Below are 57,671 nucleotides of genomic sequence, written 5' to 3'. Positions count from 1 at the left end.
GCACGGCTGCATGGCCTGCTGGCGCTGCACTGTGCCGCCTACGGGCACCAGGCCGTGGTCGTGGTCCTCAACGGCAGGGCCCTGGTACTGCTGGGCGCCCTGGAGCCGGACAGACAGCGGGCCGATGGCCAGGTGGCACGGCTGGGGGACTCGCTGGTACGGCAGTTGTCGCCCACGCTCGGCGCGGGGGTGAAGATCGGCCTGGGCGATGTGGCAGAGGGCCTGGCGGGTTTGGCCGAGTCCCGCCGATCGGCCGAGTTGGCCCTCGGAGCCCTGCTGAAGGTGGGGGAGACCCGTGCCGTCGCCGGTACGGGGGAGGTGGCCGAGACGGTCGGCATGATGCAGGTCATGGACGCACTGACGGGGCTGGTGCTGCCGCCGCAGACTCCCGTGGCCCGGCTGGCGGCGTTCGACGCCGACCACAGCGGGAGTTCCATGGTGGAAACCTTGCGGGCGTACCTCGACCACTTCGGTGACGTGCCCGCCGCCTCCCGGGCACTGGGCGTGCATCCCAACAGCCTGCGATACCGCATCCGCCGGCTCACCCAGGTGTCGGGTATGGACCTGAACAGCCCTGACGCCCGCCTGCTCGCACAGGTCCAGTTGCGCCTGCTCGAGCGCGGCGGCAGGTGAGCACTTGGCCAACGGCAAGAAGAGAACGCGCTTTTCCTGTCGCCGCGCACAACGGCAAGGCGTGTACCGCGAGATGTTGCCCCGCCGTGCGGTTTCGGCGGCAGCATCTCGGAAGACTCCACGAAGACACCTTCCCGCGCACACGGGCAGCCTGGTAACCCGCCCGGCAGACCTGCCGGGCGCTCAGGACATCGACACCGGATGGTGTGCCGTGACCAACCTCCTCAACCCCGCCGAGCGGCGGGAACACATCCTGCGGGCGGCCGTGCGCCAAGGACTGCTGGACCCGGAGCAGGCAGTACTGGCCGGCTTCGTGGACCTCGACGGCGTCGCCGCGACGGCCCGATCCCTGCATCGGGCGTTCCCTGACTCGCTCCGCCTCCTGCACGCCTTCGCGGCGAAGGCGAACTGCCTGGTGCCGGTACTGGCGGAGCTGCGGAGCAACGGTTTGGGCTGCGAAGTCGCCACCGCCGGTGAACTCACCGCAGCACTGGCAGCGGGCTTCGCACCGGACCAGATCGTGTTCGACTCCCCGGCCAAGTCCCGCGCGGAACTGCAATGGGCCCTGGGTCTGGGCGTCGCGGTCAACGCGGACAACTTCCAGGAACTGTCCAGGATCGACGGGATCCTCGCGGCGCGCCCCCCACGGTCTCGGATCGGTGTGCGCGTCAACTCCCAGGTCGGCGGGGGAGCGATCGCCGCGATGAGCACGGCCACGGAGACGTCGAAGTTCGGTGTCCCCCTGGCGGACGAAGGCAACCGGCAGCGGTTGCTGCGGGCGTACCGGGACCATCCCTGGCTCACGTGGGTGCACACGCATGTCGGGTCGCAGGGCTGCCCGCTGGACCTGATCGCCCGGGGGATCGGGCAGGCGGTGAAGTTCGCAGAAGAGGTCAACGAGGCCCTCGGGCGGCGCCAGGTGGTCGGCATCGACATCGGTGGGGGTCTGCCGGTCAATTTCGCCGGCGACGAGATCACCCCCGGCTTCGACACCTACGTGGACCACCTGCGTGAGCACGCGCCGGCGCTGTTCACGGGCAGGTACGAGATCGTCACCGAGTTCGGACGCTCGATCATGGCCAAGAACGGCTTCACCGCCGCATACGTCGAGTACACCAAGAAAGCGGGTGGCCGCCCGATCGCGATCACCCACGCCGGCGTCCAGGTCGCCACGCGGACCGTGTTCAACCCCGACGCCTGGCCGCTGCGGATCGACGCCCACGACCCCCACGGTGGCGCCAAGCACGGGGGGCCCGTGCGGCAGGACATCGCAGGCCCGGCCTGCTTCGCCGGCGACCTGCTGGCACGTGACCGGGCGCTGCCCCTGCTGGACCCGGGTGACATCGTCGTTCTCCCGGACACCGGTGCGTACTACTTCTCCACACCCTTCCACTACAACAGCCTGCCCGAACCCGCCGTTCACGGCGTCCGCGTCAGCCCCTGCGGTCAGGTCGCCTTCGAGCTCGTCCGTCCCGCGCAGACCGGCGTCCGCCCGGAACTGCAGCCCGCACACCGATAGGTGCTTCCTCGATGCACGCCTGTGGGTGCATGTCCTGAGCGCACCGTCTGTCGCGGCGACTTCGGAACCCATCCCGTGGCGGTCGGGTCCGCGTCCGTCCCCGCGGGTCGCCCGGTGGGTACGCCGGCGCTGGATCCATCAGGTGAGGGGAGGTGATGGCGTGACAGTCGGCCGAGGTCCCGAAGGGGATCAGAAGCCGGCGAGGACCTTCTGGCAACGGGCTGCTGATGCAGCGCGACTGGTGGGGGGAAGTTCCCAGGCCGTGTACTACATGTACCGCACGATATGCGAGTACTTGGGGCTCTGAGCTCTCCGCACACGCACTGACGGGCCCGACCCCTTGGAAGCCGAGCCCGTCAACGGTCCTATGCCGCCGACCCCGTGTCGTGGCCCGGCAGGCTGCCACGGGGTCCACACATGTGGACTGGTTCCTCAGGATACATCGGGCGTGCGGACGAGGCGGTTGCGCAGGCGCGCGCGCACCGGATGAACGGCTCCCCAAGAGGTCGGGCGGGCCCGGATGCAGGAATCCGCAGCTGCGGGGATAGTGGAGATGTCAGGGACTGCGAGCGGGCTCCCTCGAGTTGCGGCCGCCGGAGTCCTTACCGGAAGGCGTGTTCTTCTCTGGAGACGCCGAGATGTCCGTACTGTTCTTCGACATCGGTGCCACACTCGCGGACGTGAGCGTCGCAGCCGACGGCTCAATGACCTTCGACCCGCGCCCGCGCGTCGTCGAGGTTCTCGATTCCTTTGCGCAGGTGCGAAAGGGCATCATTTCGAACCCGGGCCCAGGAGCCACCGCGCGCGAGAACGCGGCGGCCGCGCTCGAGGCCGCGTTCGGCGGCCGCTTCGCGGACGAGGCACTGGTCCACTGGGGCGCCAAGGACAGTCGGGCGATATTCGACGGCGCCGTCACGAGCGCGGGGACGGAATCCGACGACTGCGTGTTCGTGGGCGAGGATCCCGACGAGCGCGCGTTCGCGCGCGAGGCGGGGATGCGTACCGCGGCCCACCCGGTCTTCACGCTCGCCGCGGTCGAGGGCCGTCCCGTCCACTGGGCGAGGATCGAGGTGCCGGAGGACCGGAACCTGGCCGAGCTGGAGGCGGTCGCGAACCTCGACGAGGTCGTGCCGGTGCACGTGGCGTCCGACCGGCTCGTCCTCGCCATGGCGACCGCGCGGGGCGTACGCGCCGTCGAGCAGAGCGGGTTCACCGCCGACCTGCGCGGCCAGGTGGAGGAGACGTCCGCCTTCCTCGTGCGTGACGACCGCCCGGTGTCCGTACCGGAGGCCTTCGCACAAGCCCCGGCGGTTTCCAGGGCCACGGCCGAGGCGACCATGCGCGCGGCGGCGGCGTTCGCCTTCGTCTCGGCCGAACTCGCGGAATCGCGCCCGACGGCCTCCTCGCTCGGTCCGGCGCCCGGCGGCGTCTACATAGCCGCCGCTGCCGGCCTGCCGGTTGAGAACGTGCACATCCCCGGCACCCGGCCCGGGCACATCGAGCGTCTGCTTCCCGACCCCGCTCTTCTCTCCCGCCCGGGTCAGGCGCGTGCCGAAGGTTTCGTCGCCGCCTTCGCCCCCGGGGCTCCGTCCCAGGAGACGGTCGACGCGGTGCGCGCGGCGGTGACGCCGTCGGCCATACGGGCCCACGTGGCCCGTATCTCCGGTGCCGATCCGCTCGTCGAGGGCGACCCGCTCACGGTGCGCAGCCGTGACGCGTCGAGCGCGGACAATGAGCGGGTCGTCGACGCGCTCGCCGGTCGGTTCCAAGAGCTGGGCCTGGCGGTCAGGCGCCACGCGTTCACCTGGCGCGGGCACAGGCTCTCCAATGTGGAGGCCGAGCTCGCGGTCGGTGCCTCGGACGGCGTTGTCCTCGTCACCGCTCATCTCGACTCGACGGGGGCCGAGGGCGAGTTCTTCGACTCGGCGGGCCGTCCACGCCCGTACGACCCGGTGGTCGATCCTGCACCGGGTGCTGACGACGACGGCAGCGGAACAGCGGCCGTCATGGCGACGGCGGAGTGCCTGAGTTCGATGGTGGCCTCGGGCAGGTCGCCGGCACGGAGTGTGCGCTTCGTGCTGTTCAACGCCGAGGAGCAGGGGCTCGTCGGCAGCAAGGCCTACGCGCGGGCGGCCGCGGCGACCGGCGACGACATCGCCGGCGTCCTGCAGATGGACATGATCGCGGGTTTCCGGGGCGGCACGCGGACGATGGAGATCCACGCCGGCTCCGTCGTTCCCGGTCCGGTTGCGGGCGGCTCCGACGCACTCGCCGACCTCGTCGCACAGGCCGGCGCCGCTGTCGCCCCCGACTTCACGGTTCAGCAGCTCACGGGCGCCGCCGATCCGGCCGTGGGCCGCAGCGACCATGCGAGCTTCCACGAACGCGGCTGGGCGGCCGTCGCCGTCTCCGAGAACTTCTTCGACGACACCCGACCCGCCACCGGCACCCGGCAGTACCACAGGCCGGGCGACACGCTCCTCGACATCGACCACGACACGGACTACGCGGCCTCGGTCGCCCGCACGGTCGCAGTGGCCGCGCTGACCCTCGCGGGTCTCTGACGCTCTTTCGCACGCTCCGGACAGGGGACCGCGCCATGAGCGCACTCATCGACAAACGAGACATGACCTACGACCGCCTGGGCGAGGTGGAGGGAGCCGACGCCTTCCTGGAGTCGACCGGTCCGGACGACACCCGCACAGCCCAGCGCGGCAAGCTGAACCGCTTCACCGGGCACCTGGGCGAGCTGCGAACGGCCGACGCTCCCGGATTCGCCGCAGAGGACGAGACCCGCGCGGTCTCGGACGCCGACTACATCGCCCGTGCCAAGGCCTACGTCACCTCGGTGTCGGGGGTGATCGGATTCGCTCCCGAGGACGCGGTGGAATTCGAGGCCGATCCGACGGTGACGACCACGAGCGAGGGCATGCGGGTGGTGAGCCTGCGGCAGACGCTCAACGGCATCGAGGTGTGGGCGATGTCCCCGAAGGTGTGGCTTCACGAGGGCGGCCGGGTCGACCGGATCGTCGGGCAGACGGCGAGCGTGCCGGCGAATCTCCCCGCGAAGCCGGCGGTTCCGGCCGAGGTGGCCCTGCGGGTGGCGGCCGTGAAGGCCGCCGAGCCGCGCACGCTTCAGGGCCCCTTCGGCACGGACGAACTGCCCCGTCTGGACCTCGCGGAGGGATTCGAGCGCCTGTCGCACCAGCCGCGCAACGACCAGCCCATGACGTTCAGCAAGGGCCCGTTCGAGGAGCCCGTCCCGGCCAGGCTTGTCTACCTCAACATGGGCGAACACGTCCGGCTGACGTGGCTGTTCCTCTTCTCCAGGGAGAACCTGGCCGCCCAGTACCAGGCACTCGTCGAGGCCGACGAGCAGACCGCGGACATCAGCGCCCCGGAGATCCTCTACTTCTACGACACCACCAACCACGCGGTCGCCGGACACGTCTTCCGGCAGAACCCGGGCGAGAGCACCTTCGCCGAGGTGCCCTTCCCGCTGCCCGCGAGCGACTATCCCACCCTCCTGCCAGCGGGCCTCCCTCCCGAGTTCACGGCCTGGAACCAGCCGCAGAACGGGAATCTCACGACCGAGGGCAACAATGTGCGCGCCCTCAACGGGACCACCCGGCAACCCGTGCGGATCCCACTCGACGGCGCGGGCAACGGCGTGTTCAAGGCCCGGGAGGACACGCCCGAGCAGTTCGTCACCAACATCTTCTTCTTCTGCAACTACATGCACGACTTCTTCATGACGCTCGGCTTCACGGAGGAGCACGGCAACTTCCAGACCACGAACCCGACCGGGCTGGGGAAGGGCGCGGATCCCGTCCTCGCCTTCGCACACCCGGGGCCGGTGTTCGGGACGGCCAACATGTCGACACGGGCCGACGGGCTGGCCGCGGTGATGAACATGGGCCTGGTCAGCAGCGGCGGCGGAGAACGCCACACGGCCAACGACGCGGACGTCGTGGTCCACGAGTTCGTCCACGGTGTGACGAACCGCCTCGTGGGCGGCTTGTTCGACGCGAACGGACTGGAGGAGGAGCAGTCGGAGGCGATGGGCGAGGGCTGGGGAGACTATTTCGCGCTCACCACCCGGAACTTCTCCCGTTCCGACGAGCGGGTGGTCACGGGCAGTTGGGTGGTCCAGCGGCCGGAAGGCATCCGGCAGCGGCCGTACGACTCGCGGTACCCCGGCACGTTCGGGGACATCGGCAAGGGCCCGGGAGAGATCTCGGGCGCAGGCAACGAGGACCTGACGTACAGGGAAGTCCACGATGTCGGCGAGATCTGGTGCGCGGCGCTCATGGAGGTGACCCGCAAGGTCTCCGCCGCGCTCGGTGACAAGAAGCGGGGCTACCGCGTGACCTGGCAGGCCGTCGTCGACGGTCTCAAGCTCACACCGAAGGACCCGTCGTTCCTCATGGCCCGCGACGCCGTCCTGAGCGCCTTCAAGGCGATGGGGAAGGAGGGCGGCCCGCTGACCGCAGAGGAGTACGAGCAGGTCCGCAGCGCGGCCTGGAGCGCCTTCGCTCGGTTCGGGATGGGCTTCGACGCCTTCTGCCCGAACGCCTCCTTCTTCGGCTGCCGGGGCGGTACGCAGATGCCGCCGCCCGGGCGGGACGACTGAGGCATCACGGGGAGCGGGCGAGGAGGCTTGAGCCATGACGACATCGGGACGCGTATCCGAGACGGAAGCGGACTACCTGTCACAACTCGAGGCGGCAGCGCGGCGCTATGCGGACCGCACCGCGGAGCGCGAGCGCATACGGTCCGTGCTCGACGATCGCGGCGTCCTGTACGCCGACGAGCCGGAACGGGTAGGCAAACGACTCGCCCGGCTGGGTGCCGACTGGTCCCTGGCCCGGGCGATCGAGCAGTCCCCCACGGAACCGGCCACCACTGCGGGCAGCACCCTGCCCCTCCCCCCGGACAGCTTCAGCGCGGCTGTCCTGGGGCTGGAGCGGCTCATCGGGCGCAACAACCTCACCCCGGTCGCGTTCCTGGAGGACGGCACCCGGGCCGCCCGCCCGGTGGGACGTATCACCACCGCAGGACCGGGGGGCGGCCACGGCACGGGATTCATGGTGTCCCCAGCCCTGCTGCTCACCAACAACCATGTGCTGCGCAGCAAGGAGACGGCGGGCAGAAGCGTCGTCGCGTTCAACTTCCAGGCGGGACCCGACGGCGAAGCACTCACACCGGTCATGTTTCCGCTGGAGCCTGAGCGGTTCTTCGTGACCGATCGTGCCCTGGACTTCAGCCTCGTCGCGGTGGCACCACGCAACGCGCGGGGCGATCCGCTCTCCGCGTTCGGATGGCTGCCCCTCAGCGGAGCACAGGGGAAGGTCATTCTCGGCGAGTTCGTCAACGTCATCCAGCATCCCCGGGGTGAGCCCAAACAACTCGCGCTCCGCGAGAACCAGGTCGTCGACCTGCTGGACCGGTTCCTGCACTACGCGTCCGACACCGATCAGGGGTCGTCGGGCTCTCCGGTGTTGAACGACCAGTGGGAGGTCGTCGCGCTGCACCACTCGGCAGTCCCCGTGACGGACGCGGCGAACCAGCCCCTGAGCGTCGACGGAAGCGTCTGGACACCGGCGACGGGCGAGCACCGGATCGCCTGGAAAGCCAATGAGGGCGTGCGGATCAGCCGCGTACTACAGGCGCTGCGCGAGATCACACTGACCGGAGCGGAAGCACAGTTGCGGGACGAGGTGTTCACCGCCCCTGCGGCACCGATACCGATGGCCGCCTCGCGCCGTTCGGCGGCCCCGTCCTCGCTCGACGGCGCGGCGGCGGGCGAGTCCGTCGCGTCCGCCGCCGATGGGTTGGCCGTGCCTGGTGGAGGCGTCGTCGGGGACGGAACGTCTCTCTTCGAGGACGCTGTTCGTTTCACGATCCCCCTGCGGTTCAGTGTCTCTCTGGGCCCGGCGGACGGCGTGGGACGGAGGCGCGAGCCGGCCCCCCGGGCGGTCGCGGCGCCCGCAGGCGCCCCGCCCGTGACAGGCGCGGACGGAACTTCCGGTGCCGGCCTGGCGGTCGAGAGGGACGTGGACGCGGCCCTGGTCAACTTCCGGCTCGGACGGGAGCGTGTGTACCTCGACCGTGCCGCCGACAAGGCAGCACGCGACGCCTACTACGCGGGGGTCCGGACCGGTGACGGCAAGGCGCTGCGCACGGCGCTGACCCGGCTGCTGGAGGACACGCACGCGCCGAGGCCGAAGTACAAGCCGATCCGTCTCGTGTACCCGTGGGTCGACCTGCACAAGGACGGCCGGCTGCGCAGCATCTACTCCGGCAGGACCTTCACCGCCGAGGAGTTCATCCGCGCCGACGCCGCAGTCGAGATCGCCCGCATCGCACGTCTGGAGGAACTCCTGCTGCGTGAGAGCACCGCGGGGCCGGCCGAACTGGCGGCGGAGTTCGACGCGCTGGAGGCATCGATGCCCTTCAACTGTGAGCACGTCGTCCCGCAGTCGTGGTTCACCAAGGAGGAACCCATGCGGGGGGACCTCCACCATCTCTTCGCCTGTGAGGTGGGATGCAACAGCTTCCGCGGCAACTTCCCCTACGTCGACTTCCCCGGCTTCGAGGAGGCGGTCCGGCACGAGTGCGGAATGCGCGAGGCGGTGGGATTCGAGCCCGAGGAAGGCAAGGGCGCTGTCGCGAGAGCCACCCTCTACTTCCTGCTGCGGTACCCCGGCCTCATCGGTGACGCCGCGCGGGAGTTCCCCGAGCAGCGGCTGCCGCTGCTGCTCGCCTGGCACGACAACGAGCCGGTGAGCGAGTACGAGTTGCATCGCAATGCCGCGATCGCCGAGATCCAGGGCAATCGCAACCCGCTGATAGACCACCCGGAATGGGCCCACGAGCTCGACTTCTCCGGCGTGTGGCCCTGAACCCACGCTGTTCAGCGGCCACTTACGGGACAGGCTTGAGAAGGGGGCGTCACCGTTCGCGCGGGCGTGAGCGTCCTGTGGCGGATCTTCGTACTGACCGCAGATGTCCGGCACAACGACACCATCGGGCAGCCGGTCGAGCGGACACTGATCGCCTACGAGCACTTGCCGTGACGACAGCCCTTGGGCCCGTTCATCTGGCTAGAGTGCTCCCCGGCACGACACGATTCACACAAAGTGGAGAGATGACACAGATACCCGAACCGCCTCACGTGCCTGCGTACGCACATCCTGCGCCGAAGGCACCCAAGTCTGTCACCATCACGTTCCCCGTTGTCCGGGGGAAGCTCGCGGCCTTCCTGTACCTGCTGACTCTGGTCCTGCTGGGCCTGATCGCGTGGGCCCAGGTGGACCAGGCCCTCACTGCACGGGATGGGCATGAGCTGTACCGGTCCCAGTGGTGTTCCGGCACCACGTACGGTGCCGAGGACTACACGACGGCCGAGCGTGAAGCCTTCGAGGAGGTGTGCGGTCACCCGCCCCGTTCGAGCGAGGATTAGTGCAGCGACGCGTTGATCCTGCGAGGGTCCCTGGACTGCCCCGGCCGGCAAGGTCGGGGCAGTCGCCGGCAGGGTCAACGGGATGCGGCCGGGGCCTTTCTCGTGACGGGAGAAGCTCTCCAGCCGGCTCCCTGCAAAGCCGCTCCGCGTAGGTCGGCGCCCTGCGAGAGCTCTCGCCACACGCGTCTCCCCGGCGGCCTCTTGGGCGGCTCGGGCAACGCGCTCAGGGCCTGGTGGCGTCAACGGGCCGGCGTGACCGCCGGATTGCCCAGATCGTTGATGAGGCGTCGGTACGTTTCGAAGGCCGGCTTGGGGGTGTAGTCGTCGCGCAGAAGACCGAAGCGGTGGAAGAGCCCCTCGGCGGTGCTGTCGGCGTCTCGCAGGGCGAAGAACGAGTATCCGTCGATGTTCAGGTCGGCGGCGAGGGCGGCCACGGTCCGGACGACCGTTTCGAGGGTCGCGGCCTGTTGCTGCTCGCTGCGGCCGGGGCCGGTGGGCCAGCCGTTCTCACAGATGCGGATCGCGACGCTGTCGGGGATGTCGGCCTTACGCAGGTCGGTGCGCCGGAACCCGGAGAGGACCGCAGTGACCGCCTCTGCCAACTGCTCGGCGGGGATGGGGCGGAACACGTCCGGGAAGAAGTCCAGGCCGACGTAGTCCAGGCTCTGCCGGAAGCGGGCGTCGGTCAGGGCACCGAGCTCGGACCAGAAGGTGTCGGCCGGATTGAAGGTCGGCACGGCGTTGAAGCCGACCGCCAGGCTGTGTCCCAGGGCCCGGGCCTCCTGCTTGGCCGCGATGACCCCTTGGACGAGCGCATTCAGGACGTTGGGAGTGCTGCCGTCGAGCACGGGCAGGTCGGCGTTGGGTTCCTCGCAGATCTGGACGGACGCCAGGTGCGGTCCACTGGTGCGGACAGCCTCGCGGACGAACTCCAGCCACCCGTCCAGCTCGCCGGACGGCTCGCGGAACGGCAGCACGAGGTCCAGCTTGCGGCCCCGTTGGAGATACGTCGCGGGATCGGCGGGCGTGGGCGGTTCCAGCGGCGCCACGGTTGCGGCGAACGGGTGGTAGGCACGCACCAACAGCGTGGGTGTGTCGCCCTGGAGTGCGTCAAGCGCCTCGGTGATGCGGTCGGGCAGGTCCGGGCGGACCGGGCGGACGATGCCCTGGTCGTCGCCCAGGATCCCACCGGGATAGATGCCGAAGTGTAAGGTCACGCTTCCCCCAAAACCTTGGTGTCACTACAAATTTGCACTGACACTATCATCTGGGCATGGGCCTTCGAGAGATCAAGAAGCAGCAGACCCGCACGGCGATCGCCGACGCGGCTCTCCCCCTCTTTCTGGAGCACGGCTTCGACCAGGTCACGGTCGCCGAGGTGGCACGACACGCAGGTGTCTCCACCAACACCGTGTTCAACTACTTCCCCACCAAGGAAGACCTCTTCTTCGATCGCCAAGCAGAGGTAGAGGGTCATCTCGCCGCCCAGGTATGCAGCCGTGCACCGGGCGCCTGCCCAGTGGAGACCATCCGCGACGATCTGCTGACCGCGCTGCGGCACGACGACCCCGCGCTCGGGCTGCACCCCGACGCGCTCAGGTTCTGGCAGGTCATCCACAACAGCGCCGCATTGCGCGCACGCGAACGCGAGATCAGCGAACGTGCCGAAGCTGCTCTGACGACCGCCCTGGCCGAACATCCGCCGAATACCGCCAACGGGCCGAACCAGGCCGACCACCCGATGCCCGCACTCCTCGCCGGTGCCATCGCCGGTACGCACCGGGCAGCCCTGCGCGAGCTGCAACGACGCATCGTGTCCGGCGAATCGGCCGCGGACGCCCGCGACAGGGTCGCCACAGCGGCATTCCAGGCATTCAACCTGCTCTGCTCCGGACTTCACGCAGAGACGGGCCAGGCATCGCAGGAGCTACGGTTCCCTCAGTAGGATTCGCCAAGCTTCGTGCTGGATCAGCCATCCCGCGGGCGGCGGCGGGCAGGACCGCGCCGGCCGGTTCGACATCGACATCGTGGGCGGTTCGTACGTCTCCACCCGAGGACCGGGCCTGACCAAGGCGAAGAAGCTGATGAAGGCGTGCGGGTCGTACGGCGCGAAGCTCGTACTGGGGCCGGGCGACAGCGGGCACAGCACCCACGTCCACTGCCAGTGGTGACGCGGGCACGTCCACTGCCAGTGGTGACGCGGGCACGTCCCCTGCCAGTGGTGACGCGGGCACGCGCCCGCGCCTGACGCACACCCCGACCGCCGCCGGTGTCACCGGCGGCGGTTCCCGGCAGCCCGCCACTGGTCGCAGAAGCGGCCGCGGCCGTTCCCCACTCGGGATCGCTCCGATCACCCGCCCCATCCGCATCAACGCCCGGGGACGGGGACGTGCGAATCGAGGACTTCGTCCAGTGGCCCTCCGGCCTCGCGGTGTGCCTGGACCGTACCCGTGAAGTCGTCCCCGACGATCCGCGCGGAGCGATCGTGGCGGGCCGCACGGCGACGGCCGCCCACCCCTCCTGCCGATCGGACACCATCCGCACGGCACGCGACGCCGCCGGTCGTCTGCCTGCGATCCGCGATCGGATCGTCACCCTCGGTTGCCACCGAGCTGACCGGGGCTGAACTGCGCACACTGGAAGCATGCACGGGATGACCGTCGGCAGGACAGCGGAGCGTGAGGATCTCCTCGTCGCGGCCGTCGTCGAAGCCGTCGAAAAGACCAGCGCCTACGCGGGGAGTGTCTTTCTGCGATCTCGCGACCGCCGGTCGATCGTTCTCGCCGCGACATGCGGCGTGACTCCCTCCCTGCTCGGTGGGTGGCGCCTCATTCCGGTGAACAGTCCCATCCCGGTCGCCGCGGCGTACAGCACCGGGCGCACGGTCCACCTGGCCAACGCAGAGGAGACGATGCGCCGGTATCCCCAGCTCGCAGTGGCCCTGCCGTACGCCTTCGGCTCCTGCTCCCTGCCCGTGGGCGCAGGCGGAGAGACGTTCGGATCGCTGGCGATCGTCTGGGCGGCATCCCCAGGCAGCGAAGGGCTGTCCAAGGCCCAGCGCCGCCACCTGCGCAGCGTCGCCAATCGGCTCGGCGACTCCCTGGCCGCACTCCGCGCCCGTAGCGGCGATCCGGTGGAAGGCGACCCGGAATCGGCCCCCGTCGAGGTCCCGGCTGCCTCGGCCGCTGCCGTGCGGGTCGGCTTGTTCCAGTGGGACGTCATCACCGGCACCGTCATCGTGGACGACGAGCTCTGCGCGATGTTCGGTCTCGACCCCCGTGCCTTCGACGGACGGGCCGAAACGCTTGCCTCGTTCCTTCACCCCGGCGATCGTGCTGCCTTCCGGGCCTGCGCCCGAGAAGCAGCCGTGGACGGCCGGACCACCAGTAGGCGCCTGCGGTTGCGAGATCACGGGCACGGCGGCGAGGGGTACCACACGGTCGAGTTGTGGGGCCGCGTGCCGAACGCCGACGACACCCGGGCAGGCACCCACCTGTTCGGCGCTGTCGTCGATGCCCGGGCCGGCCACATGGCCGTCGCAGCGGTCGAGCGGCTGCGGGACGGGATCTTCTCCCTCGCCCCCGACGGGCGGGTCACCTACGCCAACCACAGTGCCCTGCGGCTGCTGGGCGCGTCCGGCGACGAGTTGCTGGGCCATTTGCTCTGGGATGCGCTGCCGTGGCTGTCCGATCCCGACGTCGAGTACCGGCACCGGTTCGCGATGATCTCGCAGGCGCCGGCCTCCTTCCTCGCCTGCCCCTCGCCCGGCCGGTGGCTCTCCTTCTCACTCCATCCGGAGGCGGACGGAGTGACCGGCTGGGTCGTGCCCGCCGGCCGGCCACCACCGGACTCCACGCCTTCCGCCTCCTCGGCAGCTGCGGCACCGGCCACCGCGCCGGCGCGCATGGGCGTCATGTACCACGTCCTGCAGCTGGGGAGCGCGTTGACCGAGGCGGTCACCGCCCGGGAAGTCTGTGAAGTCGTCTCCGACCAGCTCCTGCCGGCCTTCGGAGGCCAGGAACTGGCGATCTACGTGGTCCGCGACGGAACGATGCACCTGCTCTTTCACACCGGCCACCACGAAGACTTCCTGGACTGGCTGGAAGGTGTACCACTGCACGCCCACCTGCCCGGCACGGAGACCCTGACGTCCGGCGCTCCGCTCTTCATCGAGTCGCAGAAGGATCTTTCCCGGGGCTACCCGGGCATCCCCACGGGCGAGGTGAGTTCGTGGGCGTATCTGCCGCTGATCGCCTCCAGCCGGCCTGTCGGCACCTGCGTTCTCGGCTTCGACGAGATCCACCAGTTCACGGAGAGGGACCGCGGCGTCCTGACCGCACTCGCCGGGCTGATCGCCCAGGCTCTGGAACGAGCGCGGCTCTACGACTCGGAGTTCGCCCTCGCGCGCGGCCTGCAGCAGGCGCTCCTGCCGCACCGGCTGCCCGTGGTCCCGGGCATCCGCAGCGTCGTACGCTATCTGCCCGGCACCAGCGGCATGGACATCGGCGGCGACTGGTACGACATCATCCCCACCGACAGCGGGGTCTGTCTCGTGATCGGAGACGTGGAGGGGCACAGCATCGCCGCCGCTGCCACCATGGCCCAGTTGCGCAGTGCGGTGCGGGCCTTCGCGGCCGTAGGGCTCATGCCCGGCGATGTGATGATGGGCGTCAACCGAACCCTCATCGACCTCGACCCCGGTCTGCTGGCCAGCTGCTGCTGCGTGCTCCTCGACCCCCACGGCCACGACCACCACGCCTACGCCGTCACCGCCGGCCACCCCCCACCCCTGCTCCGCCGCCCCGATGGGACGACCGACGTCCTTGACCTGGACGTCGGCCCGATCCTTGGCGTGGAGCGCGCGAGCGCCTACCCCGAAACCCGGATCGCCCTCCCGTCGGAATCCGTCCTCGCCCTCTACACCGACGGACTGGTCGAGGAACCCGGAGCCGATATCGACGTGGGGATCGACCGTCTGCGGGCATCCCTGGCCCACGCCCGTGCGGACTCGCTGGACGAACTCGCCGACCGGCTTCTGCACAACGCCCGTGGCTCCTCATACCGAGCCGACGACATCGCACTGCTGCTCACCGAGTTCCGGTGACCGCGCCTTGGAGGACAGCGGGCAGACCTCGGTGCGGACCACCACGACGACTGCGCCGCGGTCCGGCCGGCGAGACGGTGAAGCGGTACGACGTACCGGTCTGACGCCGTCGGGTTGACGCTCCGGCGTGTTCGGCGATTGAGCCCTCCTCAGGTCCCACCCGGCGGGTGCGCCCTCCTCCGCGCGGCGGAGACCGTCCGCCGTAGCGGACGAAGCGCGGCTGCCATCTCCAGGGCCAGCATGTACGTCATGAAGACAGCGACCGCTCCTCTCACCTCCTCCGCACCCGCGCCCCTCTGGGCTCGCCACGCCGCCCACGCCATCGCTCTGTGCGCCGTCCCGTCCGGGCTGTGGCGCATCGGCATGGCGTCCGGTGTCTATGTGGGCTACAGCGACCAGGTGCTGCGCGACATCTTCGACATCCCGGGTTGGGGCATCGCATACGTCGTTGGTCTCTCCGTCCTTGCCGAGCTGGCCGCGCTGTTTCCGATGCTGCTCGTCAGCGACCGGTGGCGGCCGCTGCGCCCCCGGGCCCTCGCCGCGCTGGCCTGGACCGCCTCGGGCGTGCTGGTCCTGATGGCACTGTGGCAACTCGTGGTCGCTGTCACCGTCGAGAGCCAGACGTACATGTCGAGCGGTACCGCGAAGACCGTCTGGGGCTTCGCCTTCGCCCCGCTGTTCGCCATCCCGGTCCTGATGACCGCAGTGACCTGGTCGTACACGAGGCGGCACCGGGCACGGGGACTGGCATGATCCCTACCACGTGCTCGACGTGGGCTATTCCAGCTCCCTCCGCTTCCCGACCCGACAAGCGTGGCCGCTGGCCGAGTTGCCCAGTGATCGTTCCCGGGACGTCCCATCCCCGCCGCTTGCCATCCCGCGGCCTACAGGTGACTGCCGCACGGCCGTTGGTACTGGCGGGTACGCAACTCCCGGCGGGCGCAGAGCTGCACCCCATGCTGATGGGCAGCGGTTGCGCCCCGGCCGTGCTCGCGGATCCCGAGCGGATGTGCCCGCAACGCGAGAATGTCCGTCACCACCTGGCGTTCGACGCCGGATGCCACGGCTCTCCGGGAGCGACCCCGGCCCGCGCGAAGGCGGCGATCGCCCTGCGGGTGGTGGCACGCCGTCTGCCGGAGATCCGGCTGGCGCAGTGTAGGGGCACGAGAGCGGATGCTCGGCCCGTTGTCCTTCCGGCACCCCTGAAGGTCGTGGTGGAGCGGCAGCTCAGTCGTTGATGTCGCCGGCGGAGCGGTGGCGGGCCCGCGCACCCGCACTCAGCGGGCCTTGCCCGGCTTCCTCCTGGGGCCGCGCGCGGCGGGCTGCCGCTCCTTCTCCTGCGCGCCCTCGGCCCAGAGCGATCGCACATGTCCGAGGTGGCGGGCCATGCACTTCTCGGCGCCTTTCGCGTCACCCGCCACCATCAGGTCCAGCAGTTCGACATGCTCCTCGGCGGACGGGATCAGCTGGTCGCGCTCGTCCAGGGCGGTCAGTCCGTACAGCCGCGAGCGCTTGCGCAGATCGCCGACGGTCTCGACGAGCCGGTCGTTGCCGGCGAGCGCGAGCAGGGAGAGATGGAACTGCCGGTCGGCCTCGAGATAGCCGATGAGGTCGTGCCTGCGCGCGGCGCGCACGATGTCCTCGGCCACCGGCCGCAGCGCCTCCAGGTCCTGAACTGAGGCGCTGCGGGTGATCCGGCCGGTCATGGGGACCTCGATCAGGATGCGGATCTCGGAGTACTGGTCGAGATCGCGTTCGTTGACCTCGGTGACGCGGAAGCCCTTGTTACGCACCGGCTCCACGAGGCCCTCTCGTGCCAGGTCGAGCATCGCCTCGCGCACCGGTGTCGCGGAGATCCCGAAGTCCTCGGCGAGGCCGGGCGCCGAATAGACCTCCCCGGGACGCAGTTCGCCGGAGATGAGCGCGGCGCGCAGGGCGTGGGCGACCTGGTCCCGCAGCCGCTCCCTGGCGGTGATGAGGTTGAGCTGCTTCAGGTGCCCCATGGTGGTGGTGTTCCCTTCGCCCTGTGCCCTCGTGGCAGAGAGGATCACCAGCGTACAATGTCACGTTGTTTTCGCAGGTGACCACGGGTGGGCCGTACCCTCGGCGGTCCTCGCGAGCACGGGCTCGGATCAGTGCCCCTCGATCAGCGCCCCCATCCACGCCTCGATCGCGTCGGGCGTGCGCGGCAGTGCTCCCGACATCAGCCGCGCCCCCTCGCCCGTGATGACCAGGTCGTCCTCGACGCGTACACCGATACCGCGAAGTTCGACCGGGAGAGTGTCGTCGTCGGGCTGGAGGTAGAGGCCGGGCTCGACCGTCAGCACCTGACCCTCCTCCAGCACCCCGTCGAGATAGGCTTCCGCCCGCGCCTGCGCGCAGTCGTGGACGTCGAGCCCGAGCATGTGGCCGCTGCTGCACAGCGTGTAGCGCCGATGGAAGTCACCCTCGGGGCTCTTGAGGACCCCCCACTCCGTAAGCCCTTCCGCGATCACCCGCATCGCGGCGCCGTGGAAGTCGCGGAACCGTGCCCCCGGCCTGAGCGCGGCGATGCCGGCGTCCTGGGCGGCGAGCACGAGTTCATAGACCTGCCGCTGCACGGGCGAGAACCGCCCGGAGAGCGCGAGGGTGCGCGTGATGTCCGCCGTGTACAGGCTGTCCGTCTCCACGCCGGCGTCCAGGAGCAGCAACTGCCGTGCGTCCAGGGGGCCGTCGTTGCGTATCCAGTGCAGGACGCAGGCGTGGGCCCCGGCCGCCGCGATGGTCTCGTAGCCGGTGCCATTGCCCTCGGCGCGCGCACGCAGTCCGAAGACGCCCTCGATCCAGCGCTCGCCGCGCGGATGGGCGAGGGCTCGCGGCAGGGAACGCACGACGTCCTCGAAGCCCGCGGCGGTGTGGCCCACGGCGAGCTGGAGCTGTGCCACCTCCCAGGCGTCCTTCACGAGCCTCAACTCGCTCAACGTCAAGGCGAGTTCGGCGTCGGTAGAGGCGTCGCGCCCCGGCGGCAGCGTGCCCTGCGCGTCCAGACTGTCGCAGCGGATCCCCGTCATCAGCTCGGCCTCGGCCAGGTCGGGGCGTCGTCCGACCCAGAACTCGCCGTAGCGGCGGTCCCGGTAGAAGCCGGCGTCGGTGCGCGGCGAGCGCGGCCGGACGTACAGCACCGCCTCGTGGCCATGTGGCCCGTCCGGCTCCATGACCAGCACATGCCCGGCCTGCTCCTCCCCGGTCAGACCGGTGAGCCAGGCGTAAGCGCTGTGCGGCCGAAAGCGGTGGTCACAGTCGTTGGAGCGGACCCTCAACTCGCCGGCAGGGATGATCAGCCGCTCGCCGGGGAAGCGGGCCGACAATCGGCCGCGACGGGCGGGGGTGAGGTCGGCGACGGGCAGTCGGATGTCGCCGGGCAGCCGGGAGGCCGCCCAGCCGCCCGCCATGAACTCCTCGAACTCCGCGGAAGGCGCCAGGTCATGACTGACCGTTCGGTGGGTGTCGGCCACGGGTTCCTTCATTGATCCTCCTCGATTCGTGCACGCCTCTTGTGCAGTGCAATTTCACATTACTATGTTACCGGTCACATCCTATGCTTCCGCTTCACCGCCGTTTGCGCCAAGGCAGTTGGAGTCCGAGGCGCCATTCCGTCGCACAGCGCACCTCTTGCCACCTCCCACACAGGAGCCGATGTGTTCCCGTCCAGACAGCCACTTCGACCTTCGCGTCCCGTCGCGCGCGGATCCCTGCGCGCAGTCCTGCTCACCGTCGCGACAGCTCTCACGCTCGGCGTGACGGCCGTCCAGCCCGCACCTGCGGCAGAGCCCGCTCCCACGGCTCCCGGCGCCCCTTCGGCGGTACGGCCGGCCTCCCCGCCGAACCCCACCGACAGGGTCGACCGCCTGGCCGAGGCCCCTGACCTCGCCGCCCGTCCGCTCCCGGCCCCCAGCGGCGTCAGCGGCGGCCGCGTCCCCGGACCACCCACCCCCGAGCAGAAGGGCAAGGCCGAGGCCGCCGTGCCGCGGGACACCCTCGGCGCCGCGGACGTGCCCTGCACGCTCGACGGCGTCACGGGCCTTGCCCCAGGGCAGTTCGCGGACCTCCTCGCCGACCCCGCCGTCACCGCCGACGGCTGTCTGCGGTCGATCCTGTGGACCTGGGATCAGCGCCTCGTTCCCGTCATGTCGGACGCGCACGTCCAGACCGTTTCCCGCCGCATCGCCGGCCTCGCCGCCTCTCATGACGGCAGGAACGGCAGCCACTTGCTGGAGATGTTCACGTATCTCCACGCCGTCGCGTATCACGACTTCTCGCGCGACGAGATCGACATCACCGACACGCCGACCCTCACCACCATGCGCCGTGCCGTCGCCCGCTTCGGTTCGGCGGCCCGCACCTTCGAAGCCACCCGCACCAACGCCGAGACCCTGCGCGAGGCGCTCTACGCCGCCTCGGCCCCCGGCCTGCGCCAGTACCAACTCCCTCTCGTCAAGCGCGTGCTGGCCACCATGAACGCCCGGCACCCCGACACCGCCCAGGACACCTCATGGGCCGGGGCCGTCCTCGCCGCGCTGAGCCTGAACTACCTCGGCGTCTATCCCGGCAACCAGGACGCCGCCTTCCACGCCGCGGCGAAGGCTTCCCCGTCCTACCGGGCCGCCTTCAGAGCCTTCGCCCGCCACACGCACCTCAAGGACAGGCCCAACGTCTGGGTCGTGCGTGACGCGCTGAGCGAGTACGGCCGCTTCGGCCAGATCGACGGACTCCGCCCCGAGACCGTCTCCGGCCTGGGCACCCTCCTGGGCGTCACGGCACGCACCTTCGGTGACAGCAGCGCGCCCTGGGCCAAGGTCGCCACCTGGCTGGGTGTGTACGAGGCCTGCGCCTCCTACCGCGTGTGCAAGTCCGACATCGAGAAGCGCCTCTTCCCGTACGCCTACGTCTACGGCGTCGACGGCCTCGACCGCATCAGCGTCCGCACCGGCCTCGACCGGGCCACCGTCGACCAGCTGTACTACGCGAGCAAGCAGGTCAAGGCGCAGTTCCATCGTGTGGTCGGCAGCGAGGAGCCCCTGGCGGGCGACCCCAACTCCACCCTGACATAGTCCTGTACTCGTCCCGCAAGGAGTACGAGATCTTCCACCCCCTCCTGACCGGTATGGGCACCGACAACGGCGGCATCTACATCGAGAAGGGCGCGACCTTCTACACGTACCAGCGCCGAGTGCCGCAGGACTCCTCGCTCACCCTGGAGGAGCTGTTCCGCCACGAGTACGGGCACTACCTCAACGGCCGCTGGGCGGTGCCAGGCTTCTTCGGCGAGGGCCACTGGTACCAGGGCGACCGCACCACGGCCATGGACGAGGGCACCGCGGAGTTCCTCGCCGGCGCCAGCCGCAGCGACGGCGTCAAGGTCCGCAAGTCGCTGGTCCAGGGCGTCATCGACGACACGGCGAACGACGGACCGCGGATGACCGTGGACCAGTTGCTGCACGCCACGTACGACGGCGACGGATTCCGCTTCTACGACTACGCGGGCACGTTCTTCGAGTTCCTGTGGACGCAACACCCCTCACTGCTGCGGGAGATGTACCGCAGCCTGCGCGCCGACGACCCGGCCGCCTTCGACTCCTGGCGCGACCGGCTCGGCAAGGACGCGGGCCTGCAGAGCGCGTACGACGCCTTCCTCGACGCGCAGATCGCACATGTCGGCGACCTGTTCGTGCCGAACACCGGCTACGTCCCCCTGTACCAGCTGCGCAACGACTCCGCCGACGGGGTCCGCGCCTCCTTCGTCGCGACGACCGGCAGCATCCCCGCATGCCACGGCAGCGGCACGGCCGAGCGTCCCCGGTTCGTCTGCACCGGCCGCATCACCGCGAACCTGACCGACGCAGGCGACGCCGACCTCGTCTTCAAGGAGATGTCGGAGACGGTCGACCACTTCCTCCTCGACCGCGCCGCGGGCGGCGACAACAACCTGACGGACATGAACTGCTCGTTCGACGACGTGGACATCTGGTCCGACCGACGCGCGGGCACCTCGGACTACCTCTGCGAGGGCCCCCTCCGCAGCTGACGCACCACGCGGCACCCCACGCGAGACCGCCTGAGACACCGACGCGCGCCACCTCCCCACGCGGTGGCGCGCGCCGGCTCTTCATGCCGAGCCGCCGCCCGGCTGATGCCGGCCCGTACGAAACAAGGGATGGCGGAACACGGCTGGTTCTGGAACGAGTCATCCGCCTCGACGTCACCAGGGGGCCGAGCGGCACATGGCGACGGCGCGGCACTCCGAACCGAGATTCGGGGCGTGCCTCTCAGTGGCCGCGTGGTTTGGCGGCGAGCACTGTCGGTGGACCGTCGCCGGTTCAATGGCCGGACTCGGCATGCGCGCCGTGGTCACCGAGCTGAGCCTCGAACCAGTCGTGCAGGGCGTCGACCAGGGCGGAATCCTCCGAGGTGTAGGTCAGGGTGGCCCCGTTCGCCAGGTCCTCGTAGTGCACCTCGATACGGTCATACCCCTCACGCAGTTCGGCGAGGCCGGGCATGTCGGCGCCGTGGATCCGGGCGGGGTCGGCGAAGTCCCCGCGGCTGAACGCCTCGGCCTCCTTGCGCAGGTGGGTGCGTATCAGGGCGATCTGCTCGCTGTCGCCGCGCTGGTCGGCCACGACGTGCTGGGTGCCACCCCTGGTCGTGGGGGTGAAGCGGTGGGTGGTCTGCTCAAGGTCGAAGGGCATCACGGTTCTGCCTCGCTCGGCCACCAGCTCCTGTCGTCCGGTCCGGCCTTCGCCCGGATCCTGCTGTGAGCCGCCGGCCAGCAGGGCGACAGCCGTCACCGCGCCGGCGACGAGCACGCCCGCGCCCGCCAACAGGGCCCTGCGCTTGCTAGTCATCCAGTGCCTCCACCATCACATCGAGGGCGTGGAGTACGCCCGCTCTTTCGTGGGCCGGGATCGAGTCGAGTAGCAGGGAGAACCGCTCCCGTCGTGCTTCGGCCAGGTTCTGCGCCGCTCGCCGTCCCGACGGCGTGAGCCGCAGTACGACGCCGCGCCCGTCGTCGAGGGCCGGGGCGCGTTCCACCCAGTCACGGGCGGACATCTGTCTGACCAGCCGGCTCACGGTGCTCTTTTGCAGCCGCAGCCGACGGGTGAGTTCGACCTGCCGCAGTTCACCTTCCTGTGCCAGCTCGCTCAGGGCATGTGCCTCGGAGACCGGGATCGGCTGGCCGCAGGGAGTTGTTTCCGGCTGGTGCAGCCCGAAGGCACGGATGAAGCTCCCCAGGGCGTCCTGGAGAACGACAGGGTCATCAGCCCTGCGATCACTCGACATGGTTCGACCGTACAACCAGAAGGTTCGACACTGCAACCAGTTTCGGGGGTGGTGGGCTGCAACTCGTCCGGATATGGAGCGGCCGCCACGGCACGGCCGGATTCGCCCGGCAAGTGGGCCGTGCATCAGCACCCCCTGGCATCCGGGCATGGGCTCCCCTCAGCGGTGCGGTACGGCTGCCCCGCGTGCTGCGCAATCGGCCGCGACTCGTTCGGGTGAGGCGATGCCGCGTGTCCTGAGACAGCGGCTGCATCTGGTGATCCTCACCTACGTCGGTCGGTGACATCGAGAGGACTGGGGTCTGCTCATGAGTCCGCATATCCATGGTGGCAAAGGGGCGGAGGAAGCCGGCTCGCGGCGCCTGCTGACGATTGCCGGCGGGCTCATGCTCGGGGGCTTCGTTCTCAACGTCATCCTGACCGCCGCGCTTCATCCCTCAGGAGAGGAAGACGACCATACGGCGATCTTCACCGAGTACGCAGAAAGCAGCGCCTGGGTCGCCGTTCATCTTGGTCAGTTCATCGGCGTCCTGGTGACGCTCAGCGGCCTCCTCGTGCTGCACCGCGTCCTGCGCGGTGCCGACGGGCCTTCCCTGGTCGCGCGGCTCGCGGCGGCGGCAACTGTTGCGACTGCCACGATCTGGGCTGTTCTGCAAGGGCTGGACGGCGTGGGACTGAAGCAGGCCGTCGACTCATGGTTCAGCGCGTCGGGGACGGAGAAGGCGATCCGCTTCGCCAACGCCGAGGCCGTGCGCTGGCTCGAATGGGGATTCCAGAGCTACTTCCGCATCATGCTCGGACTGACCCTCGTGCTCTTCGGGGCTGCGATTCTCGCCAGTCGCCGGGTCGCCGGCTGGCTGGGCTGGACCGCTCTTGTCGCAGGCGTGTGCTCTGTGATCTTCGGAGTCGACGTGGGCTACAGCGGTCTGGCCAGTGGGCTGCAGGACGTCCTCGGCATCGTCACGTTCATCCTCGTCCTGGTCTTCGCCACCGGAGTGCTCGTCGCCGGAGTGCGCGAACGCGGCCGTCACCACGGCTGAAAAGGTGGTCCATCACGTCCCCTCCGTCTGTGCGCGGGCTCGGCGGCGCAGCTTCCCCCCGGCTCGCGGGCGACCGGCCGAGACCGGTGGACCAGAAGGCAGCGCCTGCAGGCGGCGGCGCAGCGCCGTGGTGCAACGGCTGACCGGCCGGCGCTGCGCACGTACGGTGCCAGGGCTGCTGGGCCTGCACCAGGTCGTAGGGGGAAGCTCGTTCTAGGCTCGGGGCATGAAGATCACGGTGCGCTCAGCAGCTGAGGCGGACCTGCCAGAGCTGCTGACCCTCTACAGGGAGCTGAACCCGGACGACGCGCCCTTGCCCGAGGCATCGGCGGATGCCAACTGGGCAGCCATGTCGAGGCAGCAGGGACGGACCGTCCTCGTCGCCCACGCTGACGGCACGATGGCCGGAACGGCGGATTGCATCGTCATGCCGAACCTCACCCGCGGCGGTCGAGCCATCTTGTTCGTGGAGAACGTCGTGGTGTCCAACTCCTTCCAGCGGCGTGGCATCGGACGCCGGCTGATGGAGGCCGCTGTGCAGCTGGGCGAGTCGGCCGGCTGCTACAAGGTGCAGTTGTTGTCGGCGGACGACGAGTACGTCCACACCTTCTACGAAGCGTGTGGTTTCAAAGCCCTGGCCCAGGGCTTCCGCCGCTACATCCCATAGGCCGCCCGCCGGCGTGATGGCGGGCAGGACGTGTGCTCCGCGACCCCCTCGCACAGTTCGATGGGGACGGCGAAGCGGCCGGCTTCGGTCGTGACCAGGTCGCACCGCCGCACGCTTGACCGCATGAACCGGCGCCTTCGGAGAGCGACCGTGCTGGTCACGCCTTCTGCGCGTCGGCGAACTTGTCCAGTTCGCGCATGGCCTCGGCGTGGGCGCTCATCCGGCGGGTCACGCTGCCGCTCGTGAAGAGCGCCACACCGGCGGCCGTTACGGGCAGGGACAGCCCGAGCACGGCCAAGGCCTCGGGCCAGTCGCGTTCGTTCTCGCACCAATCATGTCTGTACAGACCCTCGTTGGCCGTGCCGCGCTCCGTGAACAACCGTGATTCGCATTGTTCGGGATGGCGGTCGTCAGGCTCCCTGTCGACCTCGTACGGTGTGAGGAGCAACAGAAAACACCATGTCCACAGGAGCGCCGCCAAGGACAACAGACCGATGCCCCAGGCCCGTATTCGACTGGCCCGGTCGCGGAAGTCGAGGTCGTACTCACGTGATCGCATGGCGACCGAATCTAGCAGTGTGCCTGGACAGCCCAAGGCGGCTCTGCCCATCGGAAGGAACTCCCGCTCGGCTCGTGGCTGCACCGCTGCGATACGGGGGCCGGACTCAAGCCCCGGCCCGCGCGTTCGGCAGGCCTTTCGGCGGTGTCGGCGGGCACCGGACGCCGACTGTCGCCCGCGCCCAGCCCTGTCGGCCGTCTGAGGTCTTTGCCAACGGCGCAACCGCGCGAGGATTCTGCACGCACGCTGTGTGCCCTGTGTCGTGCCTTCCTCCTCCGTCCGGGCCGTCGAACGCGTTCCGGCGCATGTTCGCCGTCTGCTGCGGATCGACGTGTACGAGGTGACGGACGACGACACGGTCCGACACCTGCCGACATGAACGATGTCCTGCCGGCATGACCGATGTGACGGCGGAGCGGGGCGTCCAGCGCGCGCCCTCACGCCGCCCGGGGCGGGTCGGCACCGGGTGGCCGGGGGTCGTGCCAGCGCTCACCGGGCCGCAGCACCGTCTCGGCCTCCTTCGGGCCCCACGTGGCCTGTTCGTACGGATGCGGGGCGCCCTCCGTTCCGTCGAGCACCGGGTCGACGACGCTCCACGCGGCCTCGACGGTGTCCTGCCGCGCGAACAACCAGCGTTGCCCTTCCAACGCCGCGCCGATGAGCCGGTCATAGGGGCGCATGTCCTGGGCGGCGCTTTCGTGGAAGGTGAGCGCGTCGATCTGCGGCTCGGTGCCCGGGCCCGGCTCTTTGCCCACCATGGCCCATGTCATGGCCGTATCGGGCCGCAACCGGACGCGCAGCTGGTTGGAACCGAGGGCGGGGCCCAGCCCGAACGTGTCGCACGGCGGGCGCCGGAACGTCACCAGGATCTCCGTGGCCGTCACCGGCAGCTTCTTCCCCGCCCGGATGCACACGGGGACGCCGGACCAGCGCCACGAGTCCACCGCGAACCGCGCCGCCACGAACGTCTCGGTGCGGGACCCCGCGGCCACGCCCTCGACGCCGTCGTACCCGTCGTACTGGCCGAACACCGTGTCGTGCGGGTCGAGCGGCCGGAGGGCCTTGATGACACGTGCCCGGGAGTCCTGCCAGTCGGCGAGGCCCTTCCCCTCCGGCGGGTCCGCGGCCACGGTGGCGAGCACCTGCAGCAGATGGTTCTGCAGTACGTCCCGCACGGCTCCCGTACGGTCGTAGAAGCGGCCCCGGTCGTCCACGCCGAACGCCTCGGCCATCGTGATCTGGATGCTCTCGACGTATGTGCGGTTCAGCAGTGGCTCGAGAACGGAGTTCGCGAAACGGACGAACATGAGGTTCTCGATCTGCTCCAGCCCGAGCCAGTGGTCCACGCGGAAGACCGCGTCCTCGGGGAACACCTCGTGGACGGTCGCGTTGAGCTCGCGGGCGCTGCGCAGGTCCGTCCCGAAGGGCTTCTCGATCATCACTCGGGCCCCTTCGGCATGCCCGGTGGTCGCGATGCCCTGGGCGATGCGCCCGAACAGCGCCGGAGGGACCTCCAGGTAGAAGAGCGCGCGTCGGGAGTCCCGGAGTTCGCGGGCCAGGGTGTCGTACGTCGCCGGGTCGGTGAGGTCGCCGTCGATGTAGCGCAGCGCGTCGAGCACCCGGCCGGCCGGGGCACCGGCCGGGTCGATGCCGTTGTCGCGGAAGGAGGCGGTCGCGTAGTCCCGGAACCGGTCCGGTCCCCAGCCGCTCTTCGCCACACCGATCACGGGCACGTCGAGCAGCCCCCGCCCCGCGAGTCCGGCGAGGGCCGGGAAGGTCTCCAGTTTGGCGAGGTCTCCAGTGGCGCCGAAGATGACGAGGGCGTCGACGCGGTCCGTTGTTGCCATGGTCTCTCCCGTGCGGTGGGGGCTTGGGGGTCCCGGGGTCATCCGAGCCGCTGGACGAGGTGGTCGCCGACACGCAGGGCGTTGGCCATCACCGTCAGGGACGGGTTCACCGCGCCGATGCTCGGGAGGAATCCGGCGTCGACGACGTACAGGTTGTCCAGGTCGTGGGCACGGCAGTTGACGTCCAGGGCTGAGGAGTCCGGATCGGTTCCGAAGCGAACGGTGCCCGCCTGATGGGCCGTTGCGCCGATCGGCATGTCCTTGTGCAGGTAGACCATGTGGGGCAGCAGGCGGTGGGGGTGCATGCCCAGTGCCTCCAGCATGCCCGCCAGCTTGTGGCGAAGGCGCCGCAGGCCCTCCGTGTTGGTGTCCCTGAGCGCGAGGCGCACGTGGCCGTCCGGGCCCACGGTGACCCGGTTGTCGGGGTCGGGCAGGTCCTCTCCGCAGAGCCAGAAGTCCACCGAGTGGTGAGCCAGGACCTCCAGGGGCATGTCCGGGGGTGAGACGCCCGCCCAGTGCGGGGCGTCGGCGCGGATCTGCTCCGCGTCGGACTTGCCGAGCATCTGGATCCCGCCCAGCGGATAGTCCCAGTCGTCCGCGCCGAGGTACCAGTCGTTCATTGCCAGGGTCTTCTGGAAGCGCGTGGGATTGGGTTCCCGAGACACCGCCATGAGCGCCTCGTTGTTGTGCCGGAGGTAGTGTCTGCCCACCACGTCCGAGCTGTTGGCGAGGCCGCGGGGGTGGCGCGCGGAGGCCGAATTCAGGAGCAGGACGGCGGAGTTCACCGCGCCGCAGGCAACGGCGAAGACGTCCGCCCGGAAACGGGCGGTCGTGCCGTCCTCCAGGGTGGTCACCGCCTCGGTGACGGTCCGGCCGGTGGGGTCCGTCTCCAGTCGGTCCACCCGGGCGTGGGTGAGCAGCGAGACGTTCTCGTGCCGCAGGGCCGGGGTGACGCAGACGGTCTCGGCGTCCGACTTGGCGAGCAGGAGACAGGGGAAGCCGTCGACCTGGTCACACCGCACGCACGCGCTGTCACGGGTGGGGACTCCGTCGGGGCCCTCGGTGAGGTCGACGCCGATCGGCAGGGGGAAGGGGTGCAGTCCCAACCCGCCGAGCCGGTCGGCGAGTTGCTGGATCCGGGGCTCGTGCGTCACCGGCGGGTGCGGGTACGGAAGGCTCGCCGGACCCTCGGTGGGGTCCGTGCCGTGCTCTCCGTGCACCCGGTAGAGCTGTTCCGCCTGGGAGTAGTAGGGCTCCAGGTCCGTGTAGTCCAGCGGCCAGCCGGGCGACAGCCCGCCGTGGTGCCGTATCTCGTGGAAGTCCTCGGGCCGCAGCCGGAACAGGGCCGCGCCGAAGAACTTGGTGTTGCCGCCGACGTAGTAGTTGACCTCGGGCGGGAAGGGCCGGCCCTCGTGGTCGTACCAGATGTCGTCGGCGCGGTAGCGCGACTCGACGAACACGGCACGGGACTGCCAGTTCTCACGCTCCCTCGGCAGGTAGCCGCCCCGTTCGATGATGAGGACCCGCTTGCCCGAAGGGGCGAGGCGGTGGGCGAGCGTGCCGCCACCGGCACCGCTGCCGACGATGACGACGTCGTAGTGCTGATCGTCCACTGGACCCTCCGTGGCGTGAGCCCCGGACACAGGACGGACTCTTTCAGGCTAGTTCCGTGCCGCTCGCACCGCATCCGCGTCACAACAGGTGGGGCGGCATGCTGCGACGGGGTTTCGGCGCCTGGCCCAGCACCAGCCGGTCGATGGCGTCGTCGAGCGTCGTGGCGGCCATGATGAGCGCCAGGTGGGTGAAGGCCTGCGGGAAGTTGCCCAACTGCTCGCCGGACGGACCGATTTCCTCGGCGAAGAGCCCGACGTGGTTGGCGTAGGTGAGCATCTTCTCGAAGGCGAACCGGGCCTGTTCCAGGCGCCCGGCGCGCGCGACGGCGTCGACCCAGAGGAAGCTGCAGAGGCTGAAGGTGCCCTCGCTGCCGCGCAGCCCGTCCGGCGAGGCGCGGGGGTCGTAGCGGTAGACCAGACTGTCCGAGACCAGGGAGCCCTCCACGGCGTCCAGCGTGCTCAGCCAGTCGGGGTCCGTGGGGGAGGCGAAACCGACACGCGGGGCCAGCAGCAGCGAGGAGTCGAGGACGTCGTCCTCGTAGTGCTGGACGAAGGCCCGGCGGCCGCTGTGCCACCCCTTCTCCATGACCTGGGCGAAGACGGTGTCGCGCGCCGCCCTCCACCGCGCCACGTCGGCCGGCCAGGCCAGTCGGTCCGCGAGCCGCAGACCCCGGTCGAAGGCGACCCAGGACATCACCCGGCTGAACGTGAAGTCCTTCCGGCCGCCCCGGGTCTCCCAGATGCCGTCGTCCGGCTGGTCCCACAGCGCGGTGAGCTCGTCCAGGACGTGTGCGACGGCCTTCCATTCGCGGGCGGAGAGACCGGGGCCGTGGTCCGGGCCGTGCGCGCCCCGCCCCTGTGCGAGGGCGTAGAGGGCCTCGCCGTATATGTCCAGCTGCAACTGGTCCTTGGCCGCGTTGCCCACCCGAACCGGAGCCGAGCGCCGGTAGCCCTCCAGGTGCCCGAGCATCTCCTCCGGCAGCTCGGGGTCGCCGTCGACGCGGTACATGATCTGCAAGGGCGGTCCGCCGGGCCCCTGCGGCAGGTCCGCCCGCTCCGAGAGCCGCCGCATCAGCCAGTCGGTGAAGGCCGTCGCCTCCTCCACGAAGCCCAGGTCGAGCAGGGCCCGGACGGACAGGGAACCATCCCGTATCCAGGTGTAGCGGTAGTCCCAGTTGCGCTCCCCGCCGACCTGTTCCGGCAGACCCATGGTGGCGGCGGCGATCGGCGCCCCCGTGGGCAGGTACGTCAGCAGTTTGAGCGTGATCGCCGCGCGGTGCACCATGTCCGGCCAGCGGCCGGTGTAGCGAGTGGTCCGCAACCAGCCCTGCCAGAATCGGATCGTCTGCCACAGCCGTTCGGTGAGCCCGCCGACGGCGATGGGCTCGGGTGCTTCGCCGTCCGCGTCGCAGACGGTGAGGGCGACGCCCGCCGTCTCACCGGCGTTCAGTACGACCGTGCCGTCCACATCGTCGCCCTGCCGGCGCAGCGGGAACGTGGCCTGCAGATGGGCGTCGAGACGCGCACCGCGGAACACGGCCCGCCACTCGCCCGTCGAGCCCGGTCGTTCGTTCGTCGAGCCCGGTTCCTCGTTCGGCGAGAGTATGTGGCGGTCGCGCCCGAAGTCGAAACGGGGGGCGCACTCCAGACGGAACCGTATGGTGCCGCGCATGCACCGCAGGACACGGATCAGGGTGTGCCGGTCCGAGGGCGTGGGGGAGAGCAGGGGAGGCATCCAGTCCATGAGTTCCCCGACCCCGTCCGGCGACATGAACCGCGTCACCAGGACCGCCGTGCCGGGGTAGTACAACTGCTTGCTCGTCCCGTCCGGAGCGTCGGGACCCAGACTGAAATGCCCGCCGACGTCATGGTCGAGGAGGGCGGAGAAGATGCCGGGCGAGTCGAACCGCGGGGCGGCGTACCAGTCGACGACGCCCTCCGACGAAATCACGGCCGCCGTCTGCAGATCGCCCACCAGTCCGTGGTCCGCGATGAGGGGGTATCGCTGCACGAGACACTCCAGGTGGTCCGTCAGTGTCATTATCCGACTCCCACCCGGATCCGTCGCCTCGGCGGCCCCTCCCCATCGCGCCCACACTGTTGCCCCGGCCAGGGGCGTCCATAGGGGCCTACGCTGGAAGACGGGCCCCCGGCCGACGGCGCGGCCCGCCGATTCGCCGGCTCGTCAGAGGTGGTGTTGGCCTTGTACCGCACACGCGCAGCTTCCGGTACGCGAACGCCCCCGCACCGTGCCTGACGACCGGTCACTGAACGCACCGCGACGCCGTGACGCCCTGCGTTCGGCGGTCAGGGTGACGGTCGCCGTCTGCGCCGGCTTCTACACCTGCCGGTACGGCATGCAACGCCCGGTCATGTCGGTCTACGCCCTCTTCGGCGTCATCGCCTTCGGTGTGCTGTCCAGGATGACGGGGTCGGCTCGCGCCCGGTCGGCCGGTGTGGTGAGGGCACTGCCGGCGGCGCTCACGCTCACCGCCGTCGGCACCCTCCTCGCCGTACACACCTTGACGGCGGTGCTGGGCATGGTCGTCGTCGGTTTCGCCCTCACGTTCAGCGCCGTCGCGGGACCGCGCGTCGCCGGGCCGTCCAGCGGCCTCCAACTGTGCTACATCCTGGCCTGCTTCCCGCCGTACGCCCCGCAGCAGATCGGCGACCGACTCGCCGGACTGGCCCTCGGCGTGGGCCTGTTCGCCGCGGCGGAACGCTGGCTCCTGCCAGAGAAGCCCACCCGCGGATACCGGACCCGGCTGGCCCTCGCCTCCGCCACGGCCGCGCGGCTCGCCGCCCGCCTCGCCGCCGACCGCGGGACCGGGGAGGGCACCGACGACCGCACGGTGGACGCAATCGCCGACGACCTCAGTCCCGCGAGGCTGCCGCAGGGTGAGCGGCCGGCGGCGCCGTCCCGGACCAGCCGTGCCTATGCCCAGGCGGGGGCGTCCGCCCGGAGCTTGCTGCACCAGCTGAGGGGCCTCACCCACACCCGGCCCGACTGCCCCGACGCGCTCGCCGCGGCCCTGCTGGAGGCGGTGGCCGACACATGCCGGCACACTGCCGAAGCCCTGCGCGACGCGGCACCGCCACGACCGGGCGCCGTACACGAGGCCATCGTCCGGTTCCAGACGGCACGACGCCGGGCCGTCCGCGAGCGCCCCGAGCCCGACCCGCGCTTCCGGGCGGCCGTCCTCGCCGCGGCCGAGTCGGCCCGCAATGTCGAGCTCGCCGCACGGGTGGCCCTGCGAGGCCGAGGCATCGGCCTCGTGGAACCGCGGTCCCTGTTCTGGTACGCCGACGCACCCACCTGGTGGCTGTGGGCCCGGCGTGTACGCGCACACCTGACCCCCCGGTCGGTCCTCTTCCAGAACGCCGTCCGGGTCGCCCTCGGGCTCGGCGCCGCACGTCTGGTGGCGGGGCTGCTGGACCTTTCCCACGGCTTCTGGGTCCTCCTGGCCGTCCTCACCCTCGTACGCACGACCGTGGTGCAGACCCGCCAAGCGGTGGCGCGCGCCCTCGCGGGCACGCTCGCCGGCGCACTGTGCGCCGCGGCACTCCTCACGGCGCTCGGCCCCGACAGCATGGTGTACGCGGTCCTCCTCGCGCCCGTCATGCTCGCGACGTTCACACTGGGACCGCTGTTGGGCATCGCCTGGGCCCAGGCGATGTTCACCGTCCTCGTGTCCATCGTCTTCGCCCAACTGGCGCCCGCGACCTGGCAACTGGACGAGGTCAGACTCCTGGACGTCCTCATAGGCAGCACGGTGGGCCTGCTGTGCGGACTGCTCGCGTGGCCCAGGGGCGCGCGGAGCGAACTGCTCAACGCGATGGCCCGGCTGCTGCGGGAGTGCGCCGCCCTGGTCACGTCCGTGACGGCGGAGATCCTCACCGGCCCTGGCCGGGGCACCCCCGTCAACGGCGAGCCGGCCTCCCACGCCCTGGTCCTCGCACAGACCGCCTACGCCCAGTACCTGAGCGAGCCGGGCTCCCCGCAACTGGACGGCGACGCGACGGACTGGCACGTGGCCCTCATGGTCGGCCAGCACGCCCTGGCCGGCAGTTACTGGATCCCCCTCTACGACCGGCCGGACCGCGCCGCCCTCACCGAAAGGGAAGCGCACGAGGCACGGCGACAGGCCGGCACGCTGTCACGCGCGCTGACCGCCACGGCGGCCGCCGCCGACGGGGGCGGCCCGTCGTACGACCCCACCGAGCCGCTGCCTCCCGCCGGCCCACCGGCCGCCGACGTGCCCGAACTGGCCGACCTCGAGCAGTGGCTGGCGGTCCTGCGCAACGACGTGCACCTGCTGCGCGAACCCGCGCGCCGACCGCACGGCGCAGGCCCGTCCTGACCCGCCACACCGGTCGGCGCCGCGGCGACCCGCTCCGGCGTCCTCACCCCGCCTACGTCGTTGAGGAAGGCCTCGGCGAGGCCGGCCATGCCGTCGGCGCCGGTCTCGTCGGCCAGCGTCACGGCGCGCCGTACGCCGCCGTCGAGGTTGTCGCCGAAGTCGCCGTCACCGACGAGCTGGTCGAGCGTGGTGAGGTTGTCGCGGACCTGAGTGACGATCAGCGCGTACCGGTCGAGAACGGCACGGGTGCCTTGGGCGGGGCGTGTGGGCGCGGGGGAGTCCGTCTGGCGGGGTGGGGCGATGTGGTGAGGTCCGGTGGGAGGGTGAGGCGCGGAAGGCCGAGCTCCACCAGTCAGTTGCCTGCGCGTTGTACAGCATCCTGACGCCTGACGCCTGACGCCTGACGCCTGACGCCTGACGCCTCACGCCGTCACGCCGTCACGCCGTCACGCCGTCACGCCGTCACGCGGCAGGGGAGCGGCAGTTGGCGCCGTGGGGGGTGCCGCGGGTGAGGCGGCGGCTCATGAACATGGTCATCGACGACAGGATCAGGGACTCGCTGTTGGCGCGGAACGTCTCGTGGCCCCGCACCAGGCGACGCCCATGGTCGCGGACCCGGATCCCGACAGGTCGGCCGGAGCGGCGGAGTGGGCGTCCCAGCAGGCCGTTTCCCGTTGTGCGCGGCAAGCAGGTGATGTTCGGCGTGTCCCGGCCTTTCAGTACGTCGACCGGCTGCACGCCCTCTCCATGATGGCCCGGGATTTCCGACATCAGCCTTGCGGCTGTGCATCAGGGAAAGAGGGTCATCTTGACGACCAGACGAAGCGTTCGGCGAGTCCTGCCACTTGTGCTGGCGGCACTCACGCTGGGCTTCGGCATGCCCGAGACGTCCCCGAGCGCCATGGCGCGGGACCACGGGGACGCCGTGGTGGCGACCGACCACATCCGGCTGCCTCCGGCGAAGGCCGTGACGCCCAGGGGAAACACCGAGTCCGAGGACCGGCGTCAGCCCCCTGCGCCGCTCCCCACCGACGCGAAAGAGCGGCGTGCCGCGGCCCCGGAGCTTCCTCCGCAGAAGCGCCCGAGCGTCGGTGGCACACGGTCCTCCGCTCCCCTGGCGCCGCCCGCGGGTCAGTTCGGCTTCGAGGGCCTGAACCAGGGCAGCACCGGCGTACGCCCACCGGACACGCACGGCGCCGTCGGGCTGAACCACTTCGTGGAAGTCACCAACGGCAGGGGCATCGGCGTCTTCAGCAAGGCCAACGGCGCCAACGTGCTGAACGTGTCGTTCGCCAGCTTCTTCAGCTACACGACGACCATGATCTTCGATCCACGGGTCGTGTACGACAAGAAGTGGAACCGATGGGTCATCGTCGCCGAGGCGCTCCCCGAGCCGGCCAACCCCTCGGTGCAGAACCTCTTCATCGCCGTGTCCACGACGTCCGACCCGACCGGCTCGTACTTCCGCTACAGGTTCGACCTCCCGGAGGGCACCGACTTCTTCGACTTCCCGCAGCTGGGCATGGATCAGGACGCCGTGATCATCACGGGCAACGTCTTCAACGCGTCGCTCACCGCCTACCTCCGCACGCGTGTGCTCGGCCTCGCCAAGGCGGACATCTACAACGGGCGCGCCACCACGTTCCAGTACTTCAACCTCGGGGCGGTGGGTTCGGTGGCGCCTCCCATCGTGGAGGACAACAACGCCAACGCCTTCCTCCTGACGGGCAGCCCCTCTGGGGCCCTGAGGCTGTTCCGGGCCACGGGCCTCGGCCGGAGCAACGCGAGCATCGCCGCACCGGTGAACGTGCCGGTGCCGGCGTTCTCCGCACCTCCGGACGCGCGCCAGCCCGGATTCGCCGACCGGCTGGACTCGTCGGACGCCCGTTTCCAGAACGCCAGCACCCAGATCGGCAATCAGCTCCTCAACATCCACACCATTGCGGCCGGTTCGCGCCCGACGCCGAAGTGGTACCAGATCAACACCGGCACCAACGCCCTGACCGCCTCCGGGTTCGTCTTCGAATCCGGTGACTCGGACGACTTCAACCCCGCGGTGGTCGGCTCTCCGATCGGCGGCACCGCGGCCAACCCCATTGGACGCATGTTCTTCACCTGGTCCTCGACCGACGCGGTCGGCTCCGGCCTCCACCATGCCGCGGTCAAGGGCAGCGGACGGTTCGCGACCGATTCAACGACCGTCACGGGAGGCGTGACCTTCGCGGTGGCGACCGGCCCCTACAATCCATCGTCGGCCACCGTCGAGCGCTGGGGCGACTACTCGGCGGTCACCATCGACCCCGTGGCCGTCGGCGCCTGTCCGGTCGGCCAGCGTGCCTGGCTCGTGAACGAGCGGCATGTGAGCACGACCATGTGGGGTTCGCGGATCGGACGTCTCGGTTACTGCTAGGCGACAAGAGACCGGACCACCGTTGAGGCGGAGGGGCGCTGCGTCGCCCCTCCGCCCTTGTTTCGCCCGCATGGTGCGTGGCGCAGGCCCTCCTACAGTGGAGGTGTACAACGGCTTGCGAGCTGTCGCACGGACGGTTCGGGCGTGAGGAGGAGCACGGTGCGTTCCCGTGTCCTGACCGTGGCCGCCACCGCATCGCTGATCGCGCCGGCGGCACTCGCCTCCTGCGCGGACTCGCCGCACCAGGGGCCCGGCACCGGGCCGAGGGGCGCCGGGTCGGGAGTGGCGGGTGTCGTCGTCCTGTGGCCGGTGTGTCCCGTCGAGGGAGCCCCGGAGCCGCGCGAGGACGAGTGCCGGGGTGAACCGACCAAGGCGACCGTGCACGTACGCGACCGCACCACCGATGACGTCGCCGCGACGGCGCGCGCGGGGCAGGACGGCCGCTTCCGGGTCTCCGTGCGCCCCAACGAGTACACCGTGACAGCCGAAGTACCGGGAACGGAATTCTGCAAGCCGATCGGTGTCACCGTCCGTTCCGGCATGTACGCGGACGTGACCGTCAGGTGCGACACGGGCCTGCGCTGACGGGGCAGGACGCCGCGGGATCCGGTCGGTGCCAGGCGGCTCACCGGCCGCCGGGCGTCCCCTGATACCGCAGCGCCGCCACCCTCCGGTGCGGTTCCTCCGCCTCCCGGCGCGGCCGAGTTGCCGAAGGCAGTGGGCCTCGTCGTTGCGGCCGACGAGGGTGTCGGGGTGGTCGGCGCAAGGACCCGTTCGCGTGCGGCGGCCGCCCGGCGGTACCCGGTCAGTGCCCCAGCGGCCGAGCCGGCCCAGGCCGACGGCGACCTCGCGGCGGCTGGCCAGCGTCTCGGGTGGTCGGGCCGAGCACGCGCTCGCGGATCGCGCACACGTCGCGGGACTCGGCGAGTGCCTCCCCTTCTATGCCCTGGCAGATGGGGCGGGGCGAGGCTCCGGCCACAGTCGAGCAGACCGCCGCGGCGATGGCCGCACTGGGCTTGTATGACGGCGGAGAACACCCCGGAGGAGCATGCGGAGGAGGCCGCCCGGCTCGGCGGTCCCAACGCGTACCGGGTGCGGACGGTCACTGCTGAGGGGGCGGTTCCGCGGGCAATGAGTAGTGCACCCCGGTGAGCTGTTCCGATAGCACCCACAACTGGTGGGCTGTGGAGGAGTCCTGGATGGCGCGTTCCCGGCTGCGGAGGACGGGCTCGCCACGGAGCTGGAACGGCCCATAGGGCACGACGTAGCTCCCGCCGGGCAGGTTGGGGAGGGTTGAGGCGTACAGGGAGGTCTTGGCGCCTTCTGGTGTGGGGCGGAAAGCGATGCGGCAGCGAGACGGTCCATCTGTACGTAGCCGCCTGCGCCGAACGTATGGCGCCACTGTTCGTGGGTCTGCGGGCCGGCGCAGCAGGCCAGGAAGCAGATCTGGACTTCTACGTGGAGTCCGTGCGCGACCTCTGGCATGCCGACCGCCCCTCTCCGACGCCGCCGAGCGCATACGCGTGTTGGAGCGGTTCCCCGACCTTCAGCCACGCGACGAGGAGGTCACCGACGTCGCCGGCACCTACACCTTCTTCGCCGCCCTCGTCCTGCGGTACGCCCTGCTGGCCAACGGCTCCGGGAGCGCCGATGACGCGGTGTCCTGCGGCCATGTGGCGCTCACCGCGATGGGGATGCTGGACCAGCACGTGGCCGGCGCCGGCTTCCGCACCCAGGAGCAGCGGCTCCAGCTCCTGTCGGTGTCCGGTGATGCCGCGGGGCTGTGGGAAGCGAGCATCGACGCGGGACGGGAACGGTGCCGTACGGTGCTGGGCCGAGCCGCAGGCAGCTCCGGCTGAGGGCTTGTCGTACCCCGCTCGTACGCTCGCCCGATGACGTCTTGCGAAGGCACCCACCGCCGCACGCGGACACGGTGCGGACCTGGCGGGGCTGGTTCGCCGTCGACGGCCCGCCGGCCCTGGCCGACCGCAAACGCCCAGGCTCCGCTTTCCGGCTGCACGCGGTCCTGCTGACGAAGCGGAGGTCCGCCAAGCAGCATGGCCTGCCGGTCAGGCACCCGCGGACGCTCCGCAACCATCTTCGACTCCGGCTCCTGTCGGCGTACCGGTCAATGTGCGCAGCCGTGTACGGATGAATGGGCTCAGCCGATGAGAGCCCAGGGGCACCGCGCCGGGCACGCGGGATCCGTCAAGACATTGGGGCGAGCGGGGGCGGAGGCGGGGGAGGCGGAAAGGGCGGCGGTGGCGGAATCCGCGGTCCGGCTGGTGCCGCGGCGGGAGGCGGCGGGGGCTCCGCAGGAGGCCGGCTCGCATGCCGGGGCCTGGGCCGGGGCCGTGCCGGGGCCGGAGGCGGCGGACCTGGCGGCGGTGGCGGAGGCGGCGCGATCTCCGACAGCAGCGGTCCGCCCTCACGCAGTCGGGCAATGGTCAGTTCGCGGCGGCGGCGTGCCTGCGGGCCGTCGTCGCGTTCGTAGACGAGCCGGACACCGCTGGGCCAGAGGTTGTGGACGGCGAACGGCCGGTAGCCGAGCGCGTGGGCTATCTCGTCGGCCCGGCGCCGCTTCGAGGCAGTGTTGCCGGGCGACAGCTCAACGCGGGCACGGCCGTCGAAGTGTGCGCGAATCTGGTCGTCCTCCACCTGACTCCACTCTCGGGAAAGATCATCAGCCTCATGGGCTGCCGCATCCTGCGATCGTCGCATACGCATCTGACCACTCACTGGTCCCGCCGGTGGACGCCGGTGACGGCGATTTCCCATGCGGCGCATGCCCACACCGTGTAGACGGTCCAGGCTCCGCCGGTGGTCCATGGGAAGGCGATGGGGGAGTGGTTGACGTAAAGGAGTTCGCCGCCCGCCCCACAGCGACGCCGCCACGACGGACGGAACTCGATCGGTCTTCGGACGGACTCGGGCGCGCGCTCGTATCCGTCTGCCGTCAGCTGGTGCGGCGGGAGCGGGCCAGAGCCAGCCCGCCGAGGGACGCTCCGATCAGCCCCACCAGCATGGCCACGTAGGCCCCGCCCAGCCCGTTGCCGGTGCCGAGTCCACCGTCGGCGGTGGCCGCGACCAGCCCGCCGAGGGCCATACTGATCACCCCCGCCACTATGGCCACCGCGGCCCCGAGCGATCCGTTGGCAGCGCTGAGACGACCGGCGGGGCGGGCCAGCGCCAGCCCGGCCATGACCACGCCCGCCAGCCCCACCAGCGCGCCTGTGGTGGCCCCTAGTCGCCCGAGGCTGAAGTCGTAGAAACTGGCGGCGACCGGCTGGACCGAGGCGTGTGCGGCCGCCGGTGCGGCAAGCCCGATGCCTCCGAGCAGGGCGGCGGCAGCGGTGGCAAGCAGGCGACGAACAGACATTGAGGTGCTCCTTCTCTTCCTTCGACTGGCTGTCGCCCGAGCATGGCCGCAGGACCCACATCCGGTCGTCCGGCGGACACAGACACTTCGCACTGCCGCCGATGCCGCATCCGGGTCCCACGGACGTCGCAGGTGGCGCGTAGGTACTGCGTGTGCGGTAGCCGGCCGCTCGTCCACGAGGGGGACTCGCCCGCGGCGGCAGCCAGTTAGGGTGCGCGCATGAGTGCAGGTGAGTCCGGTGTCCGGGCCCGTCTCGGAGACTGGGTCATCGCTGTCGGCGTGGCGGCGGCGCTGCTGGTTACCGGGCTGTCCGGGCAGCGTTCCGCCATGAACCTCGACTTGCTCGGGCACGCGTTGCTGACGGCCGGCGGCATGGCGCTTGCCGTGCGCCGCCGGGCTCCGGTTGCCGTCCTGGCCGTCACCGGGCTGTGCGCGGCGGGGTACCAGGCAATCGGTTTCGATGTGCCTGCTGTCGCGTACCTGTTCGCGGTGTACGCAGCCGTGCGGGCGGGACACCGTACCGCCACGGTGGCGGCGAGTGTGGCCATGCTGGCCGTGCTCCCGCTCGCGGCCCTGGCCTCGGGCCTGCACGACACGGGCGAGGCGTTTGCGCAGGCCCGAGGCGCCTTGGAGCTGGCGTGGCTGATCGCGGCCGGCGCCGCAGGCGAGGCGCTGCGGCAGGCCGAGCGGCGGGCGGACGAGGCCGAGCGCACCCGGGAGGAGACCGCGCGGCGCCGCGCAGACGAGGAGCGGCTGCACATCGCGCGGGAGCTGCACGATTCGCTCACGCACCAGATCTCGGTCATCAAGGTGCAGGCTGAAGTCGCCGTCCACGTGGCGCGCAAGCGTGGCGAACCGGTGCCGGAGGCCCTGCTGGCGATCCAGGAGGCCGGTCGTGAGGCGAGCCGGGAGCTGCGCGCGACCCTGGAGGCACTGCGCGACGACGACACAGCCCCGCCGCGTGGACTCGACGACGTCCCGGAACTGGTGGAACGAGCGAGTAAGGCCGGTCTGGAGGCGACGCTGACGATCGAGGGACGGCGGCACGACGTGCCGGCCGCGGTGGGCCGGACCGTCTACCGGATTGTTCAGGAGTCGCTGACCAACATCGCCCGCCACGCGGACGCCGCCACGGCGTCGGTCCGGATCGACTGCCGTCCGGACGCCCTCGCCATACGCGTCGATGACGACGGCAAGGCCAATCCAATCACCGCGCCGGCACCCGGCGTCGGGCTGCTGGGGATGCGCGAACGCGTCACCGCCCTCGGCGGCCGACTGCGGGCGGAACCGCGCGGCGAGGGCGGCTTCACCGTCCAGGCCGAACTCCCTGTGGAACAGACGTCATGATCCGTGTCCTGCTGGTCGACGACCAGCCGCTCATTCGCAGCGGATTCCGCGCGCTTCTCGATCTCGAAGACGACATCGAGGTGGTGGCCGAGGCCGCCGACGGCAGCGAGGGCCTGGAGCTTGCCAGAGAGCATCTGCCCGACGTCGCGCTCGTCGACATCCAGATGCCGGTCGTCGACGGAATCGAGTTGACTCGGCGCATCGCCGCAGACCCGGATCTGAGCGGAGTGCACGTCGTCATCCTGACCAACTACGGCTTGGACGAATACGTCTTCAACGCGCTGCGCGCCGGCGCCGCCGGATTCCTCGTCAAGGACATCGTGCCCGAAGACTTCCTGCACGCCGTACGCGTCGCCGCGCGCGGCGACGCCCTGCTCGCACCCTCGATCACCCGCAAGCTGATCAACCGGTACGTCTCCCAGCCGCTCCCCGCCGACACCGGCACGGGGCTGGAGGAGCTGACCAGCCGCGAACGCGAAGCCGTCGTGCTGGTTGCGCAGGGCCTGTCCAACGACGAGGTCGCGGGGCGTCTGGTGATCAGCCCGCTGACCGCGAAAACCCACATCAACCGGGCCATGGCCAAGCTCCGTGCCCGTGACCGGGCCCAACTCGTGGTGCTTGCCTACGAATCCGGCCTGGTAGCCCCACGCAGTCTCGACATCGACGGTCCGGGTGCACCTGTGCCTCATGTGCCAACCTGATCGAGGGCGTTGTAGGGCGGGAGGTCAGGTGGTTCACCCCTCAAGACGGTCCTGGTGTCCAGGATGTGATTTCCCGGGCGTATCGGCTCGGCATGAAGTGGACGCCGGGAACGAAGTAGCCAGGTGGAATCACCGCGATGGGCATTCGCCGGTCACCAGGCAGCGTCTTGAGGCGGTTCCGGCATCCATGCGTCCTGGATGGCGTGGTGGAGGTCCAGGAAGTGATTCCTGCCGGCCAGCTGATGGTCATCAATCGGGCAGCGGTCCCGGTAGGCGGCGAGGAAGCGCTGTTCCACCGTCGTGGCCGCTTCGGGGGTTTGGTGGGAAGTCAGGAACAGCTGCCAGCTGACGATGTCGTGGAGCAGCGGACCATAGCTGGGGGTGCCCCAGTCGATCAGTGCCAGTTCGGTCGAGTTCGCATCCACGAGGATCTCCGGTGCGGGGTCGCCATAGAGCACGCCGTCGCTCAGTCGCGTGTGGGCGCGGAAGTCGGTGATGGCCGCCAATGCCCTGCCCAGGGCAGTGCCGCGGGGGCCGCTGAGGCGGTCGGCCTCGGCTGTGTAGAAGTCCAGCAAGTGTCCTGCCGGTTGTGGCACATCAGGATGTGTCGCCAGAGCGTGGTGGACGCGTCCGAGCAGGTCCCCGGCCTGCTCCGGAGCCGTCTTCCCGGCCAGGTCCAGCGGTGCGCCCGGGACGAACTCATGCAGGGCCAGTGTCCAGGGCCGACGCCCCAGGCGGCCGACGGATCTGCACAGTCGGCCGTCGGCGGCAGGGATCGGCGCCCCGGTGGGGATGCCGGCGCGGTCGAGGACGGCGGCGATCTCCAGACCCGGCTCGACGACTGCGGGGTGATCGAAGGTCAGCTTCGCGACATAGGGCCCGATGTCGGTGTCCAGCCTCCACACCCGGGAGCGGTCTCCGAGGTCGGTCATTTCGCGCCCGATGCGGGCGCCCGGAAGGCGCCACGGGGCGAGCAGGTCCAGCACGCGCCGGCCCCGAGCGTGGCTCATGAAAGTTCGTCCGGACTCGGTCACTTTGTCGCTCGTCATCGATACATCGTCCCTGATCGGGTGCTACACCGAACGTCCTGCAGTCCCGCTGGCGGGCGGGTCTGCGCCTGGCCGGCCCGGCTGTCTCAAGTGGTCTGCATGGCCGGCTGGCGCTGTTGCGCTGGTTCTATTCTCCGCCCGGCTCAGGCGCCAGTTTCGACATCACGGTCGGCGGTAGCGACGGGTTGGCGGCCGCCGCTTCCACCACTCGCCAGTCGTCGTCGGCGAGCAGTTCGACTAGGACGGTCGGCGGCAGGGCCGGGTGCGCGGCGGCTATGGGCCGCGCCCGCCTGTCCGCCAAGCAGGCGAGCAGCGCCGGGCCCGTCGCATTGCGGTGTCGGGCGACCTCGCGGAACGCCTTCTGCACCGGCGGTACGTGCCCGGTCAGGTCCTCCAGCAGCGCCGGCGGCGCGTCGGGGTTGCCCGCCACCTTGGCGACGACCCGCACCCCGTGCCGCTCGACCATGGAGCGCAGCTGAGCCTCCGACAGACCCGGGTGCCCGGCGATGGACCTGACCACCCTTGCGTCAGGGTCGGCGGCCAGCGCGTCACGGATCTCGGCCGGCAGATCGCGTCGTTCGGCCAGGAGCATCCTCGCAGCCGGATTCGACCATTTGGCCAGCTCCTCGACCTCTGTGGGAGAAGCGGCGGCAATCCGCGGTAGCAGGCTCGGCCCGATCTTGACAGCGCCGGCCAGGCTGGAGAGCACGTCGAACGGCACGCGGGGGTGGTGCGCGAGCGTGCGCTGCACGTCGTGGCCACCGTCGGTGGCCAGCGAGCGGATGAGGGCTTCGCCGATCGCCGGATTCCCGGCGAGGTCTGCCCGGACACCGGGAACGGGGTCATCGGCGAGCCGTCCCCACACCTCCGGCGGCAGGTCCGGGCGGGCAGCGAGTAGGCGGCGCAACGGAGTTGAGGGGTGGTCGACGAATCGCACGACGGCTTCAACAGGCGTGGACGGGTTCTGCAGCGCCAGCTCCACCATCTCGAGGACGGTGGACTCGTGAGAGCCCGCACACGAGGCACCGGACCGCAGATCGCAGTCGAGTCGCGGACACTGCGGATCGTGTACGAATGGCGTCTCCTCGCCGTCGCAGACCAGGCACCGCTCTGCAGGAGGCAGCCCCTCGCCGCTGATCAGCATCGCAAGCACGTCCGGTGGCGTCGCCTCGTTGGCCGCCACCGCGCGGCGGACCTCGGCATGCGGATGCTGCGCAAGCCGGGCGGCCATGTCCGGCGTCGTCCACGCCGCGAGCTCCGCGACGACCCGCACGTCCGAGTCGGCGGCGAGCGTCTCCACCACATCGGGCGGAAGTCCGGGGCAGGCGGCCAGCTTCTCGCGGCGCTCGGCATCCGGATCCGACGCGAAGAGCCGTGCCCACTCCAGGTCCCCGGAACGCTCGTCGAGCAAGGCGAGCGCGGCATGCGGCCGCGCCGTGGGGTCGACGTCGGCGGTGGTCAGCAGGCCCTCGTACGCAAGCCCCACAGCGACCTCCTCAACCCGCGAGGCCAGGGCAACCGCCTGCGCATGGCTGAGGTCCGCGCGACCGGCGAGGCCCTCGGCAATGTCCGCGTCCGCGACCGAGATCAGACGGTCGACCAATTCGGAGGGGAGGGCCGCATTGGCGGCGAGCCCGCACAGTACATGGTTCACAGGGAGCATCCTGCCGGGACCGTGGTCGAACGGGCGATGTATTTCGGCCTCGACATCTTCCCGGCGGCCGCCGTCACGTCCTGAACGCTTCACTTGGCGAAACGCGCCAAGTGCAGTGCTCAGTCACATGGTGACCGAGTGCCGTGGGTGGCCCGTCCGGCCAGGTACACGCTCCATCACCGTCGAGCGGGAGCGCGGCCTGACTGAGCGCTCGGGTGGACACCGCGGTGGCGTCAGTGCCCTCCGCAGCTCGCCGCACGAGCGACGTCCGCGACTGCCCGATGGTTGTTGAGCGACCTCTGCGTGACGCCAAGACACCAGGCTCAAGTGGTTCAGAGAAGGCTCATACCGTATAGAGCTGGGAGGTCGGCTGGCGGTGCCGTCGGCCGATGGAGTCTGAGACGTCGAACGAGTGCCCGCTTCATGGGGCTGGGGCGAGTGCCCAGAGCCTGGTGGGGCGTCGACTCGCGGAGGTCGTCGCGTCGTGGCACGTATATGGCAGTGATGAACCCGCGGGCCCGGTCGGGTCCGTTGTGAGAGCTGGGATGGGGACCGCCGCCTTACCCTGATGCGGTGATCTCGATGTGGCTGGTGTGATCACGGCATTGGCAGGCTCCGGTTGTCACCGAGATCGCCAGCGTGTGCCCGGCGTCTGCCGTCGGGCTGCCGGAGTCCATTGCGGGCCTCCGGCAACCCGAACGCAGGCGGGTCCGATGGGTCACGACCTCTGGGGAGCGCCGTCCACGCTTCGGGTGACGTCGGTCCAGGCATCGACTTCGCGCACGCGTGCGGCGAGGGCGTCGCGAATGCCGTCTTCCGCTGCGCGTCCCAGCGTCAGGCGCAGGGGCGGCTGCTTGGCGTCGACGGCGGTGATGACGGCCGCGGCGACCTGGGCGGGATCGATGAACGCTTCAGGTGACAGTTCACCGAGCGAGCTGTGCACGGCGCGCACGGTTCGGTCGTAGTCGGGGTTGGGTTCGGTGAAGACGAGGTGGGACAGGAAGCCGGTCCCCATGTAGCCCGGCTCGATCAGGGTGACCTTGACGTCCAGGGGGGCGAGCTCGGCGGCCAGGGCGTCGGAGAATCCTTCGAGGGCGTACTTGCTGGCGGCGAGCAGGCCGACGCCCGGATGCGCCGACTGCCCGTAGAGCGAGGATCCCTGGAGGATGTGGCCCGATCGCTGCTCTCGCAGGACGGGCAGCGTCGCGCGTAGCACGTTCAGCGGGCCGAAGACGTTGGTGTCGAAGATGGCCCTGGCCTGTGCGTCGGTCGCCTCCTCGACGGCGCCGAAAAGTCCGTATCCCGCGATATTGGCGACCACGTCGATGCGGCCGAAGGCGGCGAGGGTCTGCTCGACGGCGCGGTGTGCCGCATTTTCGTCTCGGACGTCGAGTTCGAGCGCGGTGGCCTGGCCGGGGTAGCGGTCGACGAGGTCGGCGACCGACTCCGCCCGGCGGGCAGTGGCCGCGACGCGGTCGCCGCGGTCGAGGGCGCTGATCGCCAGTGCGCGACCGAGGCCCTGAGAGGAGCCGGTGATGAACCAGGTGCGGGCAGTGTTCGAGGTGTCGCTGTCGTTCGTCATGGTTATGACCATAAGCACTTAGCTCATAACTAGCAAGCGTGTTGGGCTCCGGATGTCTATGCCCATCAGCAATGACGCCTCTCTCGCCTCCGGTATAGTGGGCTTCATGGCCATGGATGCGAGCCGGACGACACTCAGCCCTTCGGCAGCGGCTGAGGTCGTACTCACCTTCGTCAACACCCGTGCGATCGACGGCACGCGTGAGGAACTCCTCGACGGTGCCGCCTTTTCACGGTGGTTGCGGCAGGAGGATCTGATCGACTCCGGATCGCTGGTCACCGATGCCGATGCCGCCGCCGCACGTGAGCTGAGGGACGCCCTGGTCCTCGTGCTGCTCGCCCACGCGGGCGAACAGGACGGCCAGGGACGAACCGGAGCCGAGGAGTATCTGCGCCGCAGTGCGGAGCTGTATCCCCTCGCTCCTGTCATCACGGCTTCCGGCGTACACCTCGCGCCCACCCAGAGCGGGGTACCGGGCGCGCTCGCAAAGATGCTCGCCGCAGCGTCCGAAGTAGCCCTGCGCGGCTCCTGGATGCGACTCAAGGCATGCCGAAACCCGCCGTGCCACCTCGGGTTCTACGACCGTACGCGCAACTCCTCCGCGGCTTACTGCAGTCCGAACCGATGCGGAGCCCAGGTCGCCATGCGCACCTACCGCAGCCGCAAGGCGAAGGAAGAAGGCCGGTAGCGGGCACATCGGGTGCTCAGCCCTCCCGAACTCCCGGGCGGTAATTCCCGGACACCCGGGCCATGACGGTTGCCCGACCACGGAATTTCCCTCGACGGACCGCCGCGCGGCTCAGTCGGTCGGCAGTACCTCCCGGGCGCTGTCGGCGCCGTCCAGGAGCTGCTGCGCGGCCTGCTCCAGGCCTTCGTCCTGCGGTGGCAGCCCGCCCGGGCCGCTCGTGAGCGACGTACTCGGCGCGGCGGTGTCCCGGAAACCGACGCGGCCGCGCCACCCGCGTACCGCTCCCCAGCTGTGCGCGCGGGGACCTTCCGAGAACACGAACCGGCTCCTGCGGCAGTACCTCGCCGGGGGTGACGACCTGCGCCGGTCCCCGTCCCGCTGCCGCCCCCGCGCCGCGGCCGAGGCGCTCGCCAACCGGACCCGGCGGCCCGTCACCGCGTACCGATCGGCGCAGTGCGCGGAGACGGGCAAGTTCGACAGCTCCCCCCGGGCGGCGGTACCTGGGTGCCCCAATCCCCGTACCAGCTCAGAGCGTTCAATGTCTGGGAGCGCTGAACGCGGGTACCCGCCGTCGGAGCCCGATTCGACGACTCAGGGAGTGATGATGGCGGGCTTCGGACACACCACGCGCAGGAGCCCCCGTTCACGTGGCCGGACGTGGTCACGGAGCGGGCCGGATCGCGCGGCACTCGGAATCATCGGGCTGATCTGTGCGATCGCGGGATTCTTCGTGCTGGGGATCGTCCTCGGCCCGATCGCGATCGCCTGCGGCTGGCTCGGCATGGGCCGCCGCTGGAACGGCGCCCAGCCCGTCCCGGCACTCGTCGCCGTCGTGCTCGGTGGCATTGACACCCTGCTCGCGGTCATCCGGCTGGCGGGAGCCACGGTTCCCGGCGGCGGGATGTGGTGACCGTCAGCCGCGCACCGGCGGCTTGTCGGCCCGCACGGCGCGGGTTCCTCAGCCCGCGCTTCGGGTTCCTCGGGGGAAACCGACCGGGGTGGGCTTGCGCCCGCCCCGGTTTCCCACAGCGCGGCAACCTGCTCGTGCAGCGCTCGCATCTCCGCCGTCAGCGCCTCCAGGAGAACCGGCTGGCGTGCGCCGGCGCACCCGTGAGCGGATCCTCCTGCTGTCCGGCGAGCCACTTACCGTCCGCCCAGTTCACCCAGCGACCGTTCGGCGACGCGCAGATGCCGGTGGCCCGGCTCCAGGATGCGGCGGGCGTCAGCAGTGATCCGCACCAGAGCCTCGGCGGCCTCGTCCGGCCGCCCCGCCATCGCGAGTGTCGGTCGTCCTGGCTGCCCCTTCTCAGCGGCGGGTGGGTCGCCCATCTGATTCCGGAAGGGCCCGGACGGCGGCCGTCCTACGCGCTGTGGCGTCGCCTGAACCCGAACCGTCCGCCGACCCTGCCGGCCGCGCTTTCGCGGGTGCTCGTCGTCCACGGCGATGTCCGGGTCCTCCCGCCGGCAATGGTCTTGCTGACAGGGCGAACGCCGTCTCCACCAGGGCGATGTGGCTGAACGCCTTCGGCGCGTTGCCGAGTTGACGGCCGGTGTCCGGGTCCCACTGCTCGGCGAGCAGACCGACGTCGTTGCGGATGGCGAGGACGCGCTCGAAGGCCTCCCTGGCCTGCTGCGGATGCCCGGTGGCGGCGAGGCCGTCGGCGTACCACAGGGAGCACGACACGAACGCACCCTCGGCGCCGCGCATGCCGTCCACACCGTGCACGTCGCGGCCGTCGGACTCGTACCGCCGCACGAACCCCCCGTGGTTCAGTCGACGCATCGCCCGCACCGTGCCGCGTACCCGCTCGTCCCGGGCAGGCAGGAAGCCGAGCCTGGGGATCAGCAGTGCCGAGGCGTCCAGGGTCGATGAGCCGTAGGACTGCACGAACGATCTCCTCTGCGCATCCCAGCCCTCACGGCAGACCTCCCGGTGTACGTCCTCGCGCATGGCGCGCCATTCTCCCAAGGATCCGTTTCTCCCGAGCAATTCCCCCATGCGCACGGCCCGGTCGGCGGCCACCCACGCCATGACCTTGGAGTGCACGAACTGTCGTCGTGGCCCCCTCACTTGCCACAGTCCCTGGTCCGGCTCGTGCCAGTGCCGCCGGAGGTGGCCCATGAGCGCTTCGATGAGGCTCCACACATGAGCCGGCATGGGGATCCCGGCCCGCAGGCACAGCCAGAGCGTGTCCAGAACCTCGCCGTACATGTCCAACTGGTATTGGCTCACGGCTGAGTTGCCGAACCGGACCGGCCGTGATCCCTCGTAGCCGGGCAGCCACGGCGCCTCGGTCTCCGGCAGGAGCCGCTGTCCTCCGACGCCGTACACGGTCTGCAGATCGGCGGTGGCGCCCGCGATGGCCCGCACCAGCCAGTCCAGCCATGCCCTCGCCTCCTCCCGGTAGCCGCTGCGCAGCAGGCAGGACAGTGCCAGAGTGGAGTCGCAGAGCCAGCAGTACCGGTAGTCCCAATTGCGTTCGCCGCCGATGCACCCCGGCAGCGAGGTGGTCGGCGCGGCGACGATGCCACCCGTGGGCGCGTAGGTGAGCGCCTTGATGGTGATGAGGGAACGCACCACCGCATCCCGCCATGGCCCCTGGTAGCGGCACTGGGTGCTCCAGCGCCGCCAGTAGTCCCTCGTCTCCTTCAGCGCTGTCTCCGCCGGAACGCACAGCGGTGCAGGCGGCTCCGGCCGGTGCGACGGCGACCACACCAGCGTCAGGGACAGTCGCTGGCCGGCTGCGACGGTGAACTCCAGGACCGTGGAGTCCTGGTTGTGGAGCGCCGGCACGGACCCGTCGGCGTGCAGCCATACGGCGTCCGGCCCGGCGACCGCCACCGTGCCGGATTCTGCGACCCGAATCCACGGCACGACACGGCCCTGGTGGAAACGCAGCCGTAGTTCGCTGCGCATGTCCACCGAACCCGACAGGCCCTCGACCATGCGGACGACGCCCGGCTGCTGGGTGCGCGGCGGCATGAAGTCCGTGACCCGCACCGCGCCGGTTCCGGTTTCCCACTCCGTTTCCAGGACCAGGGTGTCTGGTTGGTACGCCCGACGAGTACAGGAAAGGCAGGCGGCGGGAGCCACCCGCCAGAATCCATTGTTCTCCGTGCCCAGCAGAGCGGCCAGACAGGCCGGTGAGTCGAAACGGGGCAGGCAGAGCCAGTCAAGGGACCCGTTTCTGCCGACCATGGCGGCGGTTTCCAGGTCACTGATGAGAGCGTAATCCTCGATGAGTGTGCTCATGATCGATACCTAGGTCCTGGCGCGGTGCACCTGGTCGTGGGCGGCCTTCGGCCTGTCGGCGAGTCCGCATCGTGAGGATGCGGGTGTCGGTCATAACGCGCTCCGCGCTGCGCTTCCGTCGCCGCGGGCACCGGCTGCGCCGCGAACCCCACGACCCGCCAGTGCCGTATATTTACGATGTATACTTACATTTTGTACCCAAGCGTGCGTAGAGTCAATACAGGCGGACCCCGCTCGGGGCCGATCACCTGGAGGCGAGGCATGGCCAAGGACAGGGCGGAGTCAGGAGGAACGGCCGGGGACACCGCGGCGGCTCCGGCACGCAGGGCCGGCGACCGTGGTCGCTACGGCCGGCTGAGCCGGGAGCGCCTGCTGGCCACCGCGCTTGAGCTGGTTGACCGGGAAGGCCTCTCGGCGCTGAGCATGCGTCGGCTGGGCGCCGAGCTCGACGTGGAGGCAATGGCTCTCTACCGGTACGCCGCCGGCAAGGACGCCCTCCTGGACGGCCTGGTCGAAGCCGTGTACGTCGAACTCGAGGAGCGTCTGGCCGCCGGGTCCGAGGTGCCCGCCTGGCGTGCCGAACTCGCCCGGATCGCGGAGGCCACGTACGACGTCTGCCTGACCCACCCCCACGTGGTGCCGCTGCTCTCGACCCGCATGCTGGCCGTCCCGCTGGCCCGCCGGCCCCTCGCGGTCCTGAGGCACCATGAGCGCGTGCTCGCGCTGCTGCGGGGGGCAGGGCTCGACGAGGCCCGTTCCGCAGCGGTCTTCCGTGCCTTCACCGGCTGGGTCCTCGGCTACGTCTCCGTGGAACTGCAGGCCATGGTGGACAACCCGGAGGAATCCGAGCCCGCGTTCCGCCTCGGTCTGCACCGGATGCCACCGCAGGAACTTCCCACACTCCGGGAGACGGCCGCCGTCCTCGCCGAACGGAGTGGCCCCGATGCCCTGACCGCCGGGCTGGACGCGCTGCTCGGAGCTTTCGGCAAGACGGAGTGAGAAGCCCCCTGCACAGCGAAGAAGACCCCTCGCCACGATGCCGCGCCATCCGGTGAGCCCGTGCTCGTTCTGTAGAAAACAGCGGACGCTGAGTGTCATGCCGTGTCTGTCTCGCGCCGACAAGTCCGACGCCTCCGGCTGCTGGGACTCGGGGATGACGCTGAGAAGAGGGCGAACCGGTACCGGATGGCGGGCGTGGCCCGGTGGCGATGACGAACTCGTCGCCGATGCCGCGGCTGCGTAGCCAGCGGCCAAGCGATTCAGTCGGGGGGCGCAAGCCGGCGGATGGCCGTCAGAGAGCGGCGTCCTTGTGCGCGCACGCGCCCGGATCACGGAGAACAGTTGAAGAGCCACGGCAGTACCGGTGAAGAGGAGCCGGCGGATGCAGTCAGCGCAATCCTGTCGGCTGGGCGAGGCGGCGGGCGGGCAGGGTGGCTGTGGGCATGGGCGGGCTGTCGCGCGCCGCGGGACGGAGGTGCCGCACGTACTGCTCTCGCGGTACGAGAACGCCGCCCAGACCGCGGACGTGCGGGCTGTCCCACTGCGCGTCGAGCAGCACGCCGCCGGCCTGTGCGAAGCGGGCCGCGAGGTCGGTCACCGCGACCTTCGAGGCGCCGGAACGGCGGAAGAACATCGAATCCATGCTGAAGACCGATCCGACCCGGAGGCCGAAGACACCGCCGATCAGGTTGCCGTCCTCCCACACCTCGACGCTGTGAGCATGACCGAGATCGTGCAGGCGGACCAAGCTTGCGATGAGCTCTTCGGTGAGCCACTGGGGGCTGCGGTCAGCGCGGCATTCGCGGACGACCCGCTCGAACCGCCGGTCCAGGCTGGTCGACCACGGCAGCCTGTTGCGCAGCCGGCGGGCGAGGCTCCGGCTGAGGTGCATGGCCGAGACGGGCAGCACCGGCCTGGGGTCGGGCGACCACCAGGAGACGGCGTAGGGATCGGCCGATTCCTCGCCCACGAGCTGGATGCGCCCCTCCTGGACCTGATCGGCGAAGACCACCTCATTGAGGGTCCGGGTGTACTCGTCGGTTGCCGGGAACGGGTAGACCCCGGCGCGGTACGCCGCCAGGAGACTGTCGGGACTGAGATCGGCGCAGAAGGCCACCGGACCGTCGGGGGCGGCTTGCAGCACGTCCAACGCATCCCAGCCGGGGCATCGGCTCACCACCGTGCCGCTCCCTGGCCCCGGGTCCTCACCGGCCAGACGTAGCCCACCTGCTGCAGGAAGTCGATGTGGCGGTCCATCATCTCCGCGTCCACCGGCGGAACGTCGATCCCGGCGTCCATCAGCGCCCGTTCCGCGTTGGTGCGGGTGAAGTTCGGGAAGACGCCCTGGAAGTACATCTCGCTCACGGTGATGTCGGCACGGTGGCACCGGTCGACGAAGAGTGGGACGAACGGGGTGATCGGGTCGGTGGGGTGCCCGGCCGCGTACTTCACCAGAGCAGCGATCCACTCGACGTACGGGATCTCCTGGACCGGGTATCCCCGCAGGCGCATGCGCTCGGCGAGCGAACCAAGCAGCGCGGAACGTGGGTTGGTCAGGTGGTAGACCTCGCCACGAGCGGGACGGCGGGTGGAGATGTGTCCGAGTGCGCGGGCGAGGTAGTCGGCCGACAGGAAATCCAGCAGCAGCCGGACGTCAGGACACAGCCCGGTCCGTGCGATGAAGCCCATGAGGGCGCACATCTCGCTGCCGGTGTTCATCACGCCGGTTCCACTGTTGCCCGTGATGTCCATCAAACGGTAGACGGCAACCGGCAGGCCCGCGTCGGACGCCTTCTTCAGCAGTGCCTCGGCGACCCACTTGGTCTCCACATATCCCACCGACAGATACTCGGGGAAGCGCAGCGGCGTGCTCTCTGTCACCTGGCGCACCCCGGCGGGCCCGAATCCGGCGAGCACCGCCATGCTGGAGATGAAGTGGAGTGGGACGGCCCTTCGGGCGGCCAGGCGGATGATCTCGTATGTTCCGTCGACGTTGGCCGCGCGCAACTCGTGGTACGGGTAGATGAAGTTGACCTGGCCGCCGAAGTGGTAGACGGCGTCGATGGTCGATGCCAGCTCCTCGAACCGGTGGGGAGGCAGCCCCAGGCCGGGCTTGGCAAGGTCACCGACGACCGGCTGGACGCGCTCGCTGGACAGATCGCTCAGGACGTACCGCTGGTGACTCGCGCGGATCCGCTCCATGCCGTGCCGGTCGTCGGCGGCCCTGACAAGGCAGAGGATCCGTCCCGTCGTCCTGCGCAGCAGCTCGTCGATCATGTGCGCGCCGCAGAATCCCGTCGCCCCGGTGAGGAGGACGTCGCCAGGGTGCCGGGGGTCCGGAGTCGGAGCGTCGCGGCCTATTGCCGGAAGGCGGCGATCGGACTCGGCGGCGAAGTCGACGCTGCCGCCGTCCGGGTGGGCCAGCGTGCCGGCACGTGCCCGGCGCACGGACTCGGCGAACGCGGCGAGCGTCGGACCCAGCAGCAGCGACCGGGTCAGCTCGCGGATCTGCGTGACGCCGATGCCGAATATGATGCGGGTCCGGGCGAGCATCTCCATGGCCAGCAGCGAGTTGCCACCCAGCTCGAAGAAGTCGTCGTGCGGGCGAACGTAATCCACATCCAGGATCTGGCCCCACAACTGGGCCATCCCGTGCAGCACCGGACGGTCGTCGGCGCCGGCTGTCGTCGCCGCGGTCCTGGGTTCCGGCGCGGCCCTGCGGTCGAGCTTCCCGCTGGGCGTGACGGGCAGCCGGTCCACCTCGTGGAAGGCTGCCGGGATCATATAACCCGGCAGGATCTCGGCGAGCGCCGACCGCAGCCGTGAGCGCAGCGCCGTCCCGTTGCCGGTCGTCGGCGCGGCCGGCGTGTAGTACGCGATGAGGTCCCGCTCGCCGTTGTCGCGTGTCCGACCTACAACCATCGCCTGGCCGACCTCCGGGTGGGAGACGAGCGCGGCCTCGATCTCCGCGGGGTCGACCCGGAACCCGCGGATCTTCATCTGGTCGTCGACCCTGCCCAGGACTTCCAGGTTGCCGTCTGAGCGTCGGCGGCCCAGATCCCCGGTGCGATACATCCGGTCCCCCGGCCCGGAGCCGTGCGGGTCGGGGAGGAACTGCTGTGCGGTCAGGGCGGGTTGCCGCCAGATACCGCGCGCCAGCCCCGGGCCGCCGATGCAGATCTCGCCGCGTTCGCCCGGCGGTACCGGGCAGAGTCCGGCGTCGACCACATGGACGCGATTTCCCTCCAGTGGCCTGCCGACCGGGGCGACGGCGGTCTCCGGCGCGACGAGCACTTCCTCGTCCAGGTCGCAGAGCGTGGAGGTGATGGTGGTCTCGGTGAGCCCGTAGGCGTTGACGAGCCGCGCGCCGGGCATCCGGCGCAGAATGGCGCGGCAGTCCTTCGCGGTGACGATCTCGCCGCCGACGATGACGAGCCTCAGCGACGCGAGGATCTCGCCGCGGTCCGCGACGGAGACGATCCGCTGCCAGTAGGCGGGCGTCAGGTCGGCGACGGTGATCCCGTGCTCCGGGAGGCGGCGCAGCAGGTCGGTGGGCGCCCACGGCCGCGTTCCTGCGAGGACGAGCGTCGCGCCGCTGATCAGCGTCGCGAAGATCTGCTCCAGTGAGGTGTCGAAGCCGAGTGCAGCGGCGTGCAGTACCCGGTCGCCGGGCTTCAGTTCGTACGCCCGGGCCACCGCGGTGAGGGAGTGGGCCAATGACCGATGGGTGATCATCACACCCTTGGGGGGCCCGGTGGATCCGGAGGTGTAGATCACGTAGGCGAGGTCGTCCGGCCGGGGGCCGCGTGCCGGCCGCGGTCCCCGCACCGGCGCTTGCGTGTCCGGTTCCCCGGCGTCGACGATCCGCGCCTCGCTCCCGGCGAACATCGGGGCGTGCTCGCGGCTCGAGACGATGATGCGGGAGCCGGTCTCCGCGATCAGTCCCACCATCCGTTGCCGCGGAGTGGCCGGGTCGAGGGGCAGGAACGCGCCGCCGGAGTTCAGCACCCCCAACAGCGCAACCACCAGCTCGGGAACGCGGTCGAGGCACACGGTGACGACGGACTCTGCGTCGACGCCCGACTCCCGCAGCCTTTGGGCAAGTCGGTCGGCGCGGTCGGTCAGCTCGGCGTAGCTGAGCTGACCCTCGTCCGAGAGCACCGCGAGAGCGGACGGCTCACGCCGCGACCGCTCCCGGAGCAGCTCGGGCACGGTGTCTGGTCCGGATCCCGGGGAGCGCTGCTCGGCGCGGGCGCTTGCGGGCCGCATGTCGGTCCACAGGCGGTCGACCACGCTCTCGCACCATGCCGCGGACGCCGGTCCGCCGATTCGACGCCATCCGGCGGGCATCCGGCGATCGGCGGGCCAGATCGCATACTGCTCCTCGTCGTTGCGCAGCACGACGCACAGTGCAACCGACTCACCCGGCGGGTGATCACGTTCCGTCACCTTGGGTCTCCTGCCTCGCGCGGCGTCCTGCGGAGCGTGACCTGCGCTTCTTGCGGGAGAGGGCGGGCGCCATCAGCGCCTCCCTTCCGCAGCCGCACCAGGCGATCCGCCCAGGCGCCCGAGTGGCGGCGCGAGGACGAGGTGCTCCGCTTCTTCGGCGCCGACCGGCTCGGCGAAGAGGTACCCCTGACCGAAGCGGCAGCCCATGGCGATCAGCAACTGCTGCTGCCCCGCGTTCTCCACTCCTTCGGCGATCACCGTGAGGCCGAGCGTGTCCGCGAGATGCGTGATGCCCTCGACCAGAGCGAACTGTTCGGGAGAGCGCCCGAGTTCGTCGATGAACGACTTGTCGATCTTCAGTATCGAGATCGGGAACTCACGCAGATAGCTCAGCGACGAGTAGCCCGTTCCGAAATCGTCGATCGCGAAGCGGATCCCGAGGTCGGTGAGCGAACCCATCTCGGACCGGATACGTTCGTCGTTGGACATCAACACACTCTCAGTCAGTTCCAGAACGAGAGACGACGGTTCGATGCCGGAGAGATCCAAGGCGCGCCGGATCACCTGATAGAACGCCTCGTCCCGGAACTGACGCGGGGACACATTCACGCTGACGTAAGGTTGGCTGCGGTCGGCCATCCCGTTGCGCCGCACGGAGCCCTGCCACCGGACAGCCTCGGCCGCGGCCCGATCAAGCACCCAGGCGCCGAGCGGCACGATCTGCCCGCTCTCTTCGGCCAGCGTGATGAAGTCCTCCGGTAGCACCATGCCGCGTGTGGAGTGCGGCCAGCGAACGAGCGCCTCGAAGCCGGCGATGTGCCCGCTGGCCAGCTCCACGATGGGCTGGTAAAGCACCATGAACGCAGTCTCGATCGGCGAATTGTCCAGGCCCTCCTGCATCCTGGCGCGCTCCGCCATGCCGCTCTGCAGATCCGGGTGGTAGCGGCGCCACTGGCGCTTGCCCGCCGTCTTCGCCGCGTAGAGCGCGAGATCGGCGTGTGTCAGCAATTCGACCGAGTCGATGCTGTCCTCCGTCGTCGCGACGCCGATGCTGGCGTACGTACTCACCGGCCCCACACTGAGCCGGAACGGCTCGGCGAAAACGGCCATCACATGTTCGGTGAACCGCTCCACGCCTGCCGGCGTGACGGAACCCTCCACCAATATGGCGAACTCGTCACCGCCGATGCGCGCGGCGGTGTCGGAGGCACGGACGGCGGTCTGGAGCCGGAGTGACAGGGCGACCAGGAGTTCGTCGCCCACATTGTGGCCGTGTATGTCGTTGACGACCTTGAAGTCGTCCACGTCGACGAAGAGCACGCCGACCACGGTGCCGTCTCGCTGAGCCTGGATCAGGGCGTGGCCGACCCGGTCCTGGAAGAGCAAACGGTTGGCCAGGCCGGTGAGCGAGTCATGGAACGCCTGGTAGGTGAGCTCGCGTTCGAGCTTGCGCTGTTCGGTCACGTCCCGAAGGGTGAGTACCACCCCACCGACGGTTGCCTCCTCGCGCAAGTCGCTCCACCTGACCTCGACCTCTATGGACGCCCGGTCGGCGCGTGCCATGCGCCAGTGTTCGCGCATGGTCTGGTTCTCCCGGCTCCGCATCCTGCCGAGTGTCTCGACCACCGCGCGGCTGTCCTGCGGCGGCACGAGATCGAGGAGGTGGGTGCCCTCCAGGGACGGAATGCCGAGCATCTGGTAGGCGGAGGGGCTGGCGTAACGGACCCGGTCGTCGTCGTCGAGGATCAGGATGACGTCGGAGGCGTTCTGCACCAGCGTGCGGAAGTACGCCTCGCTGTTGCGCCGGTTGACCTCCTGGGCGAGGGCGACCCGCGCCACGGCAAGAGCCGTCTGTGCGGCGAGGGTTGCCAGCGTTTCCCGCAGCACGAGCAGGTCCTGCTCGTCCCCGGCCACGATGAGCGCGCCTATCAGCGAATCGCCCGAGGGGTGGTCCTGCGAGGTGAGCGGGCAGACGAGCGCATGGCTGTGGCGGGTCGACTCCTCGTCGCCCGCGAGGTCGGCGGCAAGATAGGGTCCCACACCGTCGAGGGCCACCAGGCGGTTGTCGCCGGAAGCGAGCAGTTCCCGTACGGCTGCGGTCACCCGCTCGCACACAGGCCCGCGTATGCCCTTGTTCCCGCCGTTCAACAAGAGCATGTTGTCCGGCAGGGTGAGCAGCGCGGTACGCGGCGAGCCGTGCTGCATCAGGTCCGTCGCCGCGGAGTGGGCGACGGCGGCCACATCCCGCACATCGCCCGCTCCGCCCAGCGACGACACCGCGATACGCAGCACCTTCTCCCGGCTGACCGCCTGCCGGTGGGTCGCCACCACGCCCGCCAGGCGGTAGAGCACCAGAGCGAAGAGCACCGCGGAGAACACCCCGATGACGCCGACATTGGCACTCACGCGGCGCACCGCCTGCGTCAGGAGGAGCGTCGGCGCGATCAGCGATGCCAGGATGAGCAGGGTCAGCTGGCCCCTGCCGGTATCGGCGCGCCGTTCCACCGGCTGGGTCAGCGACCGCATGGACGGATCGAGTGCGGCGGCCGCCCAGGCGCCGTACAGGGCGGCCCAGCCGAGCTCGACCGCGCTACCCGTGCGCCAGGTGCCGTTCAGTTGTATCAGGCCGTAAGCAACATCGGCGGTGAGCAGGCCGACGGTACCCACGGTGAGCAGCATGAGCGAGCGGCTCTTGCCGCCACCGCCGACGAGCAGGCGCAGCAGCATCGCCAGAACGAGGACGTCGCCGAGCGGATAGGCGATGGAGAACGCCTTCTGTACCCACGTGAGATCCGCGACCCGTGCCAACGGATCGATGAGATAGAGCCACGACAGCAGTGCCAGACCGACTGTCAGCATCAGCGCGTCGACGAGGCTCGCGCGGTCGCGCCGGGCCGTGCGCCAGCGGACGAAGCCCAGCAGCCCGGCCGCATAGAGCGGATATGCCGCGAGATAGAAGCCGTCGGCGGCCGATGGGAACGGCACCTCCTCTTTGTACGACTGGATAAGGAGGATCTGAGTGGCCTGGCCCGCGGCGAAGGCCAGGTTTCCCGCAGCCAGCAACAGCCAGGAGAGTCGATGCGCCGGGCGGTTGAGGAAGACACCCAGGACAATACCGATGACGCCGGTCATTGAAATGGCGAGGAAGATCAGCCGCTGTTCCGGAAATGTGTAGTAAATCGCGGTCAGTACGGCGATGCATGCACTGACGGTGGCCATCGCGGCCTGGCTGCGCAGTCGCGCCTTCACCCAAGTCACCTCCTGGGAGGGCCACTCGTCAGGCGGACCGGGTTGGGCGAAAGCCACTGGGCGACGGCGGAGAGCCCGCGGGACCGGGCTGACAAAGGAGAATTCTCCAGGGTCGAGGGCTCTTCCCTGGTCGCCTGTGAACACGATCGCCGGTATACACGGTCGCTGGTATACGGGCTCCTTCACGCCGAGAGATCGACGTGTCTTCCATCCAGACTACTCGGCTCGCCATTTCCCGCACGCGCACGGAGGATGCCGATTCGGGTCGCGAGATACCGGCCCGTGCGTGACAATGGAGGACGCGGAAAGCGGACCGGACCCACCCAGTGATGCTCGGCTCCTGACGGAGCGTGGAGTCCCCATGCTCTACGATTACCGCCTGATCTTTTCTCCTGTTGGCAGTCTGCTCTTCTCCGCGGCGGGCTTCATTTCGCGCCTTCCGTTGTCGATGATCGGCATCGGCATCGTCACCATGCTGTCGCAACTCGGCGGTGACTACGCGCTCGCCGGCTCGGTGTCCGCCACACAAGCGCTTGCCGCCGCGGTGATCGGGCCGCAGATCTCCCGGCTGGTCGACCGCCATGGCCAGCGCCGGGTCGTCCTGCCGGCGACGGCCGTGACGGTCGCCGCCATCTGTGCGCTGCTGCTGTGTGTCCGCTACGCCGCCCCGGTCTGGACGCTGTACGTTGCGGCGGGCCTGGCGGGCTGCATGCCCAGCATGGGCGCGCTGGTCAGGGCCCGCTGGGCGGAGATCCACCGGGAGTCGCCGCGGCTGCTGCACACCGCG

The 57,671-nt window shown here is 70.1% G+C and carries 45 protein-coding genes and 3 pseudogenes (2 of these 48 only partly in view); 27 read left to right on the top strand and 21 right to left on the bottom strand.

Features of this window, described 5'->3' with window-relative positions; genetic code table 11:
• The 6 genes from ACH5AF_RS04425 to ACH5AF_RS04400 form a co-directional block, all read left to right on the top strand.
• A protein-coding gene (locus ACH5AF_RS04425; protein WP_398899892.1) for a PucR family transcriptional regulator crosses the window boundary here: on the top strand, positions 1 to 633 show its end. Its footprint begins 1,014 nt before the window's first position; the window shows 633 of its 1,647 coding nt (coding positions 1,015-1,647); its start codon lies beyond the left edge, outside the window; it ends in the stop codon at positions 631 to 633.
• A gap of 211 nt (positions 634 to 844) precedes the next feature.
• Complete coding sequence (locus tag ACH5AF_RS04420) at positions 845 to 2,152, top strand: diaminopimelate decarboxylase (RefSeq protein ID WP_398899891.1); 1,308 nt, start codon at positions 845 to 847, stop codon at positions 2,150 to 2,152.
• A 638-nt stretch (positions 2,153 to 2,790) separates the two neighbouring features.
• Positions 2,791 to 4,716 carry a M28 family peptidase gene (locus ACH5AF_RS04415; RefSeq protein ID WP_398899890.1) on the top strand — a complete coding sequence of 642 codons (1,926 nt, stop codon included), beginning with the start codon at positions 2,791 to 2,793 and terminating at the stop codon, positions 4,714 to 4,716.
• A gap of 35 nt (positions 4,717 to 4,751) precedes the next feature.
• The gene (locus tag ACH5AF_RS04410; RefSeq protein WP_398899889.1) at positions 4,752 to 6,785 is read left to right on the top strand and encodes a M36 family metallopeptidase; all 2,034 of its coding nucleotides are present in this window, start codon (positions 4,752 to 4,754) and stop codon (positions 6,783 to 6,785) included.
• A 34-nt stretch (positions 6,786 to 6,819) separates the two neighbouring features.
• A complete protein-coding gene (locus tag ACH5AF_RS04405; protein WP_398899888.1) occupies positions 6,820 to 9,057 on the top strand; it encodes an endonuclease in 2,238 nt (745 codons plus the stop codon).
• Between the two features lie 245 nt (positions 9,058 to 9,302).
• Positions 9,303 to 9,617 (top strand): hypothetical protein, encoded by a 315-nt coding sequence (locus tag ACH5AF_RS04400; RefSeq protein WP_398899886.1) that lies wholly within the window; start codon positions 9,303 to 9,305, stop codon positions 9,615 to 9,617.
• A gap of 239 nt (positions 9,618 to 9,856) precedes the next feature.
• Here ACH5AF_RS04400 and ACH5AF_RS04395 read toward each other — a convergent pair whose 3' ends face one another.
• Positions 9,857 to 10,834 carry a hypothetical protein gene (locus ACH5AF_RS04395; RefSeq protein ID WP_398899884.1) on the bottom strand — a complete coding sequence of 326 codons (978 nt, stop codon included), beginning with the start codon at positions 10,832 to 10,834 and terminating at the stop codon, positions 9,857 to 9,859.
• A gap of 56 nt (positions 10,835 to 10,890) precedes the next feature.
• On the opposite strand from ACH5AF_RS04395, the gene ACH5AF_RS04390 reads away from it, so the two are divergent.
• The 5 genes from ACH5AF_RS04390 (at position 10,891) to ACH5AF_RS04370 (ending at position 15,474) form a co-directional block, all read left to right on the top strand.
• A complete protein-coding gene (locus tag ACH5AF_RS04390; protein ID WP_398899883.1) occupies positions 10,891 to 11,562 on the top strand; it encodes a TetR/AcrR family transcriptional regulator in 672 nt (223 codons plus the stop codon).
• A gap of 82 nt (positions 11,563 to 11,644) precedes the next feature.
• Complete coding sequence (locus ACH5AF_RS04385; protein WP_398899882.1) at positions 11,645 to 11,788, top strand: hypothetical protein; 144 nt, start codon at positions 11,645 to 11,647, stop codon at positions 11,786 to 11,788.
• Positions 11,789 to 12,006: 218 nt separating this feature from the next.
• Complete coding sequence (locus ACH5AF_RS04380; protein ID WP_398899881.1) at positions 12,007 to 12,243, top strand: hypothetical protein; 237 nt, start codon at positions 12,007 to 12,009, stop codon at positions 12,241 to 12,243.
• Between the two features lie 18 nt (positions 12,244 to 12,261).
• Positions 12,262 to 14,721 (top strand): SpoIIE family protein phosphatase, encoded by a 2,460-nt coding sequence (locus tag ACH5AF_RS04375; RefSeq protein WP_398899880.1) that lies wholly within the window; start codon positions 12,262 to 12,264, stop codon positions 14,719 to 14,721.
• A 240-nt stretch (positions 14,722 to 14,961) separates the two neighbouring features.
• Positions 14,962 to 15,474: a hypothetical protein gene (locus ACH5AF_RS04370; protein ID WP_398899879.1), complete on the top strand. Its 513-nt coding sequence runs from the start codon at positions 14,962 to 14,964 to the stop codon at positions 15,472 to 15,474.
• A 524-nt stretch (positions 15,475 to 15,998) separates the two neighbouring features.
• Here ACH5AF_RS04370 and ACH5AF_RS04365 read toward each other — a convergent pair.
• Together ACH5AF_RS04365 and ACH5AF_RS04360 are read right to left on the bottom strand one after the other, a co-directional pair.
• Positions 15,999 to 16,724, bottom strand: coding sequence for a GntR family transcriptional regulator (locus tag ACH5AF_RS04365; RefSeq protein WP_398900433.1), 726 nt, complete (start codon positions 16,722 to 16,724; stop codon positions 15,999 to 16,001).
• A gap of 129 nt (positions 16,725 to 16,853) precedes the next feature.
• On the bottom strand, positions 16,854 to 18,227 hold the full coding sequence (locus ACH5AF_RS04360) for an aminopeptidase P family protein (protein ID WP_398899877.1): 1,374 nt from the start codon (positions 18,225 to 18,227) through the stop codon (positions 16,854 to 16,856).
• A 171-nt stretch (positions 18,228 to 18,398) separates the two neighbouring features.
• Here ACH5AF_RS04360 and ACH5AF_RS04355 point away from each other — a divergent pair.
• Positions 18,399 to 20,785: pseudogene (locus ACH5AF_RS04355) on the top strand (collagenase).
• A gap of 292 nt (positions 20,786 to 21,077) precedes the next feature.
• Here ACH5AF_RS04355 and ACH5AF_RS04350 read toward each other — a convergent pair.
• Positions 21,078 to 21,602 (bottom strand): aspartate carbamoyltransferase, encoded by a 525-nt coding sequence (locus ACH5AF_RS04350; protein ID WP_398899876.1) that lies wholly within the window; start codon positions 21,600 to 21,602, stop codon positions 21,078 to 21,080.
• Entirely contained in the window at positions 21,595 to 22,038 is a 444-nt protein-coding gene (locus ACH5AF_RS04345; protein WP_398899875.1) for a MarR family winged helix-turn-helix transcriptional regulator, read from the bottom strand. Before ACH5AF_RS04345 ends, ACH5AF_RS04350 begins: the two co-directional genes overlap by 8 nt.
• A 307-nt stretch (positions 22,039 to 22,345) precedes the next feature.
• On the opposite strand from ACH5AF_RS04345, the gene ACH5AF_RS04340 reads away from it, so the two are divergent.
• Both ACH5AF_RS04340 and ACH5AF_RS04335 read left to right on the top strand, forming a co-directional pair.
• Positions 22,346 to 23,077 (top strand): hypothetical protein, encoded by a 732-nt coding sequence (locus ACH5AF_RS04340; protein ID WP_398899874.1) that lies wholly within the window; start codon positions 22,346 to 22,348, stop codon positions 23,075 to 23,077.
• A gap of 226 nt (positions 23,078 to 23,303) precedes the next feature.
• On the top strand, positions 23,304 to 23,744 hold the full coding sequence (locus ACH5AF_RS04335) for a GNAT family N-acetyltransferase (RefSeq protein WP_398899873.1): 441 nt from the start codon (positions 23,304 to 23,306) through the stop codon (positions 23,742 to 23,744).
• Positions 23,745 to 23,901: 157 nt separating this feature from the next.
• On the opposite strand, the gene ACH5AF_RS04330 is transcribed toward ACH5AF_RS04335, so the two are convergent.
• The 4 genes from ACH5AF_RS04330 to ACH5AF_RS04315 form a co-directional block, all read right to left on the bottom strand.
• The gene (locus ACH5AF_RS04330; RefSeq protein WP_398899872.1) at positions 23,902 to 24,303 is read right to left on the bottom strand and encodes a hypothetical protein; all 402 of its coding nucleotides are present in this window, start codon (positions 24,301 to 24,303) and stop codon (positions 23,902 to 23,904) included.
• Positions 24,304 to 24,740: 437 nt separating this feature from the next.
• Entirely contained in the window at positions 24,741 to 26,150 is a 1,410-nt protein-coding gene (zwf, locus tag ACH5AF_RS04325) for a glucose-6-phosphate dehydrogenase (RefSeq protein ID WP_398899871.1), read from the bottom strand.
• 38 nt (positions 26,151 to 26,188) lie between these two features.
• Entirely contained in the window at positions 26,189 to 27,763 is a 1,575-nt protein-coding gene (locus ACH5AF_RS04320) for a GMC oxidoreductase (protein WP_398899870.1), read from the bottom strand.
• 79 nt (positions 27,764 to 27,842) lie between these two features.
• Positions 27,843 to 29,774, bottom strand: a complete 1,932-nt coding sequence (locus ACH5AF_RS04315; protein ID WP_398900432.1) for a glycoside hydrolase family 15 protein — start codon at positions 29,772 to 29,774, stop codon at positions 27,843 to 27,845.
• Positions 29,775 to 30,012: 238 nt separating this feature from the next.
• On the opposite strand from ACH5AF_RS04315, the gene ACH5AF_RS04310 reads away from it, so the two are divergent.
• Positions 30,013 to 32,124 carry an FUSC family protein gene (locus tag ACH5AF_RS04310; protein WP_398899869.1) on the top strand — a complete coding sequence of 704 codons (2,112 nt, stop codon included), beginning with the start codon at positions 30,013 to 30,015 and terminating at the stop codon, positions 32,122 to 32,124.
• 462 nt (positions 32,125 to 32,586) lie between these two features.
• Here the strand turns inward: ACH5AF_RS04310 and ACH5AF_RS04305 are convergent, their stop codons facing one another.
• The gene (locus ACH5AF_RS04305) at positions 32,587 to 32,811 is read right to left on the bottom strand and encodes a hypothetical protein (protein ID WP_398899868.1); all 225 of its coding nucleotides are present in this window, start codon (positions 32,809 to 32,811) and stop codon (positions 32,587 to 32,589) included.
• A 121-nt stretch (positions 32,812 to 32,932) separates the two neighbouring features.
• Here ACH5AF_RS04305 and ACH5AF_RS04300 point away from each other — a divergent pair, with 121 nt between their 5' ends.
• Entirely contained in the window at positions 32,933 to 34,534 is a 1,602-nt protein-coding gene (locus tag ACH5AF_RS04300; protein WP_398899867.1) for a hypothetical protein, read from the top strand.
• Between the two features lie 159 nt (positions 34,535 to 34,693).
• Entirely contained in the window at positions 34,694 to 35,119 is a 426-nt protein-coding gene (locus ACH5AF_RS04295; protein WP_398899866.1) for a hypothetical protein, read from the top strand.
• Positions 35,120 to 35,159: 40 nt separating this feature from the next.
• Here the strand turns inward: ACH5AF_RS04295 and ACH5AF_RS04290 are convergent.
• Positions 35,160 to 35,468 (bottom strand): annotated as a pseudogene (locus ACH5AF_RS04290) (serine/threonine protein kinase); the annotation flags it as partial.
• A gap of 86 nt (positions 35,469 to 35,554) precedes the next feature.
• Here ACH5AF_RS04290 and ACH5AF_RS04285 point away from each other — a divergent pair.
• The 3 genes from ACH5AF_RS04285 (at position 35,555) to ACH5AF_RS04275 (ending at position 37,336) form a co-directional block, all read left to right on the top strand.
• Complete coding sequence (locus ACH5AF_RS04285) at positions 35,555 to 35,686, top strand: DUF6245 family protein (protein ID WP_398899864.1); 132 nt, start codon at positions 35,555 to 35,557, stop codon at positions 35,684 to 35,686.
• Between the two features lie 371 nt (positions 35,687 to 36,057).
• Positions 36,058 to 36,393 (top strand): hypothetical protein, encoded by a 336-nt coding sequence (locus ACH5AF_RS04280; protein WP_398899863.1) that lies wholly within the window; start codon positions 36,058 to 36,060, stop codon positions 36,391 to 36,393.
• 664 nt (positions 36,394 to 37,057) lie between these two features.
• Entirely contained in the window at positions 37,058 to 37,336 is a 279-nt protein-coding gene (locus ACH5AF_RS04275) for a hypothetical protein (RefSeq protein WP_398899862.1), read from the top strand.
• 154 nt (positions 37,337 to 37,490) lie between these two features.
• Here the strand turns inward: ACH5AF_RS04275 and ACH5AF_RS04270 are convergent, their stop codons facing one another.
• A complete protein-coding gene (locus ACH5AF_RS04270) occupies positions 37,491 to 37,913 on the bottom strand; it encodes a DUF6223 family protein (RefSeq protein WP_398899861.1) in 423 nt (140 codons plus the stop codon).
• Positions 37,914 to 38,132: 219 nt separating this feature from the next.
• On the opposite strand from ACH5AF_RS04270, the gene ACH5AF_RS04265 reads away from it, so the two are divergent.
• Both ACH5AF_RS04265 and ACH5AF_RS04260 read left to right on the top strand, forming a co-directional pair.
• A complete protein-coding gene (locus ACH5AF_RS04265; RefSeq protein ID WP_398899860.1) occupies positions 38,133 to 39,260 on the top strand; it encodes a sensor histidine kinase in 1,128 nt (375 codons plus the stop codon).
• Positions 39,257 to 39,961 (top strand): response regulator, encoded by a 705-nt coding sequence (locus ACH5AF_RS04260; protein ID WP_398899859.1) that lies wholly within the window; start codon positions 39,257 to 39,259, stop codon positions 39,959 to 39,961. The genes ACH5AF_RS04265 and ACH5AF_RS04260 overlap by 4 nt, the downstream gene beginning before the upstream one ends.
• 152 nt (positions 39,962 to 40,113) lie before the next feature.
• On the opposite strand, the gene ACH5AF_RS04255 is transcribed toward ACH5AF_RS04260, so the two are convergent.
• The 3 genes from ACH5AF_RS04255 to ACH5AF_RS04245 all read right to left on the bottom strand — a co-directional run bounded on the left by ACH5AF_RS04255 (position 40,114) and on the right by ACH5AF_RS04245 (position 44,246).
• Positions 40,114 to 41,010: a phosphotransferase enzyme family protein gene (locus ACH5AF_RS04255; protein ID WP_398899858.1), complete on the bottom strand. Its 897-nt coding sequence runs from the start codon at positions 41,008 to 41,010 to the stop codon at positions 40,114 to 40,116.
• A gap of 127 nt (positions 41,011 to 41,137) precedes the next feature.
• Positions 41,138 to 42,664 carry a hypothetical protein gene (locus ACH5AF_RS04250; protein ID WP_398899857.1) on the bottom strand — a complete coding sequence of 509 codons (1,527 nt, stop codon included), beginning with the start codon at positions 42,662 to 42,664 and terminating at the stop codon, positions 41,138 to 41,140.
• A 718-nt stretch (positions 42,665 to 43,382) separates the two neighbouring features.
• Positions 43,383 to 44,246, bottom strand: coding sequence for an SDR family NAD(P)-dependent oxidoreductase (locus ACH5AF_RS04245; protein ID WP_398899856.1), 864 nt, complete (start codon positions 44,244 to 44,246; stop codon positions 43,383 to 43,385).
• Positions 44,247 to 44,352: 106 nt separating this feature from the next.
• On the opposite strand from ACH5AF_RS04245, the gene ACH5AF_RS04240 reads away from it, so the two are divergent.
• Positions 44,353 to 44,934, top strand: coding sequence for a CGNR zinc finger domain-containing protein (locus ACH5AF_RS04240; protein ID WP_398899855.1), 582 nt, complete (start codon positions 44,353 to 44,355; stop codon positions 44,932 to 44,934).
• A 111-nt stretch (positions 44,935 to 45,045) separates the two neighbouring features.
• On the opposite strand, the gene ACH5AF_RS04235 is transcribed toward ACH5AF_RS04240, so the two are convergent.
• Positions 45,046 to 45,252: a hypothetical protein gene (locus ACH5AF_RS04235; protein WP_398900469.1), complete on the bottom strand. Its 207-nt coding sequence runs from the start codon at positions 45,250 to 45,252 to the stop codon at positions 45,046 to 45,048.
• On the opposite strand from ACH5AF_RS04235, the pseudogene ACH5AF_RS04230 reads away from it, so the two are divergent.
• Positions 45,152 to 45,489, top strand: a pseudogene (locus ACH5AF_RS04230) (hypothetical protein). The gene ACH5AF_RS04235 and the pseudogene ACH5AF_RS04230 overlap by 101 nt on opposite strands.
• A gap of 46 nt (positions 45,490 to 45,535) precedes the next feature.
• Positions 45,536 to 45,844: a small hydrophobic protein gene (locus ACH5AF_RS04225; protein WP_398899854.1), complete on the top strand. Its 309-nt coding sequence runs from the start codon at positions 45,536 to 45,538 to the stop codon at positions 45,842 to 45,844.
• Positions 45,845 to 46,077: 233 nt separating this feature from the next.
• Here the strand turns inward: ACH5AF_RS04225 and ACH5AF_RS04220 are convergent, their stop codons facing one another.
• Positions 46,078 to 46,263 (bottom strand): hypothetical protein, encoded by a 186-nt coding sequence (locus tag ACH5AF_RS04220; RefSeq protein WP_398899853.1) that lies wholly within the window; start codon positions 46,261 to 46,263, stop codon positions 46,078 to 46,080.
• The gene (locus tag ACH5AF_RS04215; RefSeq protein WP_398899852.1) at positions 46,241 to 48,187 is read right to left on the bottom strand and encodes a glycoside hydrolase family 15 protein; all 1,947 of its coding nucleotides are present in this window, start codon (positions 48,185 to 48,187) and stop codon (positions 46,241 to 46,243) included. Before ACH5AF_RS04215 ends, ACH5AF_RS04220 begins: the two co-directional genes overlap by 23 nt.
• Before the next feature lie 261 nt (positions 48,188 to 48,448).
• Between ACH5AF_RS04215 and ACH5AF_RS04210 the strand changes: the two genes are divergently transcribed.
• A complete protein-coding gene (locus ACH5AF_RS04210; protein WP_398899851.1) occupies positions 48,449 to 49,186 on the top strand; it encodes a TetR/AcrR family transcriptional regulator in 738 nt (245 codons plus the stop codon).
• Between the two features lie 388 nt (positions 49,187 to 49,574).
• On the opposite strand, the gene ACH5AF_RS04205 is transcribed toward ACH5AF_RS04210, so the two are convergent.
• The 3 genes from ACH5AF_RS04205 to ACH5AF_RS04195 form a co-directional block, all read right to left on the bottom strand.
• Positions 49,575 to 50,363 (bottom strand): leucyl/phenylalanyl-tRNA--protein transferase, encoded by a 789-nt coding sequence (locus ACH5AF_RS04205; protein ID WP_398899850.1) that lies wholly within the window; start codon positions 50,361 to 50,363, stop codon positions 49,575 to 49,577.
• A complete protein-coding gene (locus tag ACH5AF_RS04200; protein WP_398899849.1) occupies positions 50,360 to 53,635 on the bottom strand; it encodes an amino acid adenylation domain-containing protein in 3,276 nt (1,091 codons plus the stop codon). Before ACH5AF_RS04200 ends, ACH5AF_RS04205 begins: the two co-directional genes overlap by 4 nt.
• Positions 53,636 to 53,707: 72 nt before the next feature.
• Positions 53,708 to 57,070, bottom strand: a complete 3,363-nt coding sequence (locus ACH5AF_RS04195; RefSeq protein WP_398899848.1) for a putative bifunctional diguanylate cyclase/phosphodiesterase — start codon at positions 57,068 to 57,070, stop codon at positions 53,708 to 53,710.
• A 175-nt stretch (positions 57,071 to 57,245) separates the two neighbouring features.
• Between ACH5AF_RS04195 and ACH5AF_RS04190 the strand changes: the two genes are divergently transcribed.
• Positions 57,246 to 57,671, top strand: the 5' end (the start) of a protein-coding gene (locus tag ACH5AF_RS04190) for an MFS transporter (RefSeq protein WP_398899847.1). Its footprint extends 786 nt past the window's final position; the window shows 426 of its 1,212 coding nt (coding positions 1-426); the start codon lies at positions 57,246 to 57,248; its stop codon lies beyond the right edge, outside the window.

This window comes from Streptomyces sp. NPDC018833 (assembly GCF_044390825.1).
Lineage (GTDB): Bacteria > Actinomycetota > Actinomycetes > Streptomycetales > Streptomycetaceae > Streptomyces.
This window is presented reverse-complemented; position numbering and strand designations above follow the sequence as displayed.

Bases quoted from the DNA above. Each gene is read 5' to 3' on its own strand.
- ACH5AF_RS04270 (WP_398899861.1), bottom strand. From the start codon at position 37,913: ATGTCTGTTCGTCGCCTGCTTGCCACCGCTGCCGCCGCCCTGCTCGGA.
- ACH5AF_RS04340 (WP_398899874.1), top strand. From the start codon at position 22,346: ATGAGTCCGCATATCCATGGTGGCAAAGGGGCGGAGGAAGCCGGCTCG.
- ACH5AF_RS04390 (WP_398899883.1), top strand. From the start codon at position 10,891: ATGGGCCTTCGAGAGATCAAGAAGCAGCAGACCCGCACGGCGATCGCC.
- ACH5AF_RS04255 (WP_398899858.1), bottom strand. From the start codon at position 41,010: ATGACGAGCGACAAAGTGACCGAGTCCGGACGAACTTTCATGAGCCAC.
- ACH5AF_RS04215 (WP_398899852.1), bottom strand. From the start codon at position 48,187: ATGAGCACACTCATCGAGGATTACGCTCTCATCAGTGACCTGGAAACC.
- ACH5AF_RS04330 (WP_398899872.1), bottom strand. From the start codon at position 24,303: ATGCGATCACGTGAGTACGACCTCGACTTCCGCGACCGGGCCAGTCGA.
- ACH5AF_RS04245 (WP_398899856.1), bottom strand. From the start codon at position 44,246: ATGACGAACGACAGCGACACCTCGAACACTGCCCGCACCTGGTTCATC.
- ACH5AF_RS04210 (WP_398899851.1), top strand. From the start codon at position 48,449: ATGGCCAAGGACAGGGCGGAGTCAGGAGGAACGGCCGGGGACACCGCG.
- ACH5AF_RS04225 (WP_398899854.1), top strand. From the start codon at position 45,536: ATGATGGCGGGCTTCGGACACACCACGCGCAGGAGCCCCCGTTCACGT.
- ACH5AF_RS04375 (WP_398899880.1), top strand. From the start codon at position 12,262: ATGCACGGGATGACCGTCGGCAGGACAGCGGAGCGTGAGGATCTCCTC.
- ACH5AF_RS04400 (WP_398899886.1), top strand. From the start codon at position 9,303: ATGACACAGATACCCGAACCGCCTCACGTGCCTGCGTACGCACATCCT.
- ACH5AF_RS04345 (WP_398899875.1), bottom strand. From the start codon at position 22,038: ATGTCGAGTGATCGCAGGGCTGATGACCCTGTCGTTCTCCAGGACGCC.
- ACH5AF_RS04265 (WP_398899860.1), top strand. From the start codon at position 38,133: ATGAGTGCAGGTGAGTCCGGTGTCCGGGCCCGTCTCGGAGACTGGGTC.
- ACH5AF_RS04260 (WP_398899859.1), top strand. From the start codon at position 39,257: ATGATCCGTGTCCTGCTGGTCGACGACCAGCCGCTCATTCGCAGCGGA.
- ACH5AF_RS04335 (WP_398899873.1), top strand. From the start codon at position 23,304: ATGAAGATCACGGTGCGCTCAGCAGCTGAGGCGGACCTGCCAGAGCTG.
- zwf (WP_398899871.1), bottom strand. From the start codon at position 26,150: ATGGCAACAACGGACCGCGTCGACGCCCTCGTCATCTTCGGCGCCACT.
- ACH5AF_RS04415 (WP_398899890.1), top strand. From the start codon at position 2,791: ATGTCCGTACTGTTCTTCGACATCGGTGCCACACTCGCGGACGTGAGC.
- ACH5AF_RS04365 (WP_398900433.1), bottom strand. From the start codon at position 16,724: ATGGGGCACCTGAAGCAGCTCAACCTCATCACCGCCAGGGAGCGGCTG.
- ACH5AF_RS04410 (WP_398899889.1), top strand. From the start codon at position 4,752: ATGAGCGCACTCATCGACAAACGAGACATGACCTACGACCGCCTGGGC.
- ACH5AF_RS04405 (WP_398899888.1), top strand. From the start codon at position 6,820: ATGACGACATCGGGACGCGTATCCGAGACGGAAGCGGACTACCTGTCA.
- ACH5AF_RS04220 (WP_398899853.1), bottom strand. From the start codon at position 46,263: ATGGGCGACCCACCCGCCGCTGAGAAGGGGCAGCCAGGACGACCGACA.
- ACH5AF_RS04240 (WP_398899855.1), top strand. From the start codon at position 44,353: ATGGCCATGGATGCGAGCCGGACGACACTCAGCCCTTCGGCAGCGGCT.
- ACH5AF_RS04285 (WP_398899864.1), top strand. From the start codon at position 35,555: ATGACGGCGGAGAACACCCCGGAGGAGCATGCGGAGGAGGCCGCCCGG.
- ACH5AF_RS04360 (WP_398899877.1), bottom strand. From the start codon at position 18,227: ATGAAGGAACCCGTGGCCGACACCCACCGAACGGTCAGTCATGACCTG.
- ACH5AF_RS04370 (WP_398899879.1), top strand. From the start codon at position 14,962: ATGTACGTCATGAAGACAGCGACCGCTCCTCTCACCTCCTCCGCACCC.
- ACH5AF_RS04350 (WP_398899876.1), bottom strand. From the start codon at position 21,602: ATGACTAGCAAGCGCAGGGCCCTGTTGGCGGGCGCGGGCGTGCTCGTC.